The sequence below is a fragment of the Bradyrhizobium sp. UFLA05-153 genome (assembly GCF_054185185.1).
Map to the genome: position 1 here is coordinate 1 of NZ_JBBIAM010000084.1, position 42,348 is coordinate 42,348.

General features: G+C 62.9%; 45 protein-coding genes and 1 tRNA gene. 29 read left to right on the forward strand and 17 right to left on the reverse strand.

What is annotated here, in order from left to right; translation table 11 throughout:
• The first annotated feature begins 147 nt into the window (after positions 1-147).
• The 5 genes from Q2941_RS35265 (at position 148) to Q2941_RS35285 (ending at position 4,304) form a co-directional block, all read left to right on the forward strand.
• On the forward strand, positions 148-330 hold the full coding sequence (locus Q2941_RS35265; RefSeq protein WP_458195330.1) for a hypothetical protein: 183 nt from the start codon (positions 148-150) through the stop codon (positions 328-330).
• 25 nt (positions 331-355) lie between these two features.
• Complete coding sequence (locus Q2941_RS35270) at positions 356-2,062, forward strand: FAD-dependent oxidoreductase (protein ID WP_458195331.1); 1,707 nt, start codon at positions 356-358, stop codon at positions 2,060-2,062.
• A gap of 257 nt (positions 2,063-2,319) precedes the next feature.
• On the forward strand, positions 2,320-2,628 hold the full coding sequence (locus Q2941_RS35275) for an EthD family reductase (RefSeq protein WP_254110112.1): 309 nt from the start codon (positions 2,320-2,322) through the stop codon (positions 2,626-2,628).
• 213 nt (positions 2,629-2,841) lie between these two features.
• Positions 2,842-3,351, forward strand: coding sequence for a hypothetical protein (locus Q2941_RS35280; protein ID WP_458195332.1), 510 nt, complete (start codon positions 2,842-2,844; stop codon positions 3,349-3,351).
• Positions 3,352-3,479: 128 nt separating this feature from the next.
• Positions 3,480-4,304 carry an alpha/beta fold hydrolase gene (locus Q2941_RS35285; protein WP_458195333.1) on the forward strand — a complete coding sequence of 275 codons (825 nt, stop codon included), beginning with the start codon at positions 3,480-3,482 and terminating at the stop codon, positions 4,302-4,304.
• A 58-nt stretch (positions 4,305-4,362) separates the two neighbouring features.
• Here the strand turns inward: Q2941_RS35285 and Q2941_RS35290 are convergent, their stop codons facing one another.
• Positions 4,363-5,004 (reverse strand): TetR/AcrR family transcriptional regulator, encoded by a 642-nt coding sequence (locus Q2941_RS35290; protein ID WP_458195334.1) that lies wholly within the window; start codon positions 5,002-5,004, stop codon positions 4,363-4,365.
• 87 nt (positions 5,005-5,091) lie between these two features.
• Between Q2941_RS35290 and Q2941_RS35295 the strand changes: the two genes are divergently transcribed.
• From Q2941_RS35295 to Q2941_RS35330, 8 genes are all read left to right on the forward strand, one after another.
• On the forward strand, positions 5,092-6,030 hold the full coding sequence (locus tag Q2941_RS35295; RefSeq protein ID WP_458195335.1) for an SDR family oxidoreductase: 939 nt from the start codon (positions 5,092-5,094) through the stop codon (positions 6,028-6,030).
• Positions 6,031-6,145: 115 nt separating this feature from the next.
• Positions 6,146-6,577: a DUF2948 family protein gene (locus Q2941_RS35300; RefSeq protein ID WP_027520713.1), complete on the forward strand. Its 432-nt coding sequence runs from the start codon at positions 6,146-6,148 to the stop codon at positions 6,575-6,577.
• A 117-nt stretch (positions 6,578-6,694) separates the two neighbouring features.
• The gene (gene hisD / locus Q2941_RS35305) at positions 6,695-7,990 is read left to right on the forward strand and encodes a histidinol dehydrogenase (RefSeq protein ID WP_027520712.1); all 1,296 of its coding nucleotides are present in this window, start codon (positions 6,695-6,697) and stop codon (positions 7,988-7,990) included.
• Positions 7,987-8,478, forward strand: coding sequence for a UPF0262 family protein (locus Q2941_RS35310; RefSeq protein WP_027520711.1), 492 nt, complete (start codon positions 7,987-7,989; stop codon positions 8,476-8,478). Before hisD ends, Q2941_RS35310 begins: the two co-directional genes overlap by 4 nt.
• Before the next feature lie 6 nt (positions 8,479-8,484).
• Positions 8,485-8,952 carry an arsenate-mycothiol transferase ArsC gene (locus tag Q2941_RS35315; RefSeq protein WP_458195336.1) on the forward strand — a complete coding sequence of 156 codons (468 nt, stop codon included), beginning with the start codon at positions 8,485-8,487 and terminating at the stop codon, positions 8,950-8,952.
• A gap of 290 nt (positions 8,953-9,242) precedes the next feature.
• Positions 9,243-9,872, forward strand: coding sequence for a Maf-like protein (locus Q2941_RS35320; protein ID WP_027520709.1), 630 nt, complete (start codon positions 9,243-9,245; stop codon positions 9,870-9,872).
• A 208-nt stretch (positions 9,873-10,080) separates the two neighbouring features.
• Positions 10,081-10,263, forward strand: coding sequence for a DNA gyrase inhibitor YacG (yacG, locus tag Q2941_RS35325; RefSeq protein WP_458195337.1), 183 nt, complete (start codon positions 10,081-10,083; stop codon positions 10,261-10,263).
• A gap of 175 nt (positions 10,264-10,438) precedes the next feature.
• Positions 10,439-10,514: transfer RNA gene (locus Q2941_RS35330), tRNA-Phe, on the forward strand.
• Between the two features lie 280 nt (positions 10,515-10,794).
• Here the strand turns inward: Q2941_RS35330 and Q2941_RS35335 are convergent.
• Positions 10,795-11,874, reverse strand: a complete 1,080-nt coding sequence (locus Q2941_RS35335) for an ROK family transcriptional regulator (RefSeq protein WP_458195359.1) — start codon at positions 11,872-11,874, stop codon at positions 10,795-10,797.
• 48 nt (positions 11,875-11,922) lie between these two features.
• Positions 11,923-12,588, reverse strand: a complete 666-nt coding sequence (locus tag Q2941_RS35340) for an SGNH/GDSL hydrolase family protein (protein ID WP_458195338.1) — start codon at positions 12,586-12,588, stop codon at positions 11,923-11,925.
• A 323-nt stretch (positions 12,589-12,911) separates the two neighbouring features.
• Here Q2941_RS35340 and Q2941_RS35345 point away from each other — a divergent pair, with 323 nt between their 5' ends.
• The 5 genes from Q2941_RS35345 to Q2941_RS35365 all read left to right on the forward strand — a co-directional run bounded on the left by Q2941_RS35345 (position 12,912) and on the right by Q2941_RS35365 (position 18,163).
• Positions 12,912-13,988 carry an ABC transporter substrate-binding protein gene (locus Q2941_RS35345; protein WP_254110175.1) on the forward strand — a complete coding sequence of 359 codons (1,077 nt, stop codon included), beginning with the start codon at positions 12,912-12,914 and terminating at the stop codon, positions 13,986-13,988.
• Positions 13,989-14,060: 72 nt separating this feature from the next.
• The gene (locus Q2941_RS35350) at positions 14,061-15,563 is read left to right on the forward strand and encodes a sugar ABC transporter ATP-binding protein (protein ID WP_458195339.1); all 1,503 of its coding nucleotides are present in this window, start codon (positions 14,061-14,063) and stop codon (positions 15,561-15,563) included.
• Between the two features lie 79 nt (positions 15,564-15,642).
• Positions 15,643-16,521, forward strand: a complete 879-nt coding sequence (locus tag Q2941_RS35355) for an ABC transporter permease (protein ID WP_458195340.1) — start codon at positions 15,643-15,645, stop codon at positions 16,519-16,521.
• A gap of 3 nt (positions 16,522-16,524) precedes the next feature.
• Positions 16,525-17,472 (forward strand): ABC transporter permease, encoded by a 948-nt coding sequence (locus Q2941_RS35360; protein ID WP_458195341.1) that lies wholly within the window; start codon positions 16,525-16,527, stop codon positions 17,470-17,472.
• Between the two features lie 7 nt (positions 17,473-17,479).
• Entirely contained in the window at positions 17,480-18,163 is a 684-nt protein-coding gene (locus tag Q2941_RS35365; RefSeq protein ID WP_458195342.1) for an SGNH/GDSL hydrolase family protein, read from the forward strand.
• Positions 18,164-18,694: 531 nt separating this feature from the next.
• On the opposite strand, the gene Q2941_RS35370 is transcribed toward Q2941_RS35365, so the two are convergent.
• From Q2941_RS35370 to Q2941_RS35400, 7 genes are read right to left on the reverse strand one after another with little or no spacing between them, the layout of a single operon-like run.
• Complete coding sequence (locus tag Q2941_RS35370; RefSeq protein WP_458195343.1) at positions 18,695-20,473, reverse strand: complex I subunit 5 family protein; 1,779 nt, start codon at positions 20,471-20,473, stop codon at positions 18,695-18,697.
• The gene (locus Q2941_RS35375) at positions 20,473-20,814 is read right to left on the reverse strand and encodes a sodium:proton antiporter (RefSeq protein WP_027520697.1); all 342 of its coding nucleotides are present in this window, start codon (positions 20,812-20,814) and stop codon (positions 20,473-20,475) included. Before Q2941_RS35375 ends, Q2941_RS35370 begins: the two co-directional genes overlap by 1 nt.
• Complete coding sequence (locus Q2941_RS35380; protein ID WP_458195344.1) at positions 20,811-21,617, reverse strand: MnhB domain-containing protein; 807 nt, start codon at positions 21,615-21,617, stop codon at positions 20,811-20,813. Before Q2941_RS35380 ends, Q2941_RS35375 begins: the two co-directional genes overlap by 4 nt.
• Positions 21,587-21,751, reverse strand: a complete 165-nt coding sequence (locus Q2941_RS35385) for a hypothetical protein (protein WP_458195345.1) — start codon at positions 21,749-21,751, stop codon at positions 21,587-21,589. Before Q2941_RS35385 ends, Q2941_RS35380 begins: the two co-directional genes overlap by 31 nt.
• A complete protein-coding gene (locus Q2941_RS35390; protein WP_027520695.1) occupies positions 21,748-22,041 on the reverse strand; it encodes a monovalent cation/H(+) antiporter subunit G in 294 nt (97 codons plus the stop codon). Before Q2941_RS35390 ends, Q2941_RS35385 begins: the two co-directional genes overlap by 4 nt.
• Entirely contained in the window at positions 22,038-22,328 is a 291-nt protein-coding gene (locus Q2941_RS35395; RefSeq protein WP_027520694.1) for an MrpF/PhaF family protein, read from the reverse strand. The genes Q2941_RS35390 and Q2941_RS35395 overlap by 4 nt, the downstream gene beginning before the upstream one ends.
• On the reverse strand, positions 22,321-22,788 hold the full coding sequence (locus Q2941_RS35400) for a Na+/H+ antiporter subunit E (protein ID WP_027520693.1): 468 nt from the start codon (positions 22,786-22,788) through the stop codon (positions 22,321-22,323). The genes Q2941_RS35395 and Q2941_RS35400 overlap by 8 nt, the downstream gene beginning before the upstream one ends.
• A 373-nt stretch (positions 22,789-23,161) precedes the next feature.
• Between Q2941_RS35400 and Q2941_RS35405 the strand changes: the two genes are divergently transcribed.
• Together Q2941_RS35405 and Q2941_RS35410 are read left to right on the forward strand one after the other, a co-directional pair.
• Positions 23,162-24,220: an efflux RND transporter periplasmic adaptor subunit gene (locus Q2941_RS35405; protein WP_371260465.1), complete on the forward strand. Its 1,059-nt coding sequence runs from the start codon at positions 23,162-23,164 to the stop codon at positions 24,218-24,220.
• On the forward strand, positions 24,217-27,288 hold the full coding sequence (locus Q2941_RS35410) for an efflux RND transporter permease subunit (RefSeq protein WP_458195346.1): 3,072 nt from the start codon (positions 24,217-24,219) through the stop codon (positions 27,286-27,288). Before Q2941_RS35405 ends, Q2941_RS35410 begins: the two co-directional genes overlap by 4 nt.
• Positions 27,289-27,793: 505 nt before the next feature.
• On the opposite strand, the gene Q2941_RS35415 is transcribed toward Q2941_RS35410, so the two are convergent.
• Together Q2941_RS35415 and Q2941_RS35420 are read right to left on the reverse strand one after the other, a co-directional pair.
• A complete protein-coding gene (locus Q2941_RS35415; protein WP_027520690.1) occupies positions 27,794-28,183 on the reverse strand; it encodes a tautomerase family protein in 390 nt (129 codons plus the stop codon).
• Between the two features lie 78 nt (positions 28,184-28,261).
• A complete protein-coding gene (locus Q2941_RS35420; RefSeq protein WP_027520689.1) occupies positions 28,262-28,732 on the reverse strand; it encodes a PaaI family thioesterase in 471 nt (156 codons plus the stop codon).
• Positions 28,733-29,067: 335 nt separating this feature from the next.
• Between Q2941_RS35420 and Q2941_RS35425 the strand changes: the two genes are divergently transcribed.
• The 3 genes from Q2941_RS35425 to Q2941_RS35435 are packed head-to-tail and all read left to right on the forward strand — an operon-like array spanning position 29,068 to position 31,776.
• Entirely contained in the window at positions 29,068-29,754 is a 687-nt protein-coding gene (locus Q2941_RS35425) for an FABP family protein (RefSeq protein ID WP_458195347.1), read from the forward strand.
• Positions 29,755-29,775: 21 nt separating this feature from the next.
• Positions 29,776-30,486 carry a RibD family protein gene (locus Q2941_RS35430; RefSeq protein WP_254110182.1) on the forward strand — a complete coding sequence of 237 codons (711 nt, stop codon included), beginning with the start codon at positions 29,776-29,778 and terminating at the stop codon, positions 30,484-30,486.
• Between the two features lie 9 nt (positions 30,487-30,495).
• Positions 30,496-31,776 (forward strand): flavin monoamine oxidase family protein, encoded by a 1,281-nt coding sequence (locus tag Q2941_RS35435; RefSeq protein ID WP_458195348.1) that lies wholly within the window; start codon positions 30,496-30,498, stop codon positions 31,774-31,776.
• 99 nt (positions 31,777-31,875) lie between these two features.
• Here the strand turns inward: Q2941_RS35435 and Q2941_RS35440 are convergent, their stop codons facing one another.
• Positions 31,876-34,008 carry a methyl-accepting chemotaxis protein gene (locus Q2941_RS35440; protein WP_458195349.1) on the reverse strand — a complete coding sequence of 711 codons (2,133 nt, stop codon included), beginning with the start codon at positions 34,006-34,008 and terminating at the stop codon, positions 31,876-31,878.
• Positions 34,009-34,298: 290 nt separating this feature from the next.
• Between Q2941_RS35440 and Q2941_RS35445 the strand changes: the two genes are divergently transcribed.
• Positions 34,299-34,733, forward strand: a complete 435-nt coding sequence (locus Q2941_RS35445; protein WP_458195350.1) for an EVE domain-containing protein — start codon at positions 34,299-34,301, stop codon at positions 34,731-34,733.
• Positions 34,734-34,782: 49 nt separating this feature from the next.
• Here Q2941_RS35445 and Q2941_RS35450 read toward each other — a convergent pair whose 3' ends face one another.
• Together Q2941_RS35450 and Q2941_RS35455 are read right to left on the reverse strand one after the other, a co-directional pair.
• Positions 34,783-35,076, reverse strand: coding sequence for a hypothetical protein (locus Q2941_RS35450; protein WP_458195351.1), 294 nt, complete (start codon positions 35,074-35,076; stop codon positions 34,783-34,785).
• A gap of 129 nt (positions 35,077-35,205) precedes the next feature.
• Positions 35,206-35,553: a DUF3088 domain-containing protein gene (locus Q2941_RS35455; RefSeq protein ID WP_458195352.1), complete on the reverse strand. Its 348-nt coding sequence runs from the start codon at positions 35,551-35,553 to the stop codon at positions 35,206-35,208.
• A gap of 133 nt (positions 35,554-35,686) precedes the next feature.
• Here Q2941_RS35455 and Q2941_RS35460 point away from each other — a divergent pair, with 133 nt between their 5' ends.
• From Q2941_RS35460 to Q2941_RS35475, 4 genes are all read left to right on the forward strand, one after another.
• Positions 35,687-36,052 carry a hypothetical protein gene (locus Q2941_RS35460; RefSeq protein ID WP_458195353.1) on the forward strand — a complete coding sequence of 122 codons (366 nt, stop codon included), beginning with the start codon at positions 35,687-35,689 and terminating at the stop codon, positions 36,050-36,052.
• A 12-nt stretch (positions 36,053-36,064) separates the two neighbouring features.
• The gene (locus Q2941_RS35465) at positions 36,065-37,195 is read left to right on the forward strand and encodes a tetratricopeptide repeat protein (RefSeq protein ID WP_458195354.1); all 1,131 of its coding nucleotides are present in this window, start codon (positions 36,065-36,067) and stop codon (positions 37,193-37,195) included.
• A gap of 120 nt (positions 37,196-37,315) precedes the next feature.
• Positions 37,316-39,166 carry an AMP-dependent synthetase/ligase gene (locus tag Q2941_RS35470; protein ID WP_458195355.1) on the forward strand — a complete coding sequence of 617 codons (1,851 nt, stop codon included), beginning with the start codon at positions 37,316-37,318 and terminating at the stop codon, positions 39,164-39,166.
• A 220-nt stretch (positions 39,167-39,386) separates the two neighbouring features.
• Entirely contained in the window at positions 39,387-39,995 is a 609-nt protein-coding gene (locus Q2941_RS35475; RefSeq protein ID WP_458195356.1) for a hypothetical protein, read from the forward strand.
• A 60-nt stretch (positions 39,996-40,055) separates the two neighbouring features.
• Here Q2941_RS35475 and Q2941_RS35480 read toward each other — a convergent pair whose 3' ends face one another.
• Both Q2941_RS35480 and Q2941_RS35485 read right to left on the reverse strand, forming a co-directional pair.
• Positions 40,056-40,868 (reverse strand): AraC family transcriptional regulator, encoded by an 813-nt coding sequence (locus Q2941_RS35480; RefSeq protein WP_458195357.1) that lies wholly within the window; start codon positions 40,866-40,868, stop codon positions 40,056-40,058.
• Entirely contained in the window at positions 40,810-41,016 is a 207-nt protein-coding gene (locus Q2941_RS35485) for a hypothetical protein (RefSeq protein WP_458195360.1), read from the reverse strand. Before Q2941_RS35485 ends, Q2941_RS35480 begins: the two co-directional genes overlap by 59 nt.
• Positions 41,017-41,450: 434 nt before the next feature.
• Between Q2941_RS35485 and Q2941_RS35490 the strand changes: the two genes are divergently transcribed.
• A complete protein-coding gene (locus Q2941_RS35490; protein ID WP_458195358.1) occupies positions 41,451-42,275 on the forward strand; it encodes an outer membrane protein in 825 nt (274 codons plus the stop codon).
• The last annotated feature ends 73 nt before the right edge of the window (positions 42,276-42,348 follow it).

Sequence of the window (42,348 nt, forward strand, 5' to 3'; positions counted from 1 at the left end):
ACACTGGAAACCATCGCGCCATTGAGCGATGATCCCATCGTCGGCCTGCCCGCCGTGGCAAGCTGATGCCTTCCGACGCGCCGGAGTCTCGGCGGTGACCCGCCGTCAGTTACACCACGCCACGGGACGCGATCTGGTGAGCCCGTAATGACCGAAGGCAACGACAAGACGCGAGCGGGAGATACCCGGCAGGATCGACTGAAATCGGCGCTGCGCGAGAACCTGAAGCGCCGCAAGGCGCAGGCGCGCGAGCGCGCCGGGACGGCCGGTCCCTCACAGGACGACGCACCAAACACCGATGAGGAGATCGCCGGTAAGCCCGGCGGCTAGATTTTTGGAATGAGTGAGAGCGGTGATGGCGCAGGATGGACCGGAACGAACCGATGGGGACGCGCTGATCTCACGCTTCTCCCGCCCCGAGCAGACTTTTCCGACGCTGACGCCGGCCGAGATCGAGCGCCTGCGCCAATTCGGTGAGATCAGGCATTACAAGAGCGGCGAGCTGCTGTTCGAGACCGGCAAGCGCGGGCCGGGCATGTTCGTGGTGCTGTCGGGCCATGTCGCCATCACCCAGCGCGACGGGCTTGGTCACGTCACGCCGGTGATCGATCAAGGGCCCGGCCAGTTTCTGGCGGAGCTCGGCCAGCTCTCCGGGCGGCCCGCGCTGGTCGATGGCCATGCCGACGGCGATGTCGAGACGCTTCTGATCCCGCCGGATCGGCTGCGCGCTCTGCTGGTTGCCGAAGCCGATCTCGGCGAGCGCATCATGCGCGCGCTGATCCTGCGCCGGGTCAGCCTGATCCAGGGCGGCGTCGGCGGCCCCGTTCTGATTGGCCCGTCGCATTCGGCCGGTGTGGTGCGCCTGCAGGGCTTTCTCACCCGCAACGGGCAGCCGCATCACCTGCTCGACCCTGATGGCGAGCACGATGCGGCCGAGCTGATCGCGCGCTATTCGCCCAAGCCCGAGGACTGGCCGCTGGTCGTCACCGCCGACGGCGCCGTGCTGCGCAATCCGACCGAGATCGAGCTTGGACGCGCCATCGGCATGATCGGTGGTCCACGCGGTGAAAAGATCTATGACGTCGCGATCGTCGGCTGCGGACCGGCCGGGCTTGCGACCGCGGTCTATGCGGCCTCCGAAGGCCTCTCGGTCGCCGTACTCGACACGCGTGCCTTCGGCGGCCAGGCCGGAGCGAGCGCGCGCATCGAGAACTATCTCGGCTTTCCGACCGGCATTTCCGGCCAGGCACTCGCGGGCCGCGCCTTCACGCAGGCGCAGAAGTTCGGCGCCGATATCATGATCCCGATGTCGGCGAAGTCGCTGGATTGCTCGCGCAGTGCCGGCACCTTTTCGCTGGCGCTCGACTGTGGCGACACCTTACGCTCGCGTGCAGTGGTGGTCGCGAGCGGCGCGCGTTATCGCCGGCCGGAAATCGAGAATTTGGAGAAGTTCGAGGGCCGTGGCGTCTGGTATTGGGCCTCGCCGGTCGAAGCGCGGCTCTGTTCGGGTGAGGAGGTGGCCCTCGTCGGCGCCGGCAATTCAGCGGGGCAGGCCGCCGTGTTCCTGTCGGGCCACGCGAAGAAGGTGCTGATGATCATCCGTGGCGGTGGCTTAGGGGCCAGCATGTCGCGCTATCTCATCGAGCGTATCGAGGCGACACCGAACATCGAGCTCCTGTTCAACACCGAGATCGTCGCGCTCGAGGGCGACGAGGCCGCGCTGCTCCGCCGTATCCGCTGGAGGAGCCGGCTGTCGACCGACGAGGATGCCGCCGATGTCCGCAACCTCTTCCTGTTCGTCGGTGCCGATCCGGCGACCAGCTGGCTCGATGGCTGCGGCGTGACGCTCGATCGCGGCGGCTTCGTCGTCACCGGCGCGCAGTCCGAGCAGAACCAGGGTCGGCTGGTCGCGCCGCTCGAAACCTCGGTGCCCGGCGTCTATGCCGTCGGCGATGTGCGCTCCGGCTCGGTCAAGCGCGTCGGCGGAGCCATCGGAGAAGGCGCGCAGGTCGTGGCCTCGCTGCACGGTTTCCTTGGCGATGCCGCGAAACCGGCGCTTTAATCAAGCATAGGACAAAGCAGGGCCAAGCGAACCGGACTTTGGCGAATCCGACCTGGGCGAATGTAAGTTGGGCGAATGTGACTTGCCATCCCGCCGGCAACTGCGGACTATCCCCTCATCCTGAGGAGCCGCGGAACGCGGCGTCTCGAAGGATGAAGGCCGCAATGCAACTGCGGGGCCTGCATGGTCCGAGACGTGTGCTTCGCACGCTCCTCACCATGAGGATCGAAAAACGACAAGGTTCAAGGGAGGACTAAATGGCTGAAGTCGTCGTGCTCTACAAGACACCCAAGGATGCTGCTGCCTTCGACAAGTACTACGCCGAAACGCATATCCCGCTTGCCAAGAAGATTCCCGGCCTGAAGAAATACGCGATCAGCACCGGACCCGTCGGAACGCCTGCCGGACCTTCCGGGGTACATCTCGTCGCCATTTTGACATTCGACAGCGTTGCCGACATCCAGGCGGGCTTTGCCAGCCCTGAAGGCAGGGCGGCTGGAGGCGACGTCCCGAAATTTGCCAGCGGCGGCGCCGACCTGCTCATCTTCGATACCAAAGTCGTATGACGCGAGGTCTGTGACCTGCCGACCGGCGCTTCTCGATTGATTTGCTGCCGCATTGACGGCCGTCACGTGTGACAGACGTGCAAAATCGAGCCATGCGTTCGTCGTACCGAACGGCGAACGCATGGCTCAACGCCTGCGTGTGGCAACATCGCATGGTGCAGTTCGATGAGGGTCGTAATACCATCCGCGTCTTCGCAAACGGGGAGAGTTGCCATGGTTCTTGGGCTAAGCCTGCCTGCCTTCACGATGCTCCATGTCATCATCAGCCTGATCGCGATCGCTTCCGGCATCGTCGTGATGTTCGGACTGCTCGGTTCGAAGCGAATGCCGGGCCTCACCGCGATCTTCCTGCTGTTCACGATTCTGACCAGCGCCACCGGCTTCCTGTTTCCCTTCAAGGAGCTGTTGCCGTCGCATATGGTCGGCATCCTCTCGCTGGTTCTGCTCGCGATCGCCTGCATCGCGCTTTACGGCGTAAAACTCTCCGGCGCATGGCGGCCGATCTACATCGTCACGGCGATGACCTCGCTCTATCTCAACGTCTTCGTGCTGATCATCCAGTCGTTCCTCAAGGTGCCCGCTTTGGCGGTATTGGCGCCGGCCGTGCCGCCGGCTCCGCCATCGGGACCGGTGTTCGCGGTGGTGCAGGGCATCGTGCTGGTGTTCTTCGTGCTCGTGGTCATCGGCGCCTGGCGCCGCTTCAGGCCGATGGCATTCGCCTGACACTCACCACTTGCTCGTCATTCCGGGGCGACGCGTCAGCGTCGAACCCGGAATCTCGCGCAACAGTCTCCAGTTTCCGGGTTCACGCTTCGCCTGCCCCGGAATGACTCAAGAACAGGGAGCAAATCATGCCCACCATCACCACAAAAGACGGCGTCGAGATCTTCTACAAGGACTGGGGCAAGGGCCAACCGATCGTGTTCAGCCATGGCTGGCCGCTGTCGTCTGACGACTGGGACGCCCAGATGCTGTTCTTCCTCAATCATGGCTACCGCGTCATCGCCCATGACCGCCGTGGTCACGGCCGCTCCAGCCAGGTCGCTGACGGCCACGACATGGATCACTATTCCGATGATCTTGCTGCGCTCACCGCGCATCTCGATCTGAAGAACGCGCTTCACGTCGGCCATTCCACCGGCGGCGGCGAGGTCGTGCACTACATCGCCCGTCACGGCGAAAGCAGGGTCGCGAAAGCCGCGATCATCGCGGCGGTGCCGCCCTTGATGGTGCAGACGCCGGCCAATCCCGGCGGCCTGCCGAAGAAAGTGTTCGACGATTTCCAGGCGCAGGTTGTGGCTAGCCGCTCGCAATTCTATCGCGACATCGCGGCAGGTCCGTTCTATGGCTACAACCGTCCCGGCGCAAAGCCGTCAGAAGCGGTGATCCAGAACTGGTGGCGCCAGGGCATGATGGGCGGCGCGAAAGCGCATCACGACGGCATCGTCGCCTTCTCGCAGACCGATTTCACCGAGGATCTGAAGACAATCAACGTGCCCGTGCTCGTCATGCACGGCGACGACGACCAGATCGTCCCCTACGCCGACTCCGGACCGCTCTCGGCCAAGCTTCTGAAGCACGGCACGCTGAAGACCTACAAAGGCTTCCCGCATGGCATGCCGACCACGGAAGCGGAGACAATCAACGCGGACCTGTTGGCGTTTTTCAAGGAGTGAGACTGGCGCTGAACTCTTCCCTTCTCCCGTCGCCAAGGGGAGAAGGAAGAAGAACACCTCACTTCAAAATCCCCCTGATCGCGTCGAACATGCGCTTGACGAAGGCTTCCGGCTTTTCGCGCGCATCTTCGGTAACCCAGACTTCGCCGCCGACGCGCATCGCGCCGGTTGCGATCATCGCGACGAGGCGTGCCCGGAGCTTTTCGGACTTCCTGTTCGTGCGCCGGGCGAGCCCTTGGGCAAGCGCGCGTTCGAGCCGCTCATATTTGAGGTGGTCGCGCGCTTGCAGGATCGGATTGTCGCGCTTGAGCCGCGCCATGGCGAGCGCCTCGCTTGGATCGAACCGTTTCGTCGCCGCCGCGATGGCATTTTCTGCGGCTGTCAGCATGGATTCGCTTGCAGGGCGTGCTGCGACCTCCTCGGTGAGCGATGCGGCGATATCCTCCTGCCAGGCGTAGACGACGTCCTCCTTGCTCGCGAAATAGTGAAAGAAGCTGCGGCGTGACACCTCGGCGGCTGCGGCGATATCGTCGATCGTCGTCGCCTCGAAGCCGCGCTGGAGGAACAGCGCCATCGCCGCGCGGGTCAGCCGCTCCTGCGTCGCCTCGCGCTTGCGCTGCCGAAGGCCGGTCGCAGGCTTGGATTTTTCCCTCGGCGACAAGGGCTTGGCCCGGCTTCTGGCCGTCTTCGCGGCGGTCAAATTCCCACCTCTTGCAAAGTTGCACTAAGTGCACATTTAGAACCGTCGCGGGGCGCTTCAATGAGAACCAACGTGCTGGAGACTGGCATGCCCGACTGGACCACGGCCGATATTCCCTCGCTCGACGGCAAGACCGCTATCGTCACCGGCGCAAACGGCGGGCTCGGCTATGAGACCGCGCTGGCGCTCGCCGGTGCCGGCGCTACCGTCATACTCGCCGGCCGCAGCGAGGCAAAGGGCCAACGCGCCCTCGAGCTGATCTGCAACCGCTTTCCGAACGCGCTGGTCGCCTATGAGGAGCTCGATCTCGCAAGGCTCGGCTCGGTCGCCGAGTTTGCCGGACGGTTTGCCGCCAGCCACGACCGGCTGGATATCCTGGTGAACAATGCCGGCGTGATGGCGCTGCCGAAACGCCGCGAGACCGCCGACGCCTTCGAGATGCAGCTCGGCACCAACTATCTCGGCCACTACGCGTTGACGGCGCATTTGTTGCCGCAGCTTCGCCGTGCGCAGGGCGCGCGCGTGGTCCAGCTCGCAAGCCTTGCGCATCGTTCCGGTCGAATCGACTTCGACGATCTCCAGAGCAAGCGTTCCTATCGGCCCTGGCGCGCCTACTGTCAGTCCAAGCTAGCGATGCTGATGTTTGCGCTCGAATTGCAGCGCCGCAGCAATGCTGCCGGCTGGGGACTGAAAAGCGTTGCTGCGCATCCCGGCTTCGCACGCACCGAGCTGATCGCCAATGGTCCGGGCACCGGTACCCTGTCGTGGCGGATCGGCCGGTTGATCCAGCCCTATATCAGCCAGTCCGCGGCCGAGGGTGCGCTGCCGACGCTGTTCGCCGCAAGCTCGCCCGCTGCGCAAGCAGGCGGCTATTATGGCCCGAACGGCTTCTACGAATTGAAGGGCGCGCCCGCACCGGCGAAGATCATGCCGCAGGCAATGGATCTCGCCTCAGCGGCCATGCTGTGGGATGCTTCGGCGACGCTGACCGGCATATCCTTCGACGAGTTTGCGGCCGCCGCCTGACCGGGGAGGTGATAGCGATAGCCTACGGACCACCGGCCGGATAGCTTCTACAGAAACCGCCGCGGTCCGGCTGCGTTGAGGCGCGGCCCGCGACGTCCATGAGAGGTGCAGGCCGATGCCGCCCCAGCTCAAACTGATTGCACTCGATGCCGACGACCTCGCCGTCATCTCCACCCATGTGCAGGACGCGCGGGTGCAGACCTCCGACATCATCTGGCGGCAGGGCGAGAAGCGGCTGGTGGTCGGCATGAACCGGCTGGACTGGGAGCAGACGCTGGACGGCGAGACCGAGCCGCGCCGGCTGGTCTCCGCGCTCCGCTTCGACCGCGTGCTCGCCTGCAAGTCGCGCAATATCGACCTCGCCGCGCCCGAGCGGGTTTTGGACCTCGTCGGCATCGAGTTTCACGACCAAAACGCCCCCGGTGGCAGCGCGCTGCTCCTGTTCGCCCATGGCGGCGCAATCCGGCTCGACGTCGAATGCCTGGAATGCGAGCTGACCGACCTGGGCGCGGATGAGCTCGGGACGGGGGAGGGCGGGGAGGACTAGGGGGTCAAACCGGAACGACATCTCCCAAGGGTTGACGGCGGTGGCCCGCCGCGCCATTGAGCAGGGGACCTGGTGAGCCCGATCCACCCCAAAGACCAGCCAAAAGACCGCCGCAACATGCCCATTCGCCTCGACCGCAGCAGCGCCGATTTCGACCAGCGATTTGCGGCCTTCCTCGCCGCCAAGCGCGAGGTCTCGGCCGACGTCGAGGCCGCAGCGCGCGCCATCGTCGACGATGTGGCCAGGCGCGGCGACGCCGCGCTGATCGAGGCGACGCGCAAGTTCGACCGGCTGGAGCTCGATGCGCCCTCCTTGCGTGTCTCCGCCGCCGAGATCGAGGCCGCGACAAAAGCCTGCGATGCCGCGACGCTGGATGCGCTCAAGCTCGCCCGCGACCGCATCGAGACCTATCACGCGCGTCAACTGCCGAAGGATGAGCGCTTCACCGATCCGCTCGGCGTCGAGCTTGGCTGGCGCTACACGGCAATCGAATCGGCCGGCCTCTACGTGCCCGGCGGTACCGCGGCCTATCCGTCCTCGGTGCTGATGAATGCGGTGCCGGCCAAGGTCGCCGGCGTTGCGCGCCTCGTGATGGTGGTGCCGTCGCCCGACGGTAAGCTCAATCCGCTGGTGCTGGCGGCCGCCCATCTCGGCGGCGTCAGCGAGATCTACCGCGTCGGCGGCGCGCAGGCCGTTGCCGCGCTCGCCCATGGCACTGCGACGATCGCGCCGGTCGCCAAGATCGTCGGCCCCGGCAACGCCTATGTTGCCGCGGCAAAGCGGCTGGTGTTCGGCAAGGTCGGCATCGACATGATCGCCGGTCCCTCCGAGGTGCTGGTGATCGCCGACGACACCGGCAATGCCGACTGGATCGCCGCCGATCTTTTGGCTCAGGCCGAGCATGATACGAGCGCGCAGTCGATTCTGATCACCGACAGCGCGCGGCTCGCCGCCGATGTCGAAAAGGCGGTCGACGCGCAGTTGAAGACGCTGCCGCGCGCCGCGATCGCCGGCGCCTCCTGGGCCGATTTCGGCGCCATCATCATGGTGCAGAACCTCGATGACGCGATCCCGCTCGCGGACGCGATCGCCGCCGAGCATCTCGAGATCATGACGACGGATCCGGACGCGCTCGCAGGCCGGATCCGCAATGCCGGCGCGGTGTTCCTCGGCGCGCACACGCCCGAGGCGATCGGCGACTATGTCGGCGGCTCCAATCACGTGCTGCCGACCGCGCGTTCGGCGCGCTTCTCCTCGGGACTTTCGGTGCACGACTTCATGAAGCGCACCTCGATTTTGAAATGCGGCCCCGATCAGCTCCGTGCACTCGGGCCCGCCGCGATGACACTCGGCAAAGCGGAAGGGCTGGACGCCCATGCGCGTTCGGTGGGATTGCGCCTCAATCTGTCATGAACAAGCCCGCAGACGACACGCAGAACCGAATCGTCGGCGTCACGCTCGACGAGGAATCGATCGGGCGCTCCGGGCCTGACATCGAGCATGAGCGCGCGATCGCGATCTACGATCTGATCGAGCAGAACCTGTTCGCGCCGGAAGGCGCCGACGGGCAGGGTCCGTTCACGCTGCATATCGGCATCACCGGCAACCGCTTGATGTTCGACATCCGCCGCGAGGACGGCGCGCCCGTGGTCGCGCATCTTTTGTCGCTGACACCGTTCCGGCGGATCGTGAAGGACTATTTCATGATCTGCGACAGCTACTACCAGGCGATCCGGACTGCGACGCCTGACAAGATCGAGGCCATCGACATGGGCCGCCGCGGCATCCATGACGAGGGATCGCGCACGCTCCAGGAGCGGCTGAAGGGCAAGGTGCGGGTCGATTTCGAGACCTCGCGCCGGCTGTTCACGCTCATTACTGTTCTTCATTGGAAAGGCTAAACGCGGATGGCTGCGCCCCCACGCGCACGCGATCCGCAATCGGTGCTGTTTGCCTGCGCGCTCAACAGCGTGCGCTCGCCGATGGCCGAGAGCCTGTTGCATCACATGTTTCCGCACGGGCTCTACGTGAAGTCCGCCGGCGCCAGGAAGGGCGAGCTCGATCCCTTTGCGGTCGCCGTGATGGCCGAACTCGGACAGGACATCTCCACCCACAAGCCGCAGACCTTTGAGGAGCTGGAGGACTGGGAGGGGCTCAATTTCGACCTCATCATCACGCTGTCGCCCGAGGCCCATCACAAGGCGCTGGAGCTGACGCGGACGCTCGCCGCCGACGTCGAGTACTGGCCGACGCACGATCCGACCGGCACCGAAGGCAGCCGCGAGCAGAAGCTCGCCGCCTACCGCGAAGTCTGCGACCAGCTCCTGCTGCGCATCCGCAAGCGCTTCGCGAAGGCGGGGGCCGCGAGCGGGTAGCTCTCGTGCCCCGGACGCAGCGCAGCGCGTCTTGCGCGATGCGCTGCAGAGCCGGGGCCCATCTCACCGCGAGCGCAAACCCCTGGGTCCCGGCTCTGCGTCGCGTCATTTCATGCCGCGCCGCGTCCGGGACACGAAACCATCGTAACACCGGCGTCACAGACCGCAGGCACATGCATCTGAAGTCACCTCGAATCGCTCGATTTCCGGTTCCCGGGTTGTGAAACCGGCCCCCTTCCGATAGGTTCCGCGCGCAATTCACCCCCTGCTTCGTCCCCCAAAAACACCTGATGCTCGGCCGCCCCAAATTCGTTCTTGCCTCCGGTTCGCCACGGCGCCTGTCGCTGCTCAATCAGGCTGGCATCGAGCCCGATGCCTTGCGGCCGGCCGATGTCGATGAGACGCCGAAGCGGGGCGAGCTGCCGCGCGCCTGCGCCAATCGTCTCGCCCGGGCAAAAGCCGATGCGGCGCTGAAATCAGTGCAGCTCGACGATGAGCTGCGCGGCGCCTTCATCCTCTCTGCCGACACCGTGGTCGCGGTCGGCCGCCGCATCCTGCCCAAGGCCAACCTGGTTGATGAGGCCGCGCAGTGCCTGCGGCTCTTGTCGGGCCGCAACCACCGCGTCTATACCGCGATCACCCTGGTCACGCCGCGCGAGGCCTTCCGCCAGCGTCTGGTCGAGACCCGCGTCCGTTTCAAGCGCCTCTCCGAGGACGACATCCAGGCCTACATCGGCTCCGGCGAATGGCGCGGCAAGGCCGGCGGCTACGCCGTGCAAGGCATCGCCGGCTCCTTCGTGGTCAAGATGGTCGGCTCCTACAGCAACGTCGTCGGCCTGCCGCTTTACGAGACCACCACGCTGCTCGGCGGCGAGGGCTTCCCCATCCGCTTCGGCTGGCTCAACGCCGTCGGCGTCTGAAGCGCCCTCCCACCAAAATCTCGAAAACAACCCCATGCGAAGTAGGAGGGCCGCCAGTCGGCCCTTGCCGCGACGCCCGAATTGGGCGTCTCGCCACATCGGCGGTGCGCTCCCTCCTTGGGGAGGGGCTAGCCGCAAGCCCCGCTGCCGTCTCGGAACCCCACCGCTCCGCAGCTTCTTATCCCCGGACTTCGTGTAGGCTCACCCCATGGACGACCAAGTCAAAAAGCCGCTTCCCCCGCTCAAGACCTGCCCGATCTGCGGCAAGCCGCAGTTCCAGGCCACCCGCCCGTTCTGCTCCTCGCGCTGCCGCGACGTCGACCTCAACCGCTGGCTCAAGGGCTCCTATGTCATCCCCGGCCGCGACGACGAAACCGACGACGTCGAATAGTTGTTTATTATCAATGCGTTAATTGAGAATGGCAGCCCCGCCGCACGCCCGCGCCGATCTTGTACACAGCCGGGCCGGGCTCGGCGAAGCCATCAGGCGAAGCCGGGTGGACAGGCAGCCCTCAGCCCACTATAAACCGCCCGCTCGATGGGCCTTGGCCCCTCTCTTGGAGCACGCCCAGGTAGCTCAGTTGGTAGAGCATGCGACTGAAAATCGCAGTGTCGGTGGTTCGATTCCGCCCCTGGGCACCATGACTTTTCCACGCTGGAGCACGATCTTGTACGATTGCTTTCGTTACGGGTTCGATGCAGCCGCTCGGCACAGGGCAGAATGCCGCGGATAACCTCGGGTTTGCGCTTCAGATCGCCGAAGAGAATTGCCAACAAGACATTGCATTTTTCCGTCGCCGTCGCTTTCTACCGCGACGGCTTGCCGTTCTGAAACGTTCGTCCCGCGTTTCCGCAAGTACGGGTGATGCGCCCCTCCGCGAATTTGACGGGTGCAGCAATTCGGGTTTCGGTGCCGGCCTGTCTACTGCACCATAAACCGCGAGTGATACGGCAGGTTGGCTGCGCCCACCGCCTTGGGCGCGATGGAGTTGGCGCCATAGAGGAACTGCACCTCAGGTACTTCCTCATGAAGCTCGGAGCATAGGGTCTGCCCTAGTTTCGGTGGTGCGTAGCTCGATATGACCACGGACTTGAAACTGACAAAGCTCAGGAGGGAACGAATTGATCCGACGAGCTGGCGGCAGCACATGCGACGCCATTCGGCGTAGTATTCGGCAGCAGCCCTCGGCATGGTTTCGGATCCGACGTCTTCCAGCACCAGCCCAAGCCGCTTGAATTCCTCTCGCAAGCGCAGCAGCCCGACGTCATGACTCATGCCGAACCTGCCGCTGTGGATTTGATAGTTCAGAACGAGACGACTGTGCAGGTGTGAGCCCAGATAGAAGAAGAGGAAATCGGGCAAAGAGCGCGCCACTCCGAACAGGCTTTCCCCGCCTGCAGCCGCTGTTATGTCATCCTGGATGTAAACGGACAGATTGAGCGCGCTCTCAATGCTGGCCTGGAGATCGATTAGATCGCTGCCTAAAAGATCTCTCACACGATGCGAGCCTGTCTCGTTGGGGGCCGCCAGTCCGATACCAGCAATCCGGGTTCGGCTCGAGGGTGGAAGCGCCGCTAGAGTTTCCTGGATTTTCGCGGCGAGCGCGCCGGATCCATGCAACGTGGAGTATGGATGCGCGGCGTGGTGCTGCACGTCGCCGACAAAGTCGATGACGGCAATATCGGCGGCGTTCTCGCCGAAGCTTACGCCGATCGAGAAGGCTCCTTTGGGATTGAGCGACAGGGGAATTGCCGGCGGCCCGACCCGACCTCGCTGCGCCTCACCCTTCGAGACCAGACCTTCCTGCTCCAATGAACGCACGATGACAGATACTGTTTGCGCGGAAAGGCCGGTTTTTTCGCCGATTTCGAGGCGCGAAATTCCGGCGCTCTGCAAGAGCAATGAGAGCACAAGGCGTTCATTGTAGCTTCTCACGCTTGGCGCATTCAGGCCGCTCGCCCGGTCTGCGATCCGCAGCGGGTTCGGTGGCGCAAATCGCATGTCAGGCAAGGAACTGCTCCTCTCGGAAGACCTCAAGCAGAGGTTCGCTCAACGCTGATGCTCAGCAACGGACCACCCGATCGCTTCGATCTCTTGTGCCAGCGCGATACCCAGCGCTCGATGTGCATCGGCGTTCAGATGAAATCCGTCTGCTTCGTCGCATTGGCAAACCGCTCCGGCGTTGAAGAAATGTACGCCAAGGGAATCCGCCATGATTTCGAATTCCAGAGCGAGTTGCCGTGACTTCTCCGGTCCGCCGGCAAAGATCGATTTCCATTCCTTGATGTCGTCCAGCATTGGAGGAGGGGCCACGATCATGATTTCCGGTACACTTCCCCCTGGGCCAGGCGCCAGCTCCCGTATGTCGTAGATCAGGCATCCCATTCCCATCGCGACCTCGGAAGCGGGCTTGTTGAAGCGCACCTTGAGGTCATTTGTGCCCAGCATGATGATCACGAGATCCAGAACCGTGTGGCTCTGGATGCACGGGCGCAGATAGGTGCGGCCGTTCTTGTGCGCTCCCTCAATCGGATCGTCGTGGACGGTCGTTCTCCCGCTCAGCCCCTCTTCGATCACGTACCATTTCGATCCAAGCTCGGCCTGAAGCACGCCCGGCCATCGGGTCGGACGATCGTAGCGTTCGAGAGGTCCGCGGCCAGGAATTTGGCCGTGAGTATTGGAATCGCCGAAACATAGAACCGAACGCACCGGCATGGTTCTGAATCTCCGTGCTTTTTCGGCTCGTACATTGTCTCCGCAGTCGAGAGTGTGCAACAAATCAATTGCTCATTCAATCTGAATAACTATTGACAGGTGCTGTGTCGCCGTGCACTCGTAAGCTCGCGGCGGACTGAAAAGCCCGTCAGCATTGGGAGTAGAACGCCAAGAGGCAGCTCTTCGTCGCGAGGAGCCGATCCATCAACTCGAATGGATCTGACAACGTCCGCCCTGCGATGTCGCGGGAGGGCGCGCGCCGACCTGCGCTCTGCTTCCCGCCAGTGAAAAGAATTGCGCATCGCACGCGGAGAGAGGGATTCATGCACCAAGGACTAAAATTACTCGGAGTTGGGCTAGTCGCTGCGACGTTGGCTGCCTGGACGGAAGCTCGCGCGCAGGAAGTCAAGCTGATGGACGGCGTCACGCCACGGCCCGGCGATGAACGCACGACGGCTGCGGACAAGTTCAAGAAGAGCGCTCCGTGGAAGATCGGGATGAGCCATTTTGGCGTGAACGCCAACACCTGGACGGTCCAGATGGCGCATGACGCGGAAGCGGCTGCGAAGCTCGACAAGAGAGTCGGTCAATTCATCCTGCTCGATGCCAACATCAGCCAGGCCAAGCAGGTCGCCGACATCGAAGATCTTATCGCGCAGAAGGTCGATGCGATCATCGTGACGCCGCTGACGCCGACCTCTGCCGACGCCGGCATCGAAAAGGCAGTCGCGGCGGGCATTCCCGTCATCGTCCATACCGGTCTGACCGAGACCGACAAATACACCGTCGACATCCAGGGCGGAGGCGTCCACTTCGGAAAGGTGATGGGAGATTTCCTTGTCAAGCAGCTTGGCGGCAAGGGAAATATTTGGGTCTTGCGTGGACTTCCGGCGCACCCCGAGGACATCAACCGCTACAAGGGCCTCTTGGAAGCGATCAAAGGTACAGACGTCAAGATCATCGCGGAAGATGCCGGCAAGTGGCAATATGATGTCGGCAAGCAGGTCTGCGAGACCCTCTATCTGAACAACCCGAAGGTCGATGGTATCTGGTCATCGGGTGCCGATATGACCCGCGCCTGCGTCGATGTGTTCCAGCAATATGGTGCCAAGATCCCGCCGATTACTGGCGAAGGCAACAATGGCTTCTTCGCCCGGTGGATCGAACTCGGCTTCCCCTCCATCTCGCCGGAGTACGGTCCGGAGCAGGGGGCAGCCGGCGTGCGCGCCGCGGTCGCTCTGCTCGAGGGCAAGCAACTCCACAAGCGGTACATCTATGAGCCCGAAGGCTGGGACCTGGAGAAAGCCAAGAAGTACTATCGCAAGGATCTCAGCGCCAATGCCTGGTTTCCGACCAGCCTGACCGAGCAGGACCTGCAGAAGTACTACGGCAAGCACTGATCTTTGCTGGTGCCGGCGCTCTTTTTAAGCGCCGGCACCACCGTCCCCCTATGCAAGCTTTGGATCGAAGCGATGACCGTACAGCCGCTTGTCCAGATGACATCAATCTCGAAGACGTTCGGGGGCATTGCCGCGCTCGAAAACGTCGATTTTCAACTGCTTCCCGGATCAGTCCATGCGCTCATGGGCGAGAACGGGGCCGGCAAATCGACCCTCATGAAGATCTTGGCAGGCGTCATTCAGCCAGACGGCGGCATGATTCGGAAGAACGGACAAATCGTCCGCTTCGTCTCACCTCGTGAGGCGCTCGATGCCGGAGTATCGACGGTGTTCCAGGAACATTCGCTACTTCCTAATCTGTCGATCGCCGAGAACATGTACCTCGGCAAAGAGCCGGTTACAAAGTTCGGCGTAACCGACACGGCTTGGATGGAGAGGAAGGCGAAAGAGATTTTATCCGAGCTTGGCCTGAAGCTCGATCCAGCAACCCTCGTTGGAAACCTTTCGATCGCGGAGAGGCAATTTGTAGAAATCGCCCGCGGCATATCAGCACGCGCCGACGTCGTTATTCTCGATGAACCAACGGCTGCGCTCAATGCCGCTGATGTCGAGGTTCTCAACGCTCAGATTCTGGCCCTCACGAAGCAGCAGAAGGCGGTCGTCTACATCTCTCACCGCATGGAAGAAATTTTCAAGATTTGCGACACCATCACCGTGTTGAAGGATGGTCGCAACGTAGATTGCGTGCCGGTTTCAGCGATCCGCCCCAAGCAGTTGATCGCCATGATGGTCGGCCGGGAGCTGAGCGAGTTGTTTCCGCCCAGGTCGAACCGAACCGAGGGCGAAGTCGTTCTCTTGATTGAGGGTCTTCGGCTGACTCCGGACGCTACGCCGTCGTCGATCATGCTCCGGCGCGGCGAGATCGTGGCGCTCGCAGGCCTCGAGGGCCAGGGGCAGCGGGAGCTTGTAAGGTCGCTCGTCGGACAATACACGCCCCACGGCGGCAAGGTTGCCGTTAGAGGACGGGAGTTCGCCTTCCCGCTCTCAGGAGAGCTCGGCATTCGCGAGATGCAGGCGCTGGGCCTCGGCTTTGTGCCCGAGGACAGGAAGCTCGAAGGCTTGTTTCTCGACCTTTCTCTTGCCCACAATCTCACCATTGGACTGCACAGCCGGCATTTCGAACTAAAACCGGCATCGGCTCATCGCGAGGTGATCGCGAACTCCATGAAAAGCCTTTCGATAAAGGCCTCTAGACCGTCGCTGCCGGTGAACGCTCTGTCTGGCGGAAATCAGCAAAAGGTTCTTCTTGGACGATATCTCGCATTGGGGGCCGACATACTGATCATTGAAGAGCCGACCCGAGGCGTCGACGTGGGCGCAAAGGCAGAGATCTACAAGCTCCTTCGCGACTACGCGAACGCCGGCGGTTCGGTCGTCGTCCTTTCGAGAGAAACTCTGGAGCTGATCGGTCTTTGCGATCGGCTGTATGTCATCCACGACAAGCATGTCGTTACCGAGATGCCCGCCGAATCGGCTACCGAGCACGCCATTCTCGAAGCGGCCCTACATAGTTGAGGTGAAAACAACCGAGATGAGCCAGCTTGGTCGCTTATTTGTTGGAGCAAACTCACGGCACGGGTTGTGGACGGTTCCGTTGCTCGTCGCCCTGGCCTGTTCCTTGGCCTTGGCATTTTCGACCAATGAGTTCGTGAGTTCGCAAAACATTCTCAATCTAGTTGCTCAGGCGGCGCCGCTCATCCTCGTGAGCATCGGGCAGATGATCGTGATCCTTGTGAGAGGTCTTGATCTGTCGGTCGGCTCCGTCGTCAGCCTCACGACCGGAATCCTGTCGCTCAACGCTCCCGTCTATGTTGCGGTGCCGGGGGTCATGCTCGCGGCCGTCGTGATTGGGCTCCTAAACGGGATTACGGTAACCACTTTTAGAGTGCATCCGATCATCGCAACGTTGTCCATGATGGGCATCGTGCAGGGCATAACGATGTTTGTCCGGCCCTCTGCTGGCGGCTCCGTCCCATCTGAGATCCTCTTTCTCGTGAGCGGCAAGCTATTTGGCATCTACATGCCTGTCATATGGGTCATCGCCGCAATATTGGTGGCTTGGAAGGTCGTGCACGGCTCCCGCTTCGGCTTGCACCTCTTTGCGATCGGCGGAGGTGAAACAGCGGCTACCTTTGGCATCGCAGAGCGGCGCAACGTCCTCGCAGCCTACGTCCTGAGTTCCTGTTTCGCTGCTGCGGCCGGCATCTTCTTGGCGGGCCGCATCGTCTCGGGTGACCCAAACATCGGGACGCAATATGCGGTTGATTCGATCACCGCCGTTGCGCTTGGCGGCACCCAACTCGCCGGAGGAGTCGGCAGCCTCCACGGCACTGTCATCGGCTGCGCGCTTCTCGCAGTTATCGCAAATGGCATGAATCTTCTCAATGTCTCGGCCTTCATCCAGACCATCGTGAAGGGGCTGATACTACTCGCAGTCATATCGCTTCAGCCGCGCAAGACGATTGGACTGTAAGTCATGAAGCGACTTGACGACCTGTCTCGCGCCGCGTTGCGAATACCGCCTTCCTACATCGTTCTCCTGGTGCTCCTTGTCACCTTGTGGATGATGCGGCCCAACCTGATGAACGTCGCGATCCTGGGTACATTCGCGCGACAGGTCGTGCCGCTCGGTATCGTCGTTCTCGGTCAACTGCTCGTAATCTCCTCGCGCTCCATCGACCTGTCCGCTGGTGGAGTTATTCTGTTCGTCAACTACCTGATTTCTTCTGGCCTCCTTTACGAATGGCCGATTCTTTTCGTTGTTCTTCTGTGCCTAAGTGTCGGGCTTTCGGTCGGTCTTTTGAACGGGCTTCTTGTCGGCAAGCGCCGAGCATCCGCCGTCATCGTGACGCTTGCGGTGAATATCATTCTGATCGGGTTGGTTGAATATCTCGCGAATGGGAAGCCGCCGGGAGATGTCCCGGACCAGTTCCGCCAACTCTATAATTTGCGGTTCGGGACACTCCCGGCCCCAGTCATCTTTTGGTTCGTGCTTGCCGGCGTGATGAGCGGCTTTCTCGGAAGAACCGTGTTCGGCAGATTCGTGTGGTCGATCGGCAGCAATCCAATCTCCGCACATTTTTCGGGCGTGCCGGTCGAACGCACCGTCGTGCTTGCGCACACGATCTCGGGACTCATGTCTGCCGTGGCCGCACTGGTCCAAACATCCTCGATAGCGGTCGGAAGCGTGCGGTTCGGACCTGAACTCGTCATGAATTCGATTGCGGCAACTATTCTAGGCGGCGTGGTCTTCGGCCGACCCCCCCAAGTCTGGGGTCCATTTGTCGGCGTCCTCTGCTTCGCCCTTCTGTTCGTAGTCATGACGACTATGGGGGTGCAGGAGCCAGGCAAGCTCATCGCCCAAGGGCTGATCATTCTTCTCGCCGCGATCTTCTACGGCGTTCGCTCTAAATCAAACTCGTGAGGGACCGATGACGAAACGTATCCTGTGCTTTGGAGATTCACTTACCTGGGGCTGGGTTGCCGTCCCGGAGGGCTCGCCGACGACGCGGTTTCCCTATGCGGAGCGGTGGACGGGAGCCATGGCAGCAAAGCTCGGGCCCGACTACGAGGTCATCGAGGAGGGGTTGAGTGCACGCACGACGTCGCTCGATGATCTAGCGGATCCACGACTGAACGGGTCCGCCTACCTTCCATCCGCCCTTGCAAGTCATCTTCCGCTGGATCTCGTCATCATCATGCTCGGGACCAACGATACGAAGAGCTATTTCCGCCGCACGCCTTACGAGATCGCGGTCGGTATGTCCAAGTTGGCGGGACAAGTGCTCACTTCTGGCGGCGGAGTAGGAACAGTGTATCCCGCGCCCAAAGTGCTCATCGTTTCGCCGCCGCCACTCGCCGATTTGCCGGACCCGTGGTTTCAGGGAATGTTTGAGGGCGGGCGCGAGAAGACCATCGAACTCGCCAGCCAGTACAGATCGCTCGCTGCTTTCCTTAAGGTCGATTTCTTCGACGCGGGAAGCGTGATTTCGACCGATGGAGTTGATGGAATTCATTTCACGGCCAAGAACAACGCCGATTTGGGGGCAGCGATTGCCGGAAAGGTAGCGAATATCTTTGCCGCCACTACGAAGCGCGAGACGGTGCTAACCTAATCCGTACTCCCGAAATAAAAGATGGTGCCTTGCCCGATGGGATCGGTTGCTATCAGCCGTCTGTGCGAATTGCGCCGCGGCCTCGCCGCGTGCGCTCCAGGGGCGGCATGGGACGCTCCTCCCGTACCGGTCATGGACTCCCATGACCGGACCCCGCACTTCGCAAGCGCGGGCTTTGTTTGCGCTGACGCTTTGGGCGCGGCTGCGTCGGCGGCATAAGTCAATTTCCCGATATCTGGGCGTGGTGCTGTCGAATTGGCAGCTCGCCTGTCGCTTTCCCGATAAGTGGAATGAGGCCTTCTGGACCGTTGTACCCGCCATCGGCGTCACGGGGTTAATGGCCTCAATAGTGCTGCTGCTTGGACGATAAGGAGAACCGCCGTCCAGGCGCGATGCGGCGCAAGCGCTTGCAGATATTATATAGGTATTTCAATCATATATGAGTTCTCAGTTTTGTTCTGAATGGCGCACCATCCTCAGCCCGCTGCGCAGGTCGGGCGTGGCGAGCCATCTGATCGGATGCCGGTTCGTTCAGGTAGCCACGCACATCAGCGCGCCAAGCAGCAGTGCCAGCAAAAGAAGGCACATGCTTGCCGCAGGCCATTGGGAAAGAACCTCATCTGTCCTTTCGACGAGGTAGCCGAGGGCGAGGCTGCCGCGTCGGACGCGGGTGGCCCCTGTCATGATTGCCTTCCCGGAGGTCGAAGACGCCAGCGGATGCGGCCAAGGGCTGAGCAGGATCGCAATAACCACGCCGCCCAGCACGGGTAAGAGCAATTTGGAAAGTATCCCAGGTCCGAAGAGGGAGGATGTCATGTCGGACGGAATTGGCAGATACAGTCCCAACGGCACGAGGCCAAGCAATAGCGAGCAGAGTGACAGGACGAGTGGCGCCGCGTCCCGAATGCGCGATGTAGGGCCGGCCAGGGCGATCGGCTTGTCTGAAGCCGCAAGCGCATGAGCCAGGACGAGCACGACATAGGCGGCCGTGAACATCCCTCCGGCCTGGAGCACAATCTCCCACCACCACTGCCCATTCTCGTTCGCCGACCGGAGCAGCAGATCCTTCGCAAGGTACGCGCCACTGAGGGGAACGCCCATCAACGCGATTCCGCCGAGCGCAAAGGCCAGGACGTTCAGGGGCGAGGCCCGTGCAACACCGCCCAGCCCCGTGATGCGATCGTGGCCAAGCATCGCATAGATCGACCCCACGGCCATGAACATTGCGGCCTTCGCGGTAGCGTGAGAAACGGCCTGGAGTAGGCCGCCCGCCAAGGCGTCACCACTCGCGAGACGGCCCGAGGCATCGTACGCCAACGGAAACATCAGGAAGAGATAGCCGATCTGGGCCAGGGTGGAATAAGCAATCAGGAGCTTGAGACGCTCCTGGCGCAGGGCCACCATGCTTCCGACCACGATCGCCGCCGCGCCGAGCGCACCGAGCAATTGCGTTGCCGCAAAGCCGGGCAGGCCGGGCAGGACGTTGAACCAGAGCCGCACGACAATGAAGAAAGATCCCTTCACGACTAGGCCGGACAGAATCGCACTGGCCGCAGCCGGTGCTCCTGCGTGGGCGGGCGGCAGCCACAGGTGCAACGGGAAGAGCGCGGACTTCGCCAGAAGGCCCGTTGTCATCAATGCGGCCGCAACAAGTGCGGCGGGCTCCGCGCCAACGCGACGCGACAGCAACACGATGTCGAGCGTGCCGTGGAGACCATAGAGCAGTGCCGTGCCCACCAGATAGAAGACCGAGCCGAGCAAGGCGAACAGCAGATATCGCAGCGCCGATCGCAACGTCTCCGCGCGGCCGTCGAGCGAGACCATTGGAACTGCGGCGAATGTCAGCAATTCCAGGGCAACGTAGAGGGTGAACAGATCCCCACCCAGGAAGATCGTGTTCAGCGCCCCCCAGACCGCCAATAGCAATATCCAGAAGGCGAACGGCGCGCGGGTCTCGGCCGCAGGGACGGAGAAATCAGCCGCGGCGTAGATGGCGACCGCGCAGATCACGATTGCAGTCGTTGCCAGCATGACGGCCGACGGCCCGTCGGCACGGAGTGCTACTCCCAGCGGTGGTGGCCAGCCGCCGAGCAGGTAAACCAGTGGGCCTTCATTCTGCGGCAGCGCCAGGAGAATCGCTCCGGCAATCGCTACCCCGAAAGGAATGATCGTGTGTGCGACCAGCCTGACGTACCGGCCGCCCAGAACGAAGGCCAGTAAGACACCTGCGATCGGCACGACAATCGACAAGACCAGCAGGAAGCCGCTCGTGGTCGTTGCTGCATCCGGCGCCGGGGCGGGGGGCAGCATCAGTCACCAGACGGATTTGAGCCAGTGCCCGATGGAGCGGCATTGCTCAATGTTGTGGAGCCGGTCGTCTGAAACAGCCGCAACACGAGTGCGATTGCCAGTGCCGTTGCGGAAAATGCGACGACGACACCGGTAATCACCAGGGCCTGCGGCACCGGGTCATTGCCCATGCCCGCCGCCGCGCCCCGCCGTCCGATGACGCCGAACAGGAGGAACACCCCGCTGCCCAGCAAATTGAAGGCGATGATCTTGCGAAGGGGCTGCGGATTGGTGATCAGGCCGTAGAGGCCAAGTCCGACCGCCGCAGCGGCACACAATCCAAACACAGTCACGCCGCTCATTGCCCCGTTCTCCGTTCCGGTGCGCCTGCAAGCAGAAGGCCGAGGGTTGCCGCAATCGTGAGGATCATGGCGACCTCGATAGCGAGGATCAGCGGCTTGGCTTGGGCTGGCGGATAAGAGAGGAACGCGGAGCCAAACAGAAGTCCTGCAATGCCGACGACAAGAAACAGGCCGGGCCCGGCAACGAGGATGAGCCGTAGCCGTCGACTGCTCACGGGTGGCGTGTCCGCCAACCCGGCCATGATTGCCAGCAGCCACATCGCCGCGAGAATCGCGCCGCCCTGAAAGGCTCCGCCGGGGTGGTTGGCTCCAGTCCAAAGGACATAGATCCCGACGACGATGCCGATCGGCGGCAACAAGCGTGCAAGAAAGACGAGAACGCCATGCGGATCGGCTTGATGGCGGGGCCCTGGGTGGCCACCCCAGGCACTGTCAGGCGCGAGCGACCAAACGCCGATGATGGCGAGTAAGAGCACGACTTTCTCGAGCATGGTATCCATGGCGCGGAACGCCATGAGCACGTTGGTGACGGGGTTCGCAAGGCTTGTCGCCCAGGCATTTGAAACGGCCGCGGGCGCAAGCGTTGGCGCAGGATCGGGCAGCACCAGTACCGCGCCGGCCAGCGTCGCGGCGGTCAGCGCCGAGAGTATTGCCGCGCACACGCGCACCGCTTTACCCGCCGCATCCGTTACCGCCGGCTCGGAATCCCGCAGTTGGGCAGCCGCGCCCAGCAACAATACGCCGCCCAGCCCTCCGCCGATTGCCGCCTCGGTCAGCGCAACGTCGATAGCGTCGAGGCGCACCCCAGTGCAACCAGCAGTCCGTAAGCAACGAAGCCGACCGTCGCCGAATAGGTCTCGCGCACGACGATCGTCCAGATGCCGAGGCCCAGCACGACGGCCGCAAGCACGATTTCGAAGATCGTCGCGATGCTCATCTGGCCGATTCGCCTTGGCGCGCTGCGCGCGCGATCAGTTGCGAAACAGTCGCACCCGCGAGCAGTCCGAGCAGCCAGATGCTGACCAGCTTGAACCCGTCGCGGAGGCTTGCTGCTTGCGGGAGCAATCCCAGCACGACGAGACCGAGGCCAAGATTGTCTGCCTTCGTGAGTGCGTGCAGGCGTGTCAGCGTATCGGGAAAGCGAAGAAGACCGACTGTGCCAGCCAGAAAGAAGAACGCGCCCGCCGACACCGCCACAATCGTAATAATGTCGCCTAGCAAGCTCATTTGGGCTCCGTTGGTGCGGTACCATCGGCATCGAGGCTGGAAAGTCCTTTCTTGACAAAGGCGATAGACGCGAACGTGGCGAGAAGCGCCAAAGTCAACGCCACGTCGATTGCCGCCGGCAGGCTCGCTACCGTGCCGAGCAGCAGCAGTGTTGCGATACCGCCGGTTCCGATCAACTGCATCGCCATCATACGGTCGGCGTCTCCCGGACCACGCAGGATCGACACCAGCCCCAGCGCCAGCATCGCGAGAATGAAGCCGACTGCGGCTGTCAGGAACTCAGTCATTGTAGAGCGCGCGAACCAAGGCCGCTTCCTCTGCGGCAAGCTCAGCAACCACCGGCTGCTCGACATCGAGACAGTGATAGACGAGCTGACCGTTCTCCTCTCCGGTCGGCACCGTGCCGGGCAGCAGGCTGGTGAGCGTTGTGAATACGTTGCGACGAATCCCGGATGAAAGACGGGTCGGATAAGCCACGAACCCAGGGCGCAGGGGCAACCGCGGATCGAGCGCGCGCCTTGCGACATCCGTTCCGGCCACGACCGAGTGGTATAGAAAGAGCAACACCAGTTGACCGATGGCACGAACAGAGCGCCGTGCGGTGCTGGGCTCTAGCAAGCGCAAGCTCGTCCAGGTCGCTGCGGCGATGGCGGCTGCTGCGGCAGGAATGTCGGCGGGATCCGCTCCAGCCAGCACGAGCCAGAGGCATAAGAACCAGGCCGCTCGCGAAGCCGCCTTTAACGCCATGCCTTTACAGCTCCAGCTCTGGAGGCGCCTTGGGAACCGTTGCATCAATGCCTATGCGCTACGGTTGCGACCGCAGATATCGGGTGATTGCCTGATTGAAATCTCGGGAATTCCCTAGGACGTGAGGGCTCGACTCCGTCGGGTGCCTGCCCGAAACTGACCACGGTTGCATCCATTGCCCTCGGTAGATTTACCGATGTGCGCGGCCGCTTCCTCGCACGAGAATGCCCGGAAACTACCGAGACGACACCCGGAAGCGGCAGGGCCTCCGGTATAGCTGGCCTGCCCGGCAACGATTCTAGAACGCAAAGGGCACACCATGGCTACGTGCGGCGCTCGAAGAACCCCTCGCCAGATCTCAACATTGGCGCTTGTGGCATCGATATGCGGTTTGATGCTCGGGGCGTGCGGAAGGGAAGCTGCAACGAATGATGCACCAGCGCCGCGGATCGTTCGCACAGCGACCATAGAAAAGCGCAAGGTCACGACGCCGCTGACATTTTCCGGGCGGATCGAGGCCGAGGATGAAGTCAATGCGGCATTCCGGATCTCGGGCCGCCTGCTGATCAATGACGCCAAGATAGGTGATCGGGTCAAGGCCGGTCAGGTTTTAGCGCGATTGGAGTCGCAGAATGAACTGAACACGTTGCGACAGGCGCAGGCATCCCTTGCCGCCGCTCAAGGGCAATTGACGCAGGCGCGCAATCACTTCGATCGTCAGGAGACGCTCCTGGCGCAGGGGTGGACCACGCGCGCCAACTTCGATGCCGCAACTCAGGCGCAGCAAACGGCGCAATCGCAGGTCGATGCGGCTGAAGCGCAGCTGAATTCCGCGCATGACCTGGTCGGCTTCACCGAACTGAAGGCCGATGCGCCCGGCGTGATCACCGCGAGCGGTCCCGGAGCCGGCGAGGTCGTTCAGGTCGGGCAGATGATCGCAAGGATCGCACGGCAGGACGGCCGCGATGCAGTATTCGATGTTCCCGCTCAATCGATCAGGTCCGCCTCGGCTGACACCGAAATCAACGTCAGCCTGGCAGATGATTCGTCAATAAGGGCGCAGGGACGAGTCCGCGAGGTTGCCGCACAGGCCAGCGCCGTCACCCGGACCTTCGAGGTCAGGGTAGGTCTGACGGATCCGCCACCAGCCATGCGCCTCGGCGCATCGGTCGTCGGGCGCGTGAACACGGATGCAGGGCCTATGATAGACATACCCTCCTCCGCATTGACCAGGATGAATCAGCGGCCCGCCGTATGGATCGTTGATCCGGCCACCAACACGGTGTCGGTCCGCAATGTGGATGTGTTGCGGTTCGACGAAGCGCAAGCAATCATTTCACAGGGACTCGACACCGGCGAAATCGTTGTCACCGCCGGAGTCCAGGCGCTTCATCCAGGTCAGAAGGTCCGCGTTCTCGGGTCAGAACCATGAGCGGAATCAATCTTTCCGATTGGGCGCTGAAGCACCGCTCGCTGGTCGTCTACATGATGATCATTGCGGTGGTCGCGGGTGGACTGTCCTATTTTCGGTTGGGTCGCAACGAAGATCCTGCCTTCATCATCAAAACCATGGTCGTCCAGGCCGCGTGGCCGGGCGCATCTGTGGAAGAAACCATGAAGCAGGTGACAGAGCGCCTCGAACGTCACTTGCAGGAAACGCCACACCTGGACTTTCTGCGAAGCTTCACAAGGGCAGGTGTCGCGACCGTCTTTGTGAATTTGGAGGGAAGCGCTACCGCGAAACAGGTCGCCGACACCTGGTACCACGTGCGCAAGACGATCGGAGACATGCGTCATACGCTGCCCGCCGGTGTGATCGGGCCCGGATTCAATGATGAATTCGGTGACACGTTCGGGATCATCTACGGCTTTACCAGTGACGGATTCACGCAGCGCGAGCTACGGGACCGGGTCGAAGACATCCGCTCGAAGTTGCTTCTCGTGCCTGACGTCTCGAAGATCGAACTCCTGGGCGAACAGGATGAGGTGATCTTCGTCGAGTTCTCCACCAAGGAGTTGGCAACCCTCGGAGTCGATCGCTCCGCGCTTATCGCGGCGCTTCAGGCGCAGAACAACGTGCGTCCGGCGGGAACGATACGGACCGGCACTGAGAGCATCTCGATCCGGGTGTCGGGCGGCTTCCAATCGGAGCAGGACATCGCCAACATCAATTTTTCCGCCGGCGGGCGCATGCTCCGCCTGAGCGATATTGCGCGGGTCCGGCGCGGGTTCACGGACCCGCCCCAGCCGATGTTTCGAGTCAACGGAAAGCCGGCAATAGGTCTTGCAATCTCCATGCGGGAAGGCGGGGATGTCCTCGCGCTTGGTGCCAACATCCGAAAGGCGATGGCGGAGATCACGGCGGAGCTGCCGATCGGAATCGAGCCCAGCCTGGTCGCGGACCAGCCCGTCGTGGTCGATCATGCCATCCGTGAGTTCATGGTTTCGCTGGTGCAGGCCATCGCCATCATCATGGTGGTGAGTTTCATCAGTCTCGGGATACGACCCGGTCTGATCATTGCGCTCGCCATCCCGTTCACGCTGGCAATCGTCTTTCCGATCATGCAACTCGCCAGCATAGACATGCAGCGAATATCGCTTGGCGCGCTGATCATCGCCCTTGCGCTCTTGGTTGATGACGCGATGACGACGACCGACGCGACGCTCAGCAAGCTGGCGGAGGGCGCCAGCAAGATCGAGGCGGCAACTTTTGCTTATCGGACCCATGCGATGGCGATGCTGGCGGGCACGCTGGTGACGATCGCGGGCTTCATACCGGTGGGTTTTGCTGCGAGCTCGGCCGGCGAGTACACCTTCTCGCTTTTCGCCGTAGTGACGATCGCGCTGCTGGTGTCCTGGTTCGTTGCGGTCATTTTCACGCCGCTGATGGGAGCGGCCATTCTGGTTCCGCCCAAGCAGCAGGACCCGGCAAAGCCGGGCGCGGTCTTCCGCATCTACCGGAGCTTCCTGACATTCGCGATGCGCGCGAAATGGTTGACGATTGCGGTCTCGTTAGCGCTCTTTGTCGCCTCGATCCTTGCACTGCCATTGATCCCGCGGCAGTTCTTTCCGTCGTCGGATCGGCCAGAACTGCTCGTCGACATCAGCCTGCCGCAAAACGCGTCGATCTTCGCAAGCGAGGCGGCTGCGAAGCGGTTCGAGGCGGCCCTCGCGGCAGATCCCGATGTGGCCCGCTGGAGCACCTATGTCGGGCGCGGCGCCATCCGCTTCTACCTGCCCCTCAACGTCCAGCTCCCGAACGATTTCTTCACCCAGGCCGTGGTGATCGCAAAGGACGTCGCCGCGCGCGAACGCTTGCATGCCCGGCTGGAAAAGCTGCTGGCGGAGTCGTTTCCAAAGGCAATTTCATTCGTATCGCCGCTCGAGCTTGGACCGCCGGTTGGCTGGCCTATCCAGTATCGGGTCAGCGGACCCGATGTGGAGCGGGTCCGTGAGATCGCACTTGAGATCGGACAGATCGTCGCGTCAAATCCGCAAACCCAGCAGGTCAACTTCGACTGGATGGAGCCCGATCGCCAGGTGCGCATTCGCGTCGACCAAAACGAGGCGCGACAGCTCGGTCTCAGTTCTCAGGCGATCTCGACCGTCCTGAACGCCGTGATCTCCGGCGCTCCCGTCACCCAGGTTCGCGACGACATCTATCTGGTCGACGTCCTGGCGCGCGCGACCGACGAGCAGAGGGTCTCGCTGAACAGCCTGCGCAGTTTACAGGTCCCGCTGCCGGGCGGACAGACCGTGCCGCTCAGCCAGTTCGCCTCCTTTGAATACGATCAGGAGTTTCCGCTGATCTGGAGGCGCGACCGCGTTCCGACCCTGACGGTTCAGGCTGCCCTTGTTGGCGGCACACTGCCGGAGAGCGTCGTCACGGCGCTGTCTCCAGCGATCGATAAGTTCAGAAAGGCCCTTCCGTCGTCCTATCACGTGGTCGTGGGCGGGACCGTCGAAGAGAGCCGGAAGTCGCAGGCATCGGTCCTGGCCGTGGTGCCGGTGATGCTGTTCGTCATGTTCACGGTGCTCATGATCAAGCTCCAAAGCTTCCCACGGCTGTTCATGGTCCTGAGCGTGGCGCCTCTCGGTCTGATTGGGGTCGTTGCAGCGTTGATGCTTTCCGGCAGACCGCTCGGATTCGTCGCCATCCTCGGCGTACTCGCGCTGCTCGGCATGATCAGCAAGAATGCGGTGATCCTGATCGGCCAGATTGATGCCGAACGTGCCCAGGGCAAGACGCCGTGGGACGCTGCGGTGGATGCCAGCAGCTCGCGCTTTCGGCCGATCATGTTGACGGCCGTGTCGACAGTCCTTGGAATGATTCCGATCGCGCCCACGGTATTCTGGGGACCGATGGCATTCGCGATCATGGGTGGCTTGCTGGTCGCGACGCTCCTTACGCTCGTTTTCCTGCCCACACTTTATGTCGCGTGGTTCGCTGAAACAGGTCGGGCCGACCCTTCCGCGCCGAAGATGCCATCAAGAGGGTAGGAACTTGGGAGTATCGTTGGTGTGCTGACGGCAGGCGGCGCCTGTCCGGCTGCGTGCTATTAGCCCGGCGCGCCTTGACTTGGATCAACCGCCGCACCCCGCAGCCAGTGTCTAAGTCATTGTTCGACGCACCTTCGGCTGAAGAGGTGTGACCAATCGTGAAGCCGCCGTTTGTTGGGACGGCGTGGCCGATTGGAGAACAAGCGATGCGTTCTATTTTGGCCTTAAGCCTTTTGGTCACCCTGTGTGGCTCTGCGAACGCGGCTACGGCGCATCCCGCACACCGGCGGCACGCTATTGTTCGACCCAACCAGGGCATGACCTACGTGCCACCTGCCTACCGGGCCGCCCCGTACAATAATTACAATGAACCGTATTTCGGCGCCTCCCAAGGTTACGCGCCCGGTGAGAAAGAACGATTTCTCGAAAGTGTGAGACGAAATCTTTAGACGCTCGTTCCAGAGGGCTGATAATCGGGGATGCGTCGCATCGCCAGGCTTGTCGACTATAGCCCGAGAACTGACTTAACCGATCCAGCTTCGCTGAAAGACCAATCAATGGGCTTGTTCTCAGTCAAGAAAATAATTGAGTTTGCCGGATCAAAGCCGATCTCGGCCAGTCGGCTGCGAACATCCTTGTACAAGGCTTCCTTTTGAGAGTCGGAGCGGCCCGCGAGCAACGTAATTTCAACGACAACAGTCGAGTTCGGATCGCGTTGCCCCAAGAAGGTCGGGTGGCAGATCATGTCGCCTGGGGGATACCGTGAGATCAGACAAAAGTCGTCGTCCGGGTTCACGCCGCAGGTGGCGACCAGGCTTGCATGGAGACACGCGTTGATGGCCTGGCATGTCTCAATTGCCAATGCCTGCGGAACATGAAGTCGGTTGAATGGCATCTGCCTTGCTCAGTCGAATACCCTTGCTGCACTAGCAGGAAACGTCCGATCTGAAAACCTGAACCGGGTGCAACAACGCTAGCTCGGAAAAATCAGGCAGGTCGTCGTGCCATGCGCGAGCAATCGGCCCCGGGTATCGGTTACGCGGCCTTCTGCCGTCCCGACGCGACGGCCGCAATTCAGGACTCTGCCTTCGGCCCTGATCTGGCCAGTCTCCAGCGTGATGGCTCGGACCAGCGAGATCTTGAACTCGAGCGTCGTGCTGCCAACGCCTCTTTCGAGCATCGACTGGATAGCGAGGCCCATGCAGCTATCGAGAAGCGTCGCCGTGAGACCACCATGCACCGTACCCCATGGATTGAGGTGCGCGCCTGTTGGATCGAGCGTGATGGCGACCCGACCGCTTTCGGCCTCCACCACGTCGTAGCCCAAGGTCTGCGCGATCGTGTTAAGAGGTAGTGCCCCGCTGGCAAGGCCCTTGACGAACTCCAGCCCGCTCATTTCCCTTTGTCGCTCGGGACTGACCGTCCCGTAGGTCCTGTTGGCCATGTTACCTTCGGTTCTCTCGGCAATGACTGTGCTCACGACATCCAACCGCAGGGTGCCAGCGAGAGCCACCCGAAACCTGACACGCTGGCCGCGCTGGCTTTTTCGGCTCCAAAGCGCGATGAGACCGGGATGAATCGTCATCGCGCTTTAGGTTGTTGTTTGAGCATAATCTCCGCGCAAACGCGCTCCGCATTTGTCGCGAGGGAAAACCGCTCCACACTTTTCCGGATCATGCCCTAAGTGGGCCCTTGCCCACTCGCGCTTGTGAAGGACGTGCTGAGCCACGCACACCACACTCGTGCTATTGCTGCTCCCGCACTCCCACGGAGGTCCCCATGCTCCCCATCCCCGCCGACATCTTCACCGAGCCCGACGACGTCTCCCCGGACGCTCTCGCCAATCTCGGACCGCTGCGCCATCTCGCCGGCGTGTGGCAGGCCGACAAAGGTGTCGATATCAACCCGAAGGCCGACGGGCCGGAGCGGCGGACATTCATCGAGCATATCCGGATGGATCCGATCGATCCGCAGGCCAACGGGCCGCAGCTCTTCTATGGGCTGCGCTATCACATCCACATCAACACGCCCGAGGAGGACATCACCTTCCACGACCAGGTCGGCTACTGGCTGTGGGAGCCGGCAACCGGGCTGATCATGCAGACGCTGGCGATTCCGCGAGGGCAGGTGCTGCTCGCGTCGGGCAATGCCACGCCGGATGATAAGAAGTTTTCCGTTACCGCGAAGCGCGGCGAGACGGCTTACGGGATCTGCTCGACCGACTTTTTGGAACAAGCCTTCCGCACCGACAGTTACCGCTGCGACATCACTTTCAACGATGATGGAAGCTGGACCTATCTCATCCAGACCGAGCTTTTCGTGCGAGGCGCGCCGTTCAATCATCGCGACACCAACACGCTCAAGCTGGTCGCGCCGCCAAAGCTCAATCCACTGGCGGTGATCGTGAACGATCGCGCCAAGAATCGCGTCAAGGATCGCATCAAGGGCGGCGGACCAGCGGCCTGAGAAGCAGCTACGGAGAATTGCATGAAGCCCCACGTTATCTGCCTGATGGCCTCGAGCGTCGACGGCCGTGTGCATCACAGCCGCTGGCGTCCGAAGGGCGCCGGTTCGGAGTGGTTCGAGCGGATACACGATGAGCTTGGCGGCGATGCCTGGCTGATCGGCCGCGTCACCGGCTCGGAGTTCGCCAAGGGCAAGCCGTATCCGACCACAACGACTGAGACTTTCCCGCGCGAGAACTGGTTTGCGCGGCGCGACGCGAAAGCCTACGGCGTGGTGCTCGATGCGCACGGCAAGATCGGCTGGGGCCGCTGCGACATCGGCGGCGATCCCATCGTGGTGGTGCTGACCGAGCGCGTGCCGGATGCGCATCTTGCTGGGCTCCGCGGCGAGGGCGTGTCCTACATCTTTGCGGGCAAGTCGGAGATCGACCTTCCGCTCACGCTTCAAATCCTCAATCGCGAGCTCGGCGTGAAGCGGTTGCTGCTGGAGGGCGGCGGCGCTGCCAACGGCGCATTTTTGCGCGCAGGCCTCATCGATGAGCTGAATCTGGTCCTCTGTCCGGCTGTGGACGGCGCCAGGGGCGCGCCGATCGTGTTCGACTCGGGCGATGCCGAGAGCGAGCAGCGTGCGCCCGTCACCGCGATGACGCTCGAGAGCACGCGGCCGCTCGGCGGCGGTGTGCTGCTGTTGCGCTACCTGATGCAGAACGATCCGAAAGCCGCGGGCCAGTAAAGTACGGGCATGGCGGACAAGTCAGAGCACATCCTCATCGTCGGCGCCGGCGCGGCCGGCCTGATGGCGGCGCGCGAGCTCGCACGTGCCGGCCGGCGGGTAACGATCCTGGAAGCGCGCACAAGGTGCGGCGGACGGATTCTTCCGCTTCCCGCCGCGGAGTTCGGATATGAAGCGGCCGGCGGCGCCGAGTTCGTCCATGGCGAGGCGCCGGTCACGCGCGCTTTGCTCGCCGAGGCGGGGCTTTCGCTGTCCACGATCGAGGGGACGCAATGGAACTTCGAGGGCGGAAAATTCTCGCGCGAGGCGCGCCACGATCCGCACGAGGCCGAGCTTCATCAGGTGGTGAAGGACTTGAAGGACGACCTGACCGTCGCCGAATTTCTGCGCCGGCATTTTGCGGGCAGCCAGTACGAGTCGTTGCGGCAGTCCGTCGAGCGGATGGTGGAAGGCTACGACGCCGCCGATCCCGCGCGTGCCAGCACGCTGGCGCTGCGCGACGAATGGATGGCTGGCGGGCGGCATATGCAGGCGCGTCCCGTCGGCGGCTATGGCGCTCTCATTGCATTTCTGGAGGCGGAGGGCCGTGCGCTTGGCGTCGATATCCATCTCGGCTGCGCCGTGTCAGGGATAGAGGAGGTGGGAGGCCGCATCGCCGTCCGCTGCGGCAATGGCGAGGTGCATCATGGCGACGCTGCGGTGCTCACCGTGCCGCTGCCGCTGCTCAAGGAGATCGCGCTGCCGCCCGTCGCGCGCGAGAAGGCTGCGGCGGCCGCGGATATCGGCTTCGGCAACGTCATCAAAATCCTGCTGCATTTCGAGAGCCGCTGGTGGCTCGACCGGCAGGCTGATTTCACAGACCTGACCTTCCTGCTCTCGGATGAACAAATCCCGGTGTGGTGGACGCAGCATCCGGCAGGGCATGCCGTGCTCACCGGCTGGTTCGGGGGCCCGCAGACCGCAGGCCTTGCCGGCCTCAGCGAGCCGGAGCTGATCGAGGCTGGGCTCGCCTCGCTTGCCGGCATCTTCGCACTGTCGCCGAATGATCTCGCGCAAAAGATCGCCGCCGCCCGCGCGATCAACTGGGCGCACGATCCCTTCGCGCGCGGCGCCTATTCCTGGGCCACGCCGCAGACGCGTGATGCGCAATCGATCCTCGCCAGCGCGGACGGCTCCACGGTGCTGTTCTCCGGCGAAGCCCTCTACCGCGGCAGCGACATGGGCACCGTCGAGGCGGCGCTGGCGAGCGGGCAGGAGACGGCGCGCATCATCCTGAAGGGGCGTGCCTAGCTCGCTTGGACATGATGATCTTTGGTTGGATTGGTGCGAAGTGCAGTTCGCCTCTCCCCGCAGGGGAGAGGTGAATGCTGTCCGCGGTTGCTGTTCAAACTAGGCCGCGCGCACCGATTCCAGGAAATTCCCGACCTCGAGCTTGAGGCGGCTGGAGTCGCGGGCCAGGAGCTGGGCGGCTGACAGCACTTGCGATGAGGCCGAGTCGGTCTGGCTCGCGCCGTCGCGCACGTCGGCGATATTTGCGGATACCTGCTCGGTGCCGAGCGCCGCCTGCTGGACGTTGCGGGCGATCTCCTGCGTGGCCGCGCCTTGCTCTTCGACGGCGGCGGCAATCGCCGAGGCGATTTCCGAAAGTTGCGCGATGGTGGCGCTGATCTCCCCGATGGCGCCGACCGACTCCTTCGTCGCCGCCTGGACGCCCATGATCTGCTGGTGGATTTCCTCGGTCGCTTTCGCGGTTTGCTGCGCCAGCGCCTTCACCTCCGCCGCGACCACGGCGAAGCCGCGGCCGGCTTCGCCGGCGCGCGCGGCTTCGATGGTCGCGTTCAGTGCCAGCAGATTGGTCTGGCTCGCGATCGAGTTGATCAACTCGACGACGTCGCCGATTCGGTCCGCTGCCTGCGACAGCTCTCCGACGCGCTTGTTGGTGTTGTGGGCCTGCTCGACCGCTTCGCTCGCCCTGCGCGCGGATTCCTGAACCTGCCGGCTGATCTCGGTCACCGACGAGGTGAGCTCTTCGGTGGCGGTGGCCACCGAGTTCACGTTGACGGAAGCTTCATCGGAGGCCGCTGCGACCGCAGTGGTGAGCTTCTGCGAGCGGTTGGCCGTTGCCGTCAGCGTGCCGGCGGAAGCCTCGAGCTCCGTCGCCGCGGAGGACACCGTGCCGACGATCTCACCGATCACGGCCTCGAAATCGCGGGTGATGGCGTCGGCCCGGCGGCCGCGCTCGATCTGCGCCTCGGCTTCGCGTGCAGCCGCTTCATCCGCGAGCTTCTTCGCGATCAGCGCGTCCTTGAAGATTTGCAGCGCGTTGGCCATGGTGCCGATCTCGTCCTTGCGATGTCCGTCCGGGATCTCGACGCCGAGCTCCCGGTCGGCAAGCCGCAGCGTCGCTCCGGTCAGCCGCGCGAGTGGCCGGATCACGTGGCGCATCGCCACGAACACCACTACGATCGAGGCGGCGAGCACGACGAACAGCACCGCGATAGCCCAGCTCAGCCGCATCTGGGCCTCAGCGATCGCGGCGTCATTGGCTTTGTGGGCAAAGTCGAGGGCAGCGTCGCGCAGGCTCAGCACGCTGTTCAGGGTACCGGCGATCCAGGCGGGCCACTCGGCTTCACTGGCCGGAGAAGGGCGGCCCTCGCGCGCGGCCGCGGAGACCTCGTGAAACCGCGGCTCGCCTTCGGTCATGAGCTTGGCGCGCACCTGGTCGATCGAGCGAACGAGCTCCGGCGCGCTGCCGGCATTGCTGACGCCCTGCTCAATCTGGCGCCAGAGCAGGCCGACCTGGCCGGTCAATTCGGTGACCTCGACGTTCTGGGCGGCAGACAAGGGCTGGTTGCGGACGAAGAGGCCGAGGATCGCCGTGCGCGCACCATTGGTGGTGCGCATGGCTTGTGCGCTTTGCGCGAGCTGCGCCGACGGCAACAGGTTTTCTATGTCGCTGCCGGTGCGCGACAGGTTGATCAGGACCTCGCCGGTCGCGGCGGTGAGGGAGTCGACGGCGCGCGCAAGCCCGTCCACGATCGCGGTCTGGCTGTTGGGCGGGCGTTGCGCCTTGGCCATGACCGCCGCCTGACGCCCAGCACTGCGGGTTCGTTGCAAGGCAAGCTCGGCAGCCTCAATCGATGCGACCGGAAGGTCCGCCGCGCCAACGGCCTTCTTGGCCGCGCTGATGGCAGCATCGGTGCCGGCGACAACTTTGTCCAAGGCCGACAATTTTTCGGACGTGGCCGCTTCGGCTGTCGGGCCCGTAACCGCAAACCAAGCGGTACGCTCGGCCGGAATCAGGCTGTTGGCCTTCATCACCAGTTCGAATGCGGTGAGCGCGCGCGCTGCCGCTTCCCGCTTGCGCAGATCACGCCATCCATCCCAGGCGACCGAAACGGCGAAGGCCAAGGCGAGGAGGCCCGTAATCAGATTGCCAGCCAGGATTTTCCATCGCAGGCTGATCCCGCGCTTCGAGCGATTTGCGGATGAGTGCTCAGACGGCGAAGGAAGCTCTGACATCGGTTGGACCAAACTTATCCGGGCGTTTTCACGATAGGCTCGGCCAGCGGCCGACTCTCGCCACTAGTCTACTTAAGTAATTGCAACTAAGACGTTAAGTGTGCTTGCGGCCGGCCTGGACGCGATGCTGCTTATCGCGGCAGGCACAAGCTCGAACGGCCGCGGAGGGACGGCTGACGGATCCTGATTCTCGGCGTGTCCGGCTTGGCCGAACCCGTGCGCCGAATGGCTGCTGCCAGAATCTGACACGGCCTGCTGCTAAAGGGCGGGCAACTGTCGGAGGACCTCGCATGAAGCACTGGATCGCCGTCGCCTCGGCCAAGCACGTCCGGATCGGGCGTGCGCATGGCTTCATGCAGGTCTGCCACGGCAAAGGCGGCCCGCTGCGGCGGATCTCGCCGGGCGATCGCGTCGCCTACTACTCGCCGACCGAAACTTTTGGCGGCAAGGATCGGCTCCAGGCCTTCACCGCGATCGGCGTGGTCAAGCCGGGCGTGCCCTACCAGGCCGACATGGGCGGCGGCTTCCACCCGTTCCGCCGCGACGTCGCATGGAGTGACGCTGCCGAGGTGCCGATCCGGCCGCTGCTCGAAAGTCTCGCCTTCACGCGCGACAATCCGAACTGGGGCTACAAGCTGCGTCTCGGCCTGTTCGAGATTTCAAGCGAAGACATGGAGCTGATCCGCCACTTGGCGTCATCGAACCGGCCGTTGCTGCTGGTCTGACGACGCAGACTTCCAGGCAAAAAGCCCGCATCGCTGCGGGCTCTTCTTCTCACCAGCGGTGGCCGCCATAATAGCCGTGGGGCCTGCCGTGATAGACATGTGGTCGCGGATAGTAGCCGTAGCTCCGGTAGTGGGGGCGATAGTAGCCGTGAGGCCGCCAATGATGATGGCGCGGGCCGTGCCAGTGATGATGCCGGCCTTGCGCGCTGATGTCGGTCGATGGGCTGGCCTGCATGTGCGGCTTTGCCGCGGTCTTGGCTGCGTCCTCGCCGGCGGCGTTCGCCGCGGATGAGGTTGCGAGCGCTGCAGCAGCAACAGCTATCGCCACAAAGAGATTTTTCATTCCGTCACTCACTCCAATTGATGTGCGAGGCAATAACGGAATGAGCGGCCTGCGCGTTCCGGCGACAAAGTGCCGCCTTGATCGGCGCTTTGCCGGCACAGAATCGCCGCAAGGCTTGACGTGCCGGCATCACGGATGCGGATCGGGAAAGCAGTGCCGCTCGGTGAGCGCGGCCAGGATCTTGTCCTTGTCGGCGATGAACGCGCGCCCCCGATGGCTGCCGGTCTGATGCGGCGACGTGACGCCGTCAGCGAGCACGAGCAGCGGCAGCGATTGATTCTCTTCGCCCACGAGGTCGATGACGGCCTGTCGCGGCCGCGGCCAGGCGATGCGCTCGATGTCGATCTTGTTGGCGAGGTCGGGAAACGAGGCGAGCACTCCTTCGATCAGTGCGCAGTGCCAGCAATAGAAGTTTTGGCCCGGATAGGCCGGATCGACAAAGCCGGGGCGCAAAAGAAACAGGTGGTCGCGGGTCATGGAAATCAAGCCCCTGTTGCTGAGGTCTCAGAATACTATGGCAGGGAGCCATACAACACATTCGCGGTTGACGCCTGAACGTGTTGGCCGCCCGGCGCGACAGATGCACAGGATTCACGTCAAGAGTTTTGTCATGAAGCTCGCCGCCATCCTCTGCACCGTCTCGTTGTTCGCCCTACATGCGGGTGCCGCGGCCGCGAAGTCGATCACCTGCTCCTACCCGCAAGACCAGGAGCTGACGTTCGAGGTGCCGAAAAAGCAGGGTGGCCTGCCGCCGATCGATTTCGATTATCCGTCGAAGGTCACGCTGTTCAGCTTCCGCGACGACAATCTCCTGGTCGTCGCCATGGACGAGTCGGACAAGAGCCGTGTCCGGGTCGTGATCTCGGCGCAGCGCGACAAGGCCAAGGGCATCTACGCCGGGCAGATCGTGACCGATCTCGGCGGCAACCAGCTCATGCTCGATAATGGCCCCGTCACCTGCAAGGTGAAGGGTTGACGGAGCCGATGCATGAGCACGCTCCTTCGCCTGGCAACAGTCATCATGCTGTCGATTGCATTCCAGGGCGTCGCCATGGCGGCTGACGAAAAGCCCTGCCATGAGAGCGCTGATGATGCGGCGATCGCCCGTTGCCGCGCGGCCGTGACGAGCGGGGCGGTAACGCCGCGCGATCTCGCCAGCATGCTCTGGGAGCGCGGGCGCAACACGATGCGCGCGGATGATCTCGATGGTGCGTTAACCGATCTCGACGCCGCGATCGCGGTCGACCCGACCCTTGCCGCGGCGTTCAACAGCCGCGGCGTGGCGCTTCGCCGGCAGCAGCGCTATGAGAAGGCGCTGGCCGATTTCGACGCGGCGATGCGGCTCGACCCGGCCAATGCGATCTTCCCGGCCAACCGCGGCCGGACCAGGCAGGAGATGCGGGATCTCGACCATGCGATGGCCGATTATGACCGCGCACTCAGGCTTGATCCCAAGCAGCTCACCGCCCTCTATGGCCGCGCGATGGTGCACCATGCACGCCGCGAGCTCGACGCCGCGATCGCGGGCTTCAACGCGGCGCTGGCGATCGATCCGAACAACGCCATCGGGCTCGCCAATCGCGCCGACGCTTTCGACGACAAGGGCGAATTCGATCGCGCCATCAGGGATTACAGCGAGGCGCTGCGAATCGACGCGCATTATGCCGCGGCGCGGATCGGCCGCGGCCGCGCCTATCAGGAAATGGGCAACTACGGGGCGGCAATCGCTGATTACAGCGCGGTCCTCGCGATCGATCCGAAGGACGTCTATGCCCTGCATAATCGCGCAGCCGCCTACGTCCGCACCGGCGATTTCGATTCCGCGATCGCGGACGCAAGCCAGTCGATCGCGCTCGATCCGAACGACAGTACCGCCTATCTCAACCGGGGCAGCGCCCATGCGTTCAAGCGCGACTATGCGAGCGCGATCGCCGACTATTCGCAGGCGCTGCGCGTCAACCCGGACGATGTCGATGCGCTCACCGCCCGCGGCCGGGCCTACGAGGAAATCCGCGACTTCGACCATGCGAGCGCCGACTACGCCCGCGCCCTGAAACTGAAGCCGCAGGCGCGCGAGATCCGCGAGCGCCTGGAGAAGACGAGAGAGCGGGCGCGCTGACTTTCAAGTTCGGCGTTGGGCGCTCGGCGTTTTTTGCTGACGATCAATGTGAGGCATCGCCGGTCGCGCTAGGTATCGGTCTCCAAATAGCGGCGATTCGCGAGTACACTAGAAGACGTCATGGCAGATCACGTCACTCAGACGCAAGGTGATCCGCGCACTCTGGCGGAGGTGATGACCTTGCCGCAGCTGTTGCGCTGGCGCATAGCCTTGACGCCGGGCAGGGAAGCCTATCGCCAATACGATGCGACGGCGGGACGCTGGGCGAGCCATTCCTGGGGACAGATCGATGCCGAATTCGAGCGCTGGCGGCGGGCGCTCGCCGCCGAGGGTCTTGCGGCCGGCGAGCGGGTAGCGATCCTGATGCCCAACGGCCTCGCGCATGTCGCGATGGACCAGGCCGCGTTGTCGCGCGGTCTCGTGCCGGTGCCGATGCACGCCGTCGACAACCCCGACAGCATCGCCTACATCCTCGGCGATTCCGGCGCCCGCCTGCTGTTCGTGGATACGCTGGAGCGCTGGCAGGCGATCGTCGCGACCGGGCAGCCGGTCCCGGGTCTCGCGCGCGTCGTCTGCGCGAGTTTGTCAGAGGCATCGCCGACCGACGCCCGCGTCATCGCGCTCGATTGCTGGCTCTCATCGAAGGCCGGCGGCCCCGCGATGGCTGACGTTGCTGTCCGCGCAGATGATCTCGCCGCCATCGTCTACACCTCGGGCACCACCGGGCGGCCGAAGGGGGTGATGCTGTCGCATGGCAACGTCGTTGCGAATGTGAAGGCGATCGCGCGGCGCATCGCCGCCGAGCCGGACGACGTCTTCCTCTCCTTCCTGCCGCTCTCGCACACGTTCGAACGCACCGGCGGTTACTACTATCCGATCGCGGCGGGCGCCTGTGTCGCCTATGCGCGTTCGGTGTCGCAGCTCTCCCAGGACTTGAAGCATGTGCAGCCGACGGTACTGATTTCAGTACCGCGGATCTATGAGCGCATTTTTGCGCTGATCATGCAGCACCGTGAAGCGGCCGGCCGCGTCGAGCGCGTCCTGTTCGATTTCACCCTTGCCGTCGGCGGCCGGCGCTTTGACGCGCGGCAGGGGAGGCGCTCTCTCTCGCTGTTCGACCGGCTGGCCTGGCCGATCCTGAAGCGCCTCGTCGCCGACAAGGTGCTGGCACAGTTCGGTGGGCGCTTGCGCGTTGCCGTCTCGGGCGGCGCGCCGATCGCAGAGCCGGTCATCCGCCTCTTTCTCTCGCTCGGGCTCGAGGTCCTGCAAGGCTACGGCATGACCGAGACCTCGCCGGTCGTCTCCGTCAACACCGCCGAGGACAACGACCCGCGCTCGGTCGGCCACGTCCTCGACGGCATCGAGGTCAAGCTCGCCGACAAGGACGAGTTGCTCGTCCGCGGCCCGAGCGTGATGCTCGGCTATTGGCACCGGGAGGAGGAGACGCGCCGCGTCAAGGAGGCCGATGGATGGCTGCACACCGGCGACCAGGCGCGCATCGAGCATGGCCGCATCACCATCACCGGCCGCATCAAGGACATCCTCGTCACCTCCACCGGCGAGAAGATCGCGCCGGTCGATCTCGAAACCGCGATCCTTGCCGATCCCCTGTTCGAGCAGGCCTTCGTGATCGGCGAGCAGCGACCTTTCCTCACGGCCTTCGTGGTGCTCAATGCCAAGACGTGGGAGCAGGAGCAGCAGAGGCTCGCGGGACTCGGCAAGCAGGGCGAGGGCGGGGAGCGTGCCGCTCTGCTCGCGCGGATCGCCGCGGCCGTGAAGGACTATCCGGCCTATGCGACGCCGCGCGCGGTGTCGTGGTCGCTGGAGCCGTGGACGATCGCGGCGGGATTGTTGACACCAACGTTGAAGAACAAGCGTCCCGCGCTGGAGCATCGCTTCGCCGCGGAGATCGAGCAGGTATATGCAAGGAGGCCGCCGCTGGCGCCGAGGCCGGCGCCTCCTGCACTTTGATCGTGCCGCTATCGGGCGGCGAGCGACATGAGCAGATTCAGTCTGTGATTGCGCGTGCAATTTGCACGGTTGCCAGCATCATCTATTTACCAAGATGACTGCCTGTCGTGACCGGCTGAACGTTTGCCGTTCAGTTCCTAGACGATGGAGCCCCCAGCCCGGTAGGACCTCGGAACGATTGAGCCCCGCTTGGCTGGCTAGGGCGGATCGCCTGGTCGCGATGCAGAATATCCCGGATCCGTTGCAGGACACGGGCTTGTGGGGCGGATTTGCCTGGCGAACGGCGCAGCTGCAAATACGAAGTCAGCGATGTCGCGCTCGCGAGCGGGATTCCCTTCCCACTTCAGCGCGGCTGCTCAACCGGACGCAATGGTGTGACGCAATGATAATTCGCATATTGGATGTTCTCGTACGCCTGGCCAGAAGGTTGGATGCGATTCGCTTCAAGAAGGTGATGCGGTTGATGATGTGCGACGTCGAGACGGATTTTCTGTGCGTTGCCTCGATCGTCCGCTCGATCGATCACGCGCTCTCTGTGGCCGAAGCCGAACGGGCGACGGTCAGTTTGCGAATTGATAATATCCTGGCGCGCGCCGCGGTGACGAGCGGCAACGACGTCGACGAGTATGTGACCCGTGATTCGCTCGACATCCATCACCAAAATCTGTTCGACACGGAAATCTCAGACGGTCGGCTCCGGTTGGAGCAGTTGTCGCAGAACATCAAGCATTTCCGCTTTTTGAGAGAGGCGCTGCTGACGCGGTTTCCAGATCTCAAGATGGTGTCCGATACCGGCATGGCGACCCCGTTGTTGCGGAGTCCTTTCTGATCGATGAGATCCGGTCTTCCAGCCGGACCCGACCTGTGTCGCTTTGATCGATGCTTGCTCTCAAACGCCGCGCATGTCGGATGGCGTCACGCCGAACCGGCCTCGGAATACGCGGTTGAAATAGGACACGTCGGGGAATCCCGCGGAATGGGCGAGGTCGCTGATCTTGCGCCATCGGTTGAGAGGATCGAGCAGCAGCTTGCGCACGAGCAGCAGGCGCTGCTCGAGGAGGAATTCGGTGAACGTGGTTCCCGTCTGTTCGAACATGCGCTGGGCATGGCGCGGACTAACGCCCGCATTCTGCGCGACCGAATAGATCGTCAGATCACCCCGGCTCAGATTGGCGATGACGTCGGCGCGCATGAGGTCGAGCCGCACGGCAGAATACCCTCTGTTCGCCAGTTCGGTGCGGTCGGCGTCTGTCCGCAGCAACAGGGCGACGAGATCGACCATGTGTTGCGCCATCAGGTGCTGGCCGACCACGTCGGTGTGCGGGCCAAGATTGGCGGCAAGAGCGTGGTAGCGAACGATGGCTTCTCTGATGGGAGCTTGATCGCCAAGAACCAGCGCCAGCCGGTCCTCGGCCTCGGGGCAGACCGCCAACAGCATGGATCGCGGGATGCGTACGGTCTTGACCTCGCAGTTGTTGCTGATGCCCGTGCCACAGAGCACGCTCATGTCCGCGAGACACATCTGCGAATCCGACAGTTCGATCGACTGTCGCTCGTGCGATACCAGCACGCGGCCGGACGTCGCGAGGACGAGACACATGCCGTCGAAACCGTCCTTCAGGGTTTCGCGGGTGCGCAAGAGTTCAGCCGACGACCCGCTCAAGGCGGCCAACAGGATGCCCCCGAGCAGGCTGACTTGCAATGTGGATGCTGTTGCCTTCGCTCGGCTTGATGTCAGCCCGGCACATGCACCGGCACAATTCCTCGCGCCATCGTTCGTAATCGCGTCCGTGCGGTGCGCCCGTATAACTGTTGATGAAGAAGTTCGGCGCGCCCGCTTGTTGCATCATGACTCCTTCGCTCGCGACAGCCCAAAATAGTCGGAGATCGCGCGCAAGCGAAAGGCCAGCGCCAGCGGAGATCGCCTCAATCTACACGATTGGCGCTGGAGTCCAATCGGGGCGAACCCGGTATCTCCCGCGCTTTGATCGTAGCGCCATCAAGCGGCGAGCCATGCGGGCAGATTCAGTCTGCAGTTGCGCTTGAAGCCACTTTGGGGCGCTTCTGCCCGTGGCCGTTCTGCATCACGGCGCCGCCGTCACGCCCGCAGGGCGCTGATGGTGAAACGATTGGCGGTGCGTTCCAAGACGGCGACAGGTTCGTCGGACTATCCTCAATCTGCGCCGGTCGGATACAGCCGTGCCGACGGATCCGGCTATAGACGAAACGCAGAAACGGATGGTGTGCTCGCACCGTCCACATGGGCAAAAGTTTGGGGTTTGACATGAAGAAGATTTTGCTGACGCTGACGCTGATAGCGGTGGCGGCGATGGCCGGATCGGCCTCAGCGGCCGACCTCGCGGCCCGGCCCTATGTCAAGGCCCCGATGCCCGCGCCGGTCGCGAGCTGGACCGGATTCTACATTGGTGGCGACGTTGGAGGCGCGTGGGCGCGTACGTCGGTTGCGAACAACTTCCTTCCGAACAGCGCTAAGTTTGGGGCCGACAATGAGGTCTTCAACAACAGCGCCGCTTCGGTGACGGGCTCAATTCATGCCGGATATAATTGGCAGGTGTCGCCGCAGGCGGTCGTGGGTATCGAAGCCGATTGGACAGGCCTGAAGGCGAACAGCAGTGCCACCACAATCTGGACGGCTGGGGGCGCGGCGTCGTGTACTTTTATTCCTGCGGCGAGCTGCTTCACGACAATTTCAACGAATCTGTCCTGGCTCGCGACCGTCCGCGGTAGAGTCGGCGTGCTCGTTGCACCGAACGTCCTCCTGTATGCGACCGGTGGCGTCGCTTGGGGCAAGCGGGACTACTTCGGCGAGGGCAGCAATTCCACTGGCTACGACGCGGTGTTCAGGGGATCGTCTTCCTCGAACACGGGCTACGTCGTGGGCGCTGGCGCAGAATGGATGGCCGCCGCGAACTGGATCGTGAGGGCTGAATACCTCTACTACAGCTTGGGCAAGGGCCCGAACGTCTCCGTGTTCTCGGCTGGGTTTCCAACCTTCGGCAACAATTTCTCTTGGGATCGCACCAACATCAACACGGTGCGGGTCGGCCTCAGCTACAAATTTGGTGGTCCTGTCGTCGCCAAGTACTAGGTGGTGTGGACTCTAAGGATTCCCTTTTGAGAGCAAATCAGATTCAAGGCTTCTTTTTGGGAGCCGGCCTTGG

Coding starts and splice junctions, on each gene's coding strand:
- Q2941_RS35400 (WP_027520693.1), bottom strand. CDS start 22,788: ATGGCGTTAAAGGCGGCTTCGCGAGCGGCCTGGTTCTTATGCCTCTGG.
- Q2941_RS35470 (WP_458195355.1), top strand. CDS start 37,316: ATGGCAGATCACGTCACTCAGACGCAAGGTGATCCGCGCACTCTGGCG.
- Q2941_RS35415 (WP_027520690.1), bottom strand. CDS start 28,183: ATGCCATTCAACCGACTTCATGTTCCGCAGGCATTGGCAATTGAGACA.
- Q2941_RS35365 (WP_458195342.1), top strand. CDS start 17,480: ATGACGAAACGTATCCTGTGCTTTGGAGATTCACTTACCTGGGGCTGG.
- Q2941_RS35460 (WP_458195353.1), top strand. CDS start 35,687: ATGAAGCTCGCCGCCATCCTCTGCACCGTCTCGTTGTTCGCCCTACAT.
- Q2941_RS35280 (WP_458195332.1), top strand. CDS start 2,842: ATGGTTCTTGGGCTAAGCCTGCCTGCCTTCACGATGCTCCATGTCATC.
- Q2941_RS35370 (WP_458195343.1), bottom strand. CDS start 20,473: ATGCTGCCCCCCGCCCCGGCGCCGGATGCAGCAACGACCACGAGCGGC.
- Q2941_RS35425 (WP_458195347.1), top strand. CDS start 29,068: ATGCTCCCCATCCCCGCCGACATCTTCACCGAGCCCGACGACGTCTCC.
- Q2941_RS35485 (WP_458195360.1), bottom strand. CDS start 41,016: ATGATGCAACAAGCGGGCGCGCCGAACTTCTTCATCAACAGTTATACG.
- Q2941_RS35445 (WP_458195350.1), top strand. CDS start 34,299: ATGAAGCACTGGATCGCCGTCGCCTCGGCCAAGCACGTCCGGATCGGG.
- Q2941_RS35475 (WP_458195356.1), top strand. CDS start 39,387: ATGCAGAATATCCCGGATCCGTTGCAGGACACGGGCTTGTGGGGCGGA.
- Q2941_RS35360 (WP_458195341.1), top strand. CDS start 16,525: ATGAAGCGACTTGACGACCTGTCTCGCGCCGCGTTGCGAATACCGCCT.
- Q2941_RS35275 (WP_254110112.1), top strand. CDS start 2,320: ATGGCTGAAGTCGTCGTGCTCTACAAGACACCCAAGGATGCTGCTGCC.
- Q2941_RS35300 (WP_027520713.1), top strand. CDS start 6,146: ATGCCGCCCCAGCTCAAACTGATTGCACTCGATGCCGACGACCTCGCC.
- Q2941_RS35350 (WP_458195339.1), top strand. CDS start 14,061: ATGACCGTACAGCCGCTTGTCCAGATGACATCAATCTCGAAGACGTTC.
- Q2941_RS35395 (WP_027520694.1), bottom strand. CDS start 22,328: ATGACTGAGTTCCTGACAGCCGCAGTCGGCTTCATTCTCGCGATGCTG.
- Q2941_RS35440 (WP_458195349.1), bottom strand. CDS start 34,008: ATGTCAGAGCTTCCTTCGCCGTCTGAGCACTCATCCGCAAATCGCTCG.
- Q2941_RS35430 (WP_254110182.1), top strand. CDS start 29,776: ATGAAGCCCCACGTTATCTGCCTGATGGCCTCGAGCGTCGACGGCCGT.
- Q2941_RS35285 (WP_458195333.1), top strand. CDS start 3,480: ATGCCCACCATCACCACAAAAGACGGCGTCGAGATCTTCTACAAGGAC.
- Q2941_RS35420 (WP_027520689.1), bottom strand. CDS start 28,732: ATGGCCAACAGGACCTACGGGACGGTCAGTCCCGAGCGACAAAGGGAA.
- Q2941_RS35315 (WP_458195336.1), top strand. CDS start 8,485: ATGGCTGCGCCCCCACGCGCACGCGATCCGCAATCGGTGCTGTTTGCC.
- yacG (WP_458195337.1), top strand. CDS start 10,081: ATGGACGACCAAGTCAAAAAGCCGCTTCCCCCGCTCAAGACCTGCCCG.
- Q2941_RS35320 (WP_027520709.1), top strand. CDS start 9,243: ATGCTCGGCCGCCCCAAATTCGTTCTTGCCTCCGGTTCGCCACGGCGC.
- Q2941_RS35465 (WP_458195354.1), top strand. CDS start 36,065: ATGAGCACGCTCCTTCGCCTGGCAACAGTCATCATGCTGTCGATTGCA.
- Q2941_RS35310 (WP_027520711.1), top strand. CDS start 7,987: ATGAACAAGCCCGCAGACGACACGCAGAACCGAATCGTCGGCGTCACG.
- Q2941_RS35385 (WP_458195345.1), bottom strand. CDS start 21,751: ATGAGCATCGCGACGATCTTCGAAATCGTGCTTGCGGCCGTCGTGCTG.
- Q2941_RS35410 (WP_458195346.1), top strand. CDS start 24,217: ATGAGCGGAATCAATCTTTCCGATTGGGCGCTGAAGCACCGCTCGCTG.
- hisD (WP_027520712.1), top strand. CDS start 6,695: ATGCCCATTCGCCTCGACCGCAGCAGCGCCGATTTCGACCAGCGATTT.
- Q2941_RS35265 (WP_458195330.1), top strand. CDS start 148: ATGACCGAAGGCAACGACAAGACGCGAGCGGGAGATACCCGGCAGGAT.
- Q2941_RS35345 (WP_254110175.1), top strand. CDS start 12,912: ATGCACCAAGGACTAAAATTACTCGGAGTTGGGCTAGTCGCTGCGACG.
- Q2941_RS35435 (WP_458195348.1), top strand. CDS start 30,496: ATGGCGGACAAGTCAGAGCACATCCTCATCGTCGGCGCCGGCGCGGCC.
- Q2941_RS35340 (WP_458195338.1), bottom strand. CDS start 12,588: ATGCCGGTGCGTTCGGTTCTATGTTTCGGCGATTCCAATACTCACGGC.
- Q2941_RS35390 (WP_027520695.1), bottom strand. CDS start 22,041: ATGAGCTTGCTAGGCGACATTATTACGATTGTGGCGGTGTCGGCGGGC.
- Q2941_RS35490 (WP_458195358.1), top strand. CDS start 41,451: ATGAAGAAGATTTTGCTGACGCTGACGCTGATAGCGGTGGCGGCGATG.
- Q2941_RS35450 (WP_458195351.1), bottom strand. CDS start 35,076: ATGAAAAATCTCTTTGTGGCGATAGCTGTTGCTGCTGCAGCGCTCGCA.
- Q2941_RS35295 (WP_458195335.1), top strand. CDS start 5,092: ATGCCCGACTGGACCACGGCCGATATTCCCTCGCTCGACGGCAAGACC.
- Q2941_RS35270 (WP_458195331.1), top strand. CDS start 356: ATGGCGCAGGATGGACCGGAACGAACCGATGGGGACGCGCTGATCTCA.
- Q2941_RS35335 (WP_458195359.1), bottom strand. CDS start 11,874: ATGCGATTTGCGCCACCGAACCCGCTGCGGATCGCAGACCGGGCGAGC.
- Q2941_RS35455 (WP_458195352.1), bottom strand. CDS start 35,553: ATGACCCGCGACCACCTGTTTCTTTTGCGCCCCGGCTTTGTCGATCCG.
- Q2941_RS35375 (WP_027520697.1), bottom strand. CDS start 20,814: ATGAGCGGCGTGACTGTGTTTGGATTGTGTGCCGCTGCGGCGGTCGGA.